Annotated in this window: 45 protein-coding genes (2 of these 45 only partly in view); 19 read left to right on the forward strand and 26 right to left on the reverse strand. The window is 70.5% G+C overall.

What is annotated here, in order from left to right; all coding sequences use genetic code 11:
* Nucleotides 1-1,067: the 3' portion of a Wadjet anti-phage system protein JetD domain-containing protein gene (locus ACMA1D_RS00860; RefSeq protein ID WP_414721871.1), read on the forward strand. Its footprint begins 109 nt before the window's first position; only the last 1,067 of its 1,176 coding nucleotides appear in the window; its start codon lies beyond the left edge, outside the window; it ends in the stop codon at nt 1,065-1,067.
* Between the two features lie 224 nt (nt 1,068-1,291).
* On the opposite strand, the gene ACMA1D_RS00865 is transcribed toward ACMA1D_RS00860, so the two are convergent.
* Complete coding sequence (locus ACMA1D_RS00865; RefSeq protein WP_414721872.1) at nt 1,292-1,846, reverse strand: TetR/AcrR family transcriptional regulator; 555 nt, start codon at nt 1,844-1,846, stop codon at nt 1,292-1,294.
* A 601-nt stretch (nt 1,847-2,447) separates the two neighbouring features.
* Here ACMA1D_RS00865 and ACMA1D_RS00870 point away from each other — a divergent pair.
* The 7 genes from ACMA1D_RS00870 (at nt 2,448) to ACMA1D_RS00900 (ending at nt 8,310) form a co-directional block, all read left to right on the forward strand.
* Entirely contained in the window at nt 2,448-2,906 is a 459-nt protein-coding gene (locus ACMA1D_RS00870; protein ID WP_414721873.1) for a hypothetical protein, read from the forward strand.
* Nucleotides 2,907-3,222: 316 nt separating this feature from the next.
* Nucleotides 3,223-3,927: an adenosylcobinamide amidohydrolase gene (locus ACMA1D_RS00875; RefSeq protein ID WP_414721874.1), complete on the forward strand. Its 705-nt coding sequence runs from the start codon at nt 3,223-3,225 to the stop codon at nt 3,925-3,927.
* A gap of 96 nt (nt 3,928-4,023) precedes the next feature.
* A complete protein-coding gene (locus tag ACMA1D_RS00880; protein WP_414721875.1) occupies nt 4,024-4,383 on the forward strand; it encodes a DUF6204 family protein in 360 nt (119 codons plus the stop codon).
* Nucleotides 4,384-5,482: 1,099 nt separating this feature from the next.
* Nucleotides 5,483-5,770: a hypothetical protein gene (locus ACMA1D_RS00885; RefSeq protein ID WP_414721876.1), complete on the forward strand. Its 288-nt coding sequence runs from the start codon at nt 5,483-5,485 to the stop codon at nt 5,768-5,770.
* Nucleotides 5,771-5,827: 57 nt separating this feature from the next.
* On the forward strand, nt 5,828-6,847 hold the full coding sequence (locus ACMA1D_RS00890) for a hypothetical protein (protein ID WP_414721877.1): 1,020 nt from the start codon (nt 5,828-5,830) through the stop codon (nt 6,845-6,847).
* Entirely contained in the window at nt 6,844-7,284 is a 441-nt protein-coding gene (locus tag ACMA1D_RS00895; RefSeq protein ID WP_414721878.1) for a hypothetical protein, read from the forward strand. The genes ACMA1D_RS00890 and ACMA1D_RS00895 overlap by 4 nt, the downstream gene beginning before the upstream one ends.
* 201 nt (nt 7,285-7,485) lie before the next feature.
* Nucleotides 7,486-8,310, forward strand: a complete 825-nt coding sequence (locus ACMA1D_RS00900) for an SAM-dependent methyltransferase (protein ID WP_414721979.1) — start codon at nt 7,486-7,488, stop codon at nt 8,308-8,310.
* A 47-nt stretch (nt 8,311-8,357) separates the two neighbouring features.
* On the opposite strand, the gene ACMA1D_RS00905 is transcribed toward ACMA1D_RS00900, so the two are convergent.
* Nucleotides 8,358-9,230, reverse strand: coding sequence for a helix-turn-helix domain-containing protein (locus ACMA1D_RS00905; protein WP_414721879.1), 873 nt, complete (start codon nt 9,228-9,230; stop codon nt 8,358-8,360).
* 154 nt (nt 9,231-9,384) lie between these two features.
* Entirely contained in the window at nt 9,385-9,618 is a 234-nt protein-coding gene (locus tag ACMA1D_RS00910; RefSeq protein ID WP_414721880.1) for a DUF397 domain-containing protein, read from the reverse strand.
* A gap of 482 nt (nt 9,619-10,100) precedes the next feature.
* On the opposite strand from ACMA1D_RS00910, the gene ACMA1D_RS00915 reads away from it, so the two are divergent.
* Complete coding sequence (locus tag ACMA1D_RS00915) at nt 10,101-10,562, forward strand: GNAT family N-acetyltransferase (protein WP_414721881.1); 462 nt, start codon at nt 10,101-10,103, stop codon at nt 10,560-10,562.
* Between the two features lie 144 nt (nt 10,563-10,706).
* Nucleotides 10,707-11,972, forward strand: a complete 1,266-nt coding sequence (locus tag ACMA1D_RS00920; protein WP_414721882.1) for an SEFIR domain-containing protein — start codon at nt 10,707-10,709, stop codon at nt 11,970-11,972.
* A gap of 20 nt (nt 11,973-11,992) precedes the next feature.
* Here the strand turns inward: ACMA1D_RS00920 and ACMA1D_RS00925 are convergent, their stop codons facing one another.
* From ACMA1D_RS00925 to ACMA1D_RS00940, 4 genes are read right to left on the reverse strand one after another with little or no spacing between them, the layout of a single operon-like run.
* A complete protein-coding gene (locus tag ACMA1D_RS00925) occupies nt 11,993-14,497 on the reverse strand; it encodes an RNaseH domain-containing protein (protein WP_414721883.1) in 2,505 nt (834 codons plus the stop codon).
* Nucleotides 14,491-17,736 (reverse strand): hypothetical protein, encoded by a 3,246-nt coding sequence (locus ACMA1D_RS00930; RefSeq protein ID WP_414721884.1) that lies wholly within the window; start codon nt 17,734-17,736, stop codon nt 14,491-14,493. Before ACMA1D_RS00930 ends, ACMA1D_RS00925 begins: the two co-directional genes overlap by 7 nt.
* A complete protein-coding gene (locus tag ACMA1D_RS00935; protein ID WP_414721885.1) occupies nt 17,723-18,901 on the reverse strand; it encodes a hypothetical protein in 1,179 nt (392 codons plus the stop codon). The genes ACMA1D_RS00930 and ACMA1D_RS00935 overlap by 14 nt, the downstream gene beginning before the upstream one ends.
* Nucleotides 18,898-20,562, reverse strand: a complete 1,665-nt coding sequence (locus tag ACMA1D_RS00940) for a PD-(D/E)XK nuclease family protein (protein ID WP_414721886.1) — start codon at nt 20,560-20,562, stop codon at nt 18,898-18,900. Before ACMA1D_RS00940 ends, ACMA1D_RS00935 begins: the two co-directional genes overlap by 4 nt.
* Before the next feature lie 140 nt (nt 20,563-20,702).
* Here ACMA1D_RS00940 and ACMA1D_RS00945 point away from each other — a divergent pair, with 140 nt between their 5' ends.
* The gene (locus ACMA1D_RS00945) at nt 20,703-23,813 is read left to right on the forward strand and encodes a DEAD/DEAH box helicase (RefSeq protein ID WP_414721887.1); all 3,111 of its coding nucleotides are present in this window, start codon (nt 20,703-20,705) and stop codon (nt 23,811-23,813) included.
* Here the strand turns inward: ACMA1D_RS00945 and ACMA1D_RS00950 are convergent.
* Both ACMA1D_RS00950 and ACMA1D_RS00955 read right to left on the reverse strand, forming a co-directional pair.
* On the reverse strand, nt 23,785-24,789 hold the full coding sequence (locus ACMA1D_RS00950; protein ID WP_414721888.1) for a hypothetical protein: 1,005 nt from the start codon (nt 24,787-24,789) through the stop codon (nt 23,785-23,787). The genes ACMA1D_RS00945 and ACMA1D_RS00950 overlap by 29 nt on opposite strands.
* Before the next feature lie 50 nt (nt 24,790-24,839).
* Entirely contained in the window at nt 24,840-27,101 is a 2,262-nt protein-coding gene (locus ACMA1D_RS00955; protein WP_414721889.1) for a tetratricopeptide repeat protein, read from the reverse strand.
* 1,577 nt (nt 27,102-28,678) lie between these two features.
* Between ACMA1D_RS00955 and ACMA1D_RS00960 the strand changes: the two genes are divergently transcribed.
* Nucleotides 28,679-29,716: a sporulation protein gene (locus tag ACMA1D_RS00960; protein WP_414721890.1), complete on the forward strand. Its 1,038-nt coding sequence runs from the start codon at nt 28,679-28,681 to the stop codon at nt 29,714-29,716.
* 274 nt (nt 29,717-29,990) lie between these two features.
* Here ACMA1D_RS00960 and ACMA1D_RS00965 read toward each other — a convergent pair whose 3' ends face one another.
* A complete protein-coding gene (locus ACMA1D_RS00965) occupies nt 29,991-31,382 on the reverse strand; it encodes an MFS transporter (protein WP_414721891.1) in 1,392 nt (463 codons plus the stop codon).
* A 961-nt stretch (nt 31,383-32,343) separates the two neighbouring features.
* On the opposite strand from ACMA1D_RS00965, the gene ACMA1D_RS00970 reads away from it, so the two are divergent.
* Together ACMA1D_RS00970 and ACMA1D_RS00975 are read left to right on the forward strand one after the other, a co-directional pair.
* Complete coding sequence (locus ACMA1D_RS00970; protein WP_414721892.1) at nt 32,344-34,773, forward strand: ATP-binding protein; 2,430 nt, start codon at nt 32,344-32,346, stop codon at nt 34,771-34,773.
* A 430-nt stretch (nt 34,774-35,203) separates the two neighbouring features.
* Nucleotides 35,204-35,821: a 3'-5' exonuclease gene (locus ACMA1D_RS00975; RefSeq protein ID WP_414721893.1), complete on the forward strand. Its 618-nt coding sequence runs from the start codon at nt 35,204-35,206 to the stop codon at nt 35,819-35,821.
* A 113-nt stretch (nt 35,822-35,934) separates the two neighbouring features.
* On the opposite strand, the gene ACMA1D_RS00980 is transcribed toward ACMA1D_RS00975, so the two are convergent.
* Nucleotides 35,935-36,438: an Lrp/AsnC family transcriptional regulator gene (locus ACMA1D_RS00980; protein ID WP_414721894.1), complete on the reverse strand. Its 504-nt coding sequence runs from the start codon at nt 36,436-36,438 to the stop codon at nt 35,935-35,937.
* A gap of 144 nt (nt 36,439-36,582) precedes the next feature.
* Here ACMA1D_RS00980 and ACMA1D_RS00985 point away from each other — a divergent pair, with 144 nt between their 5' ends.
* The gene (locus ACMA1D_RS00985) at nt 36,583-37,524 is read left to right on the forward strand and encodes an EamA family transporter (RefSeq protein WP_414721895.1); all 942 of its coding nucleotides are present in this window, start codon (nt 36,583-36,585) and stop codon (nt 37,522-37,524) included.
* On the opposite strand, the gene ACMA1D_RS00990 is transcribed toward ACMA1D_RS00985, so the two are convergent.
* Both ACMA1D_RS00990 and ACMA1D_RS00995 read right to left on the reverse strand, forming a co-directional pair.
* On the reverse strand, nt 37,518-38,084 hold the full coding sequence (locus ACMA1D_RS00990; RefSeq protein ID WP_414721896.1) for a TetR/AcrR family transcriptional regulator: 567 nt from the start codon (nt 38,082-38,084) through the stop codon (nt 37,518-37,520). The two genes, ACMA1D_RS00985 and ACMA1D_RS00990, sit on opposite strands and share 7 nt — an antisense overlap.
* A 397-nt stretch (nt 38,085-38,481) precedes the next feature.
* Nucleotides 38,482-40,050, reverse strand: coding sequence for an alpha/beta fold hydrolase (locus tag ACMA1D_RS00995; protein ID WP_414721897.1), 1,569 nt, complete (start codon nt 40,048-40,050; stop codon nt 38,482-38,484).
* 836 nt (nt 40,051-40,886) lie between these two features.
* On the opposite strand from ACMA1D_RS00995, the gene ACMA1D_RS01000 reads away from it, so the two are divergent.
* Nucleotides 40,887-41,108 carry a hypothetical protein gene (locus ACMA1D_RS01000; protein WP_349997665.1) on the forward strand — a complete coding sequence of 74 codons (222 nt, stop codon included), beginning with the start codon at nt 40,887-40,889 and terminating at the stop codon, nt 41,106-41,108.
* A gap of 108 nt (nt 41,109-41,216) precedes the next feature.
* A complete protein-coding gene (locus tag ACMA1D_RS01005) occupies nt 41,217-42,269 on the forward strand; it encodes a sporulation protein (protein ID WP_414721980.1) in 1,053 nt (350 codons plus the stop codon).
* 164 nt (nt 42,270-42,433) lie between these two features.
* Here the strand turns inward: ACMA1D_RS01005 and ACMA1D_RS01010 are convergent, their stop codons facing one another.
* A complete protein-coding gene (locus ACMA1D_RS01010; RefSeq protein ID WP_414721898.1) occupies nt 42,434-43,009 on the reverse strand; it encodes a TerD family protein in 576 nt (191 codons plus the stop codon).
* A gap of 168 nt (nt 43,010-43,177) precedes the next feature.
* Between ACMA1D_RS01010 and ACMA1D_RS01015 the strand changes: the two genes are divergently transcribed.
* The gene (locus ACMA1D_RS01015; RefSeq protein ID WP_414721899.1) at nt 43,178-43,408 is read left to right on the forward strand and encodes a hypothetical protein; all 231 of its coding nucleotides are present in this window, start codon (nt 43,178-43,180) and stop codon (nt 43,406-43,408) included.
* Nucleotides 43,409-43,514: 106 nt separating this feature from the next.
* Here ACMA1D_RS01015 and tatA read toward each other — a convergent pair whose 3' ends face one another.
* Entirely contained in the window at nt 43,515-43,823 is a 309-nt protein-coding gene (tatA, locus tag ACMA1D_RS01020; protein WP_414721900.1) for a Sec-independent protein translocase subunit TatA, read from the reverse strand.
* A gap of 361 nt (nt 43,824-44,184) precedes the next feature.
* Between tatA and ACMA1D_RS01025 the strand changes: the two genes are divergently transcribed.
* The gene (locus tag ACMA1D_RS01025; protein ID WP_414721901.1) at nt 44,185-45,372 is read left to right on the forward strand and encodes an LCP family protein; all 1,188 of its coding nucleotides are present in this window, start codon (nt 44,185-44,187) and stop codon (nt 45,370-45,372) included.
* Nucleotides 45,373-45,511: 139 nt separating this feature from the next.
* On the opposite strand, the gene ACMA1D_RS01030 is transcribed toward ACMA1D_RS01025, so the two are convergent.
* The 11 genes from ACMA1D_RS01030 to ACMA1D_RS01080 all read right to left on the reverse strand — a co-directional run.
* Nucleotides 45,512-48,367 carry an HAD-IC family P-type ATPase gene (locus ACMA1D_RS01030; RefSeq protein WP_414721902.1) on the reverse strand — a complete coding sequence of 952 codons (2,856 nt, stop codon included), beginning with the start codon at nt 48,365-48,367 and terminating at the stop codon, nt 45,512-45,514.
* Nucleotides 48,324-48,686: an ArsR/SmtB family transcription factor gene (locus tag ACMA1D_RS01035; RefSeq protein ID WP_414721903.1), complete on the reverse strand. Its 363-nt coding sequence runs from the start codon at nt 48,684-48,686 to the stop codon at nt 48,324-48,326. The genes ACMA1D_RS01030 and ACMA1D_RS01035 overlap by 44 nt, the downstream gene beginning before the upstream one ends.
* 501 nt (nt 48,687-49,187) lie before the next feature.
* A complete protein-coding gene (locus tag ACMA1D_RS01040; RefSeq protein ID WP_414721904.1) occupies nt 49,188-49,766 on the reverse strand; it encodes a TerD family protein in 579 nt (192 codons plus the stop codon).
* A gap of 622 nt (nt 49,767-50,388) precedes the next feature.
* Nucleotides 50,389-51,711 (reverse strand): LLM class flavin-dependent oxidoreductase, encoded by a 1,323-nt coding sequence (locus ACMA1D_RS01045; protein WP_414721905.1) that lies wholly within the window; start codon nt 51,709-51,711, stop codon nt 50,389-50,391.
* Nucleotides 51,712-51,892: 181 nt separating this feature from the next.
* Nucleotides 51,893-52,450 carry an NADPH-dependent FMN reductase gene (gene ssuE / locus ACMA1D_RS01050; protein ID WP_414721906.1) on the reverse strand — a complete coding sequence of 186 codons (558 nt, stop codon included), beginning with the start codon at nt 52,448-52,450 and terminating at the stop codon, nt 51,893-51,895.
* A 299-nt stretch (nt 52,451-52,749) separates the two neighbouring features.
* Nucleotides 52,750-53,865: an LLM class flavin-dependent oxidoreductase gene (locus tag ACMA1D_RS01055; protein ID WP_414721907.1), complete on the reverse strand. Its 1,116-nt coding sequence runs from the start codon at nt 53,863-53,865 to the stop codon at nt 52,750-52,752.
* A 157-nt stretch (nt 53,866-54,022) separates the two neighbouring features.
* On the reverse strand, nt 54,023-55,009 hold the full coding sequence (locus tag ACMA1D_RS01060; RefSeq protein WP_414721908.1) for an ABC transporter substrate-binding protein: 987 nt from the start codon (nt 55,007-55,009) through the stop codon (nt 54,023-54,025).
* 189 nt (nt 55,010-55,198) lie between these two features.
* On the reverse strand, nt 55,199-55,963 hold the full coding sequence (locus tag ACMA1D_RS01065) for an amino acid ABC transporter ATP-binding protein (protein WP_414721909.1): 765 nt from the start codon (nt 55,961-55,963) through the stop codon (nt 55,199-55,201).
* The gene (locus tag ACMA1D_RS01070) at nt 55,960-57,009 is read right to left on the reverse strand and encodes an amino acid ABC transporter permease (RefSeq protein WP_414721910.1); all 1,050 of its coding nucleotides are present in this window, start codon (nt 57,007-57,009) and stop codon (nt 55,960-55,962) included. The genes ACMA1D_RS01065 and ACMA1D_RS01070 overlap by 4 nt, the downstream gene beginning before the upstream one ends.
* A complete protein-coding gene (locus ACMA1D_RS01075) occupies nt 57,006-57,560 on the reverse strand; it encodes a GNAT family N-acetyltransferase (protein ID WP_414721911.1) in 555 nt (184 codons plus the stop codon). The genes ACMA1D_RS01070 and ACMA1D_RS01075 overlap by 4 nt, the downstream gene beginning before the upstream one ends.
* On the reverse strand, nt 57,557-57,671 hold the 3' end of the coding sequence (locus ACMA1D_RS01080) for an LLM class flavin-dependent oxidoreductase (RefSeq protein WP_414721912.1). 1,013 nt of this gene lie beyond the right edge of the window; the window shows 115 of its 1,128 coding nt (coding positions 1,014-1,128); its start codon lies off the right edge, out of view; it ends in the stop codon at nt 57,557-57,559. The genes ACMA1D_RS01075 and ACMA1D_RS01080 overlap by 4 nt, the downstream gene beginning before the upstream one ends.

Raw genomic sequence — 57,671 nt, forward strand, 5'->3', positions numbered from 1 at the left:
AGCTCTTCGAGGAACTCCACAAGGTGCGGATTCCGTCACCGGAAAGCGAACTGGACGAGGTCGTACTCACCCGTTGTCTGGACGCCCTCGCCGCAGAGGGCCGCCTCGCGCTCATCTGGGCCCGCTCGCCGCGCAAGGACCGTGTCCCCAGCGGTATTTACCTGCCCGCCTCGGCAGCTCCCACCCCCTCTGAAGTGCACGACATCGGCATCGTCCACCACGACCTTTTCCGCCTACTCGAAGGGCAGCTTCGGGTGACGGAACAGCAACGGATGGCATACCGGGCCATCAGCGACTGGCTGCACACGGTGCGGGAAGTGCAGCGGGACGTGATGGACGTGCCGCGGCGGGAAAGGTCCTTGCAGATCTTCGGCAAGCGTGAGTACGGGAACTACTTCCCGGAAGCGGAGAAGGCGCTCGACGGCAAGAGCTTCGGCGGCCCGCTTCTCCAGCGACCGGAAGAATTCAACCGGCTCATCCGCGCGTTCCCGACCGACCCTCCCGGCATGAACGCGCATTTCTCGGACCTCCACCTTGAGGAGCGCTCCACTTCCTGGCAGGAAGGTGACGTGCTGCTGGTCGTCGAGAACTCCGCCACATACTGGTCACTGGTGGAGCAGTTGCGCACGATGGAACACCGCATCGGCTGTGTCGCCTGGGGAGTCGGGGCGGCCTTCTCGGCCGCGGTGCGCACCCTGGTGCACGCGCACGTCAACACCGGGCACGAACGGCGCCGCGACATTCGAGAAGTGCGCTATTTCGGCGACCTCGACAAGAGCGGCCTCACCATTCCCACCCTCGCGGCCGAGCGAGTGGCCGACCACAAGCTCACGGTGCGCCCGACGGTCGAGCTCTACAAGGCATTGCTACGGCTGGGCACGCCCATGCCGGCCAAGAAGAGCGAACGAGCCGGCAAGGTCAGCGCCGCCGCCCTGGTCGACTGGCTCGCCGACCCATACTTCGCGGAAGTGACCGACCTACTGGACCGCGGCGAACGCCTGGCCCAGGAATGGGTCGGCCGGCAATACCTGGCCCGCAATACGGAATGGCAGAAGGATGTGCAGTGACGCGACGCGTGGGCTGGGGGCCGAGCGTGCAAGAAACGAGTGACGCACGCATCGGCGACGCTCAGCCGCCCTGGAATCCTTCTTTTCAGGAGCGGCTGACCGGGTCGCCCTGACCCCAACAACGCCGAAGCCCACCACCCGATCACCGCCACACCCGCCACCCCGCCCCACCGCGCGGCACCTCAACCGCGCCAACCCACCCCCGCCACCACACCCCCCACCTCTCAGCCACCCCCACCCCCCACCGCACCACACACCCCGCACGCCACCTCCGCCAACTTCTCCGCCAGGCCCCGTGGGTCGCGGCGGAGGAGGAAGAGCCAGGACATGACCGTGCCGCCCATTACGGCGTGCACCAGGTCGACGTCCGGGAGGGCGGTCAACTCGCCGCGGACCAGGGCGCGTTCGAGTAGTTCGGTGATGACCGCTCGCTGGGAGTCGATGAAGGCCGGGGTGAACCGGTCGACGAGGGTTGGGTCGTTGGCCGTCTCGGCCAGCAGGTTGAGGACCACGCCAGATCCCGCCGGGTTCGCCAACTGGCCGATGATGACCTCCGCCAGTGCGGTCAGGTCGCCGCGGAGCGAGCCGGTGTCGGGCGGGGCCTGGATGGACGCGTCGTGGACGAGCGCCGCGAACAGCATCTCCTGCTTCGAGGCGTGCCGTCGGTAGATCGCGGCCTTTCCGACGCCCGCGCGGGTGGCCACCGCGTCCACCGTGACGCGTGCGTAACCCACTTCCCCCAGGAGTTCGCGTGCGGCTGCCGCGATGGCCAGATCCACGCGGTTCTCACGGGGGCGGCCGGTTGGTTGCGCTGCTCTCTCCACTGTGCCAGCATACGACACCACGAGTTCCGAAACTCACCGTTCCGTAACTCGTTCGCCCTGGTGAACGTCGTACGAGGAGCGTCATGCACCGTCTGAAAAGGGGCTGTTGCCGTGCCAGGCACGGCGGGGCCCCGCGTCTTCCCGGTCGCCTCCCCCGCGTCGGCGGGACGCAACGGTGTGTGGCTGAATGTGCAACTCACCTGTACCCCCGGTTACGGGTGGGTCGTCCTCGCGTCGTTCGCCGACTGCCGCCCCGCCTCCTGCCTGGTGCGGGACGGGGCGGCAGCGGGCGGTGGCTGCACGCGGCACGGCGAGGTATCGCCCGTCGCGTGCAGTAGGTCGGGGCCGGTCGGCGAAGGCGTCATCGCCAGGGGCGCCGTTCGCCGGCCGGCACCAACAGGGGACCGTCGCAGCCTGTGCGGTGCCACGGACTCTCCTGATGAGTGGTGGGCGTCGATTTCACGGTTCCAGGACCGGATACCGACCCCCATTCGTACGTCCTCAAGCGCCACTCCGGCGCTTGCTATTCGAATTCCTCGTTAGGGAGAACTTCGTCATGGGACGATTCACCAAGGCCCTCGCCGTGCTCGGCGCGGCCTCCGCGGCCTTCATCAGCTTCGGATCCGCACCCGCCTCCGCGGCGGCCAAGGACGGCGCCTGGATGGACGTGCGGCCCGAATTCACCAAGAACTGCGGCCACACCACGGCCATTCTGTACGCGAACTTCTGGGGGCAGTCCTGCATCGTGGACAACGGGAAGGGATACGCCCAGGCCGTACTCATCCTGTCCAACCAGACCGATACCGCAGTGACGTCCGACAACTACGCGTGGTCCGACGCGATTTACGGCTCGTACTCGGCCTGCCCCACCAGAACCATAACGGCCGGCAAGCAGATCGCCTGTGTGAGCCCGACGGAATTCGTGGGTCGCGGCCGGGCGCTCAAGCTGTACCACGCCACCTATGCGGGTGCTCGCGTCGACTACACCTCCGACTACTACTACGCCATGAAGTAATCGACCGAGATGCCCGGGTGAAACAGCCGACGGGGTTGCGTGCGCGGCGGTTCGCCCTCGCGTACGTCAGCGTCCCGGCGTGATCGGCCCGCCGGCCGGAATCCACCTACCCGGCCGGCGGGGCGATAGCCCCTGACCAGCGCGGGGCGCCCCACAGTGACGTGGGCCCCCGTGCCTGGCCGGTTACAGACCGTGCGCCCCGCAGCCGATCGCTCGAAGGCGCGCCCCGATCCGGCGCCCGGCACGACGCCGGAACGCCGAACGTGCCGGGCGACGTACCATCAGCGGGCCCCCACCCGTGAGGAGTCCCCGCAAGGTGACCGCCGTCCTTCCATCGCCCCGCCCGACCGCCGGGTTGTTGCCGGTGCAGCGACTCACCCGAGTCGAAGACGGTGAACGACTCGACAGCCTGCTGTGGCGGGCGGGCGCGGGATGGCGGATGATCAGCAGCTCCGTCCTCGGTGGCGGCATCGGGGAACGCTCCTGGGTCCTCAACGCCCAGGTCTCCCACGGCTACCGCCGCACCGACCCGGATCGGCACCTCGGCGAGCTGGCCCGGGCCGCCGGAGCCGAGGGGGCCGGGGTCGGGTTGATGACGGCGGCCGACGTCGGGGCGTACGGGCACGCGCGGGACGGAGGGGTCGAAGCGGTCGCGACCGCGGGGCTCGGCGTGCGCGGCTGGGCCGCCTCGCCCATCGAGGGCGGCAGCACGCCGGCCCGGCCCGGCACGATCAACATCGTGGTGGCGCTGCCGGTGGCACTCACTGACGCGGCGCTGGTCAACGCGGTGTCGACCGCCACCGAAGCCAAGGTGCAGGCGTTGCTCGACGTCGGCCACGACTGCTCGGGCACGCCGACCGATGCGGTGTGCGTGGCAGCCAGGTCGGTCCCGCTCCCGGGCGAGGAAGTGCACGCCTTCGCCGGCCCGCGCTCCCGATGGGGTGCCCGGCTGGCGCGCGCCGTCCACCGCGCCGTCGCCGCCGCGGCTGGCCACGAACGCGTCCCCGCAGCGGGCCGCTGACCTCGACGGGAGACCGTCGCGACGCTCCCGCCAGCCGTTCCGCACGCAGCCGGAAACGCGGTGGAGCCGCTGTGGTCCGCTGGCTACTGTCGCAGGATGAGTACGCGTACTTTCCGGATCATGGTCCGCGGTGTCTTCCACGAACTCAGCGCCGAGCAGCGCGCCGAACTCCTCGCACACGCAGCAGAACACGACGTCCTGCGCGCGGCCTTCACGCCCGAGGGGCACCTCAGTTACGACCTGGCAGCGCGGTCCGCCTTCACCTTCCGGTTCCTGGACTCCGGGGAGGAGGAAGAGGACATCCTGCTCGCCACCGAACGCGCCGAAGAGGCCGCCAGGGCATGGCTGACCGAGCGCGGCTACGGCTACAAGAACCTCAGGTCCCAGGCCGAGGACCGGTCCCAGGCCCCACTCGGCAAGCGGCAGCGCCGGGCCGCGGCCCAGCACCAGCGCTGACCCCACTACCCACCGCCACAACAGCTTCCGCGACCCACACCCACCCCCACGCCAACATTCGTAACCCACCCCCAAACCGCCACCAGCTTCCGCAACCCACACCCAAACCCACCCCCCACGCACTGGCTTCCGCAACCCACGCCAGAAGCACACCCACAAGCACACCCACCACCCACACCAGCAACCCACACCCACTCGACCAGAGCCACCCATCGCGTCAGGGTGACGGTGCGCCGGCTGACCCACCCGGTTCGTCGGCGTACGGCCACCCCACGTCCCGCCCACCCCTCCCGTACCCCGCCCGCCCCCGCATCCCCGCTCGCAGCTCTCTCGGCCTTGCGAACACCTCGCGCCGTACGGGGATGAGAAGGGCAAACCCCAGCAAAGGCGTTAGTCGTTCAAGCAGACGAATTGAGCGTCGCGTCACGTCCGGGGCCGGAGTGTTCCCCGGTCCACTGCGCGGCCTGGATATTTGCCGAGTGAAGGTATTTCGTGCCTGCTGTGCGCAGGCGGTGCCCGCTCTCAAGCGGTACCCCGGCCTCTTCCGTCGATGAGCTGTTTGCTCTCGCGCTTTGCGATTTTCCCATCTGCACGCGCATCAGGGGGTGCATGTGATGGTCGCGCCTAGATGCTTTCTTCGTCAACTTCCCGGATTGCCCAACACCCGTCTTCACCTGGTGCTTTATCGAAATCGCTCAAGAAGTGAACACAATGCGGCGATCAACTTCGATCGTACGTCTACGCAAAACGAAACCAAGCGATTGTCAATGCGCGTCATCCGCTTGAAATGCGTCAGCCATCTTCCACCTTGCAGGGTGGAGTCGCTTGCATGGCGGGAAGCCCCTGATCGCAGAGGAATAGCGATGAGGGGCAATGTGGTGGAATGGCAGCGCGCAGCCGGCTGATCGCGGGCTGAGATGGCAGTGGCCCCGGGCTGCATCCCGAGGCCACCGCAGGTCATCGACAATCGAAGAAAGGACTGAGCGTGACCCATAGAGAAAGCCGGGAGCAGGCATGTGCTTCCCGAGCAGTTCCCCTCGGGATTATCCCTGCCGAAAAGGCCGGCGAAACGCACGCCACCGCCCACGATGCGCCGTGGATGGAGGCGAGCCTGCTGATCGCCCTCGGCGTACTGCTGGCCGCCGCCGTCCTGCTGCCCGGCACCCGCCCGGCCGGGTACGAGATCTCGGGGTTGGCGCTGCTCGTACTCCTCGCCCTGACGAGCCTGGCCGACCTGGCGCCGCGCGGCCAAGGCGCTGCCGTGCGCGGCTCCGGGACCACGGCCCGCCGGGCGGTGCGGCCCTTCGCAGCCGGGCCCGCGAAGTCCCAGGGCGAGCCCCGGCCGACCCCGCGGCCCGTCCACCGCTTGGAGAACACCCGGCGGTGACCGCTGGTGCCCACCACGCGATGGGCGACCACACCGGGCCGGCGAAGGGAAGCCCCCATGGCAACGCCATCGGCAGAAGCGCGGTGTGCCTTCTGCGGAGACAACATTCAGCCGACGAAGAAGGGCGGCGGACGCCCCAAGGACTACTGCGGACCGAAATGCCGCTCGCGGGCGCATCAACAGCGGGAGCGCGAACCGGAGACGGCCAGGCCGCCGCGCGACTCCTGGCAGGTGATCGTCAACGATCTGACGACCCGTGCACGACGACTCGACCTGGTGGGCAGCGGCCGGCTCGCGGTCGTTGCGGAACTGACCGAGGCGATGCGCTACGACGTGGCCTGTCTGACGGCAGTCGCGGTCGACGAGGCTCGACACGAGGGTTGGACCTGGGCACAGATCGCCACCCAGGTCGGTGTGCCCGAAGCGTCGGCCCGAGCGCACTGGGGCGGAAGCCGCGTAGCGGCCCGGGTCGCCGGACGCGTCCCCGCGCAGGCGCCGCCACCCGACGCGCTCCACGACCCACCGCCGATCGGCCGTGGAGCGGGGCACCACCCACTGGCGTTGCCCCGGGCGTCGGGCGACGTGCGGGCGCTGGGTTGTGCCCTGTACACGCTCCACCAACGGAGCGGCACCAGTCTCGACCGCATCGCGGCCGTCACCGACCTCCCACCGACCGCACTGTCCCGCCTGCTGGACGGCACGCTCGTCCTGTCGTGGTCGGAGGTCTACATGGTCGCGCACGCTCTGGGCGGCGAACCCGCCGACGTGCGCCTGCTGTGGGAGTGCGCGTGGGGCCAGCCGTCGGTGGCCGACCCGCGGGACGGTACGGGCCGGTTGGCCGCGGCGCTGCGCGGTGCCCGGTTGGCCGCCGGTTCGCCCGGGGTCGCCGCCAGTTGCCCACCCGGCGTCGACCCGGCCGATCTGCGCATGGCCCTCCAGGGCCGGATCACGCTGGACTGGCCCGTACTGCGCGACGTCGTCGTGGGGTGGGGAGCGGACCCACGACGGTTCAAGCCGCTGTGGAAGGCCGCCCGCGTCGAGCGGCACACCCTCAGGGAAGGGGTGCGCAGGCCGTGACCGGAAGCGAGCGTGAGCCGGCTGCGCCGCCCGCGTTCTGCCTGGAGTTCCTGGCCTTCTGCGACACCCACCGGGCCGGGTACCTGCGCTACGCGCAAGCCAGGATCGAGGACCGGCACGCCGCCCGGGACTGTGTCGATGCCGTTCTCGACGGGGCGGGCGCGTGCTGGCCCGCGCTCCTCGGCAGTGCGCGCCCGGCCGCCAGGGTGTGGGCCGACCTGCGCCACGCGACGGACCACCGTACGGCTGCCGCACACGCCGCCTCGGGCCGGTTCCACGCGGTCTTACGGAGCGACCAGGCCGACATGATGGTCCTGCACCACGGGCTCGCCATGCCCGTCGGCCAGGCCGCCGGGCTGATGGGGCTACCTGACCACGAGGCCCGTGCCCTGCTCCGCGGCGCGGAGCGGGAGCTGAAGCGACTGCCCGACCACTGAGCCGATCCGACCCGGTGCGGCACACCCTCCGGACGGGTGTGCCGCACCGGACCCGGCCACCACGGCCCACTGCCACGTATCGGATAACTCCCCGCCCCAGTGGCCCCTTTGGGTGACTAGCCGGCCGCTTCGCAGACTCTTAAAATGGCCCCCTGCATCATCCAGAACATCCTGGTGATACCGGTGCTCACAGGAGTGTGCATGGCCTACGGGGAGAATCCCGAAACTCGCTTCATCGACACCAGCAAGGCCAGTGCCGCGCGCATGTACGACTGGCTCTTGGGTGGGACGGAGAACTACGAAGTCGATCGCGAGGCCTGTGACGTACTGCTGCGCATCGCGCCCAGCAGCCAACAACTCGCCCGAACCAACCGGGACTTCCTCCGCCGCGTGGTGCGCATCCTGGCCACCGAGAAGAACATCACCCAGTTCCTCGACCACGGTTCCGGCCTGCCCACCCAGGACAACGTCCACGAGGTCGCCCAGCGCGCCCGGCCGGGCGCCAAGGTCGTCTACGTGGACAACGACCCCATGGTCCTCGCCCACGGCCGCACGTCCCTGGACGACAACGAGGACACCATGGTCCTCGACTACGACATGCGGCGCACCCGCGACATCAGGCAGGCCACCGAGGGGTTCCTCGACTGGAAGAAGCCGATGGCCGTGCTCTTCGTCTCGGTGCTGCACTGTCTGCCCGACACCGACGACGAACGCGACCCCGCCGCGCTGATCAAGACCGTCGCCGAGCAGTTGGCGCCGGGCAGTTACATGGTCGTCTGCCAACTCGTCAGCGACGACCCCGTCGTGCGGCAGGACGTCACCAACCTGATGGCGGAGGCCACCAACCACAACTGGGGCCGGGTCCGCGAAACGCACGAGGTGCGGAGGTACTTCGAACCGCTGGAGATCCTGTCACCGGGGTTGGTCGACGTCATCGACTGGCGCCCCGACGCCCCGCCGCCCCCCGCCCATCTGCGGCCCACGGACTGGGTCGAGTGGGGCGGCGTCGGGCGCGTCCCGGGGTGATGCGCTAACCGGTGGGTGACACGGAGCAGTCGGGTGAGCGGAACGGCTCAGCCCGACTGCTTTTCTATGGTCTTGTGCTCCCAGTGGTCGAGCGCCCGCATCAGCGCGAACGTGCTGTCCTTGCGGTCGTACGCGTTCGCCCGCACATTCAGCAACAGGCGCCGGTACTTGTCGAGTTGCCGCTTCTGGGTGACGTAGTTGGCCCCGTCGAGGTGCTCCACGTACGCCAACTCCTGACACTCCCCATCGGCGAACGACAGGTGGAAGATCGGGTAGGGCGGGGTCATGGCACCCTCGCGCACGATGCGTACGTTGAAGCGGTTGGTCTTGGTGATCTTCAACAGCATCTGGATCTGCTCGAACATCGAGTTGGCCGAACCGTAGCCGCGGAACAGGACCTCCTCGCCGATCAGCGCATCCAGGGCGCGACCACTCTTGTCGATCGCGACCTGCCGCTGCATGCGGAGCGCGACGACCCGCTCGATGTCGGCGTCCGGCATGCCGACCTCCATCATCCGTACGATTGCCCGCGCGTACGACTCGGTCTGCAACAGGCCCGGCACCACATGGGGGTCGAAGACGGAGATCTTGGTGGCCGCCGCCTCCAAGCGGATGAGGCGCTTGAGGAAGTGGGGCGTGACGTCGGCGAACCTGGCGTACAGGTCGGCATTGCCGGCCTGGGTGAGGAGTTGGTCGATCTGGCTGCGCTGCTCGCGCGAGAGGCCGTAGAAGACCGCGAGGTCGTGCACGTCGCGCGGCTTGGCCGGGCTCTCGCCCCGCTCCAGCCGGCTCACCTTGGAGGTGGAGGCCCGGATCGCGCGGGCGGCGTCGGCGAGGGTGTATCCGAGGCGCTCTCGGTGGTGGCGCAACTCGTCGCCCAATAACCTTCCGGCAGGGCGTTGTTCCTCCGAGGTCTGCATGCGGAGGACGGGTGCGTCAGAACCACGCTGGGCCTTGCGGGCGGCGGACATACCGACTCCGAGGTTTCGGGAGAGCAACCAAATTGACCCCAGAGTGCCGGGTGTACGCCCGCCGCCGCAAATCATGGCCAGAGTGTGACTCTGCGTTTTGGTGCTAGGCGGTGAGGTGGTCGAACTCCGCTTCCCGTGCGCCCGCGAGGAATGCCCGCAGCTCCGCCTTGGTGAAGACGAGGGCCGGGCCTTCGGGATGACGCGAGTTCCGCACGGCGACCTCCCCGCTCGGCAGCCCGGCCACCTCGACGCACTCGCCGGCGCCGACGCTCGCCCGGGCCTTCAGCCAGGTGACACCCGTGATCTCGGTCGCCGGGGCGCCGTTCTTGATCGTCATAGCTCCCTCGCTCATCTCTGATCTCGCTCGCCGTTCTCGCTTGCCGAAATCGATGTACGCGATTCCCGTATGGGAATCCGCTGCATCGCCCATGCAAGGATAGGTGGCGAAGCCGGCGCGAACATGCCCCGAAAGAGTGCGTTTCCCGAGGTCGATGGGCGGTATTGCCTGAATGCCCGCCGGTATTCAGGCTCATGGGAGACGTGCACGCCACAGATGAGTACGAGGCGGGGCGGGGTTCACTTCCCCGTTTCCCGTCCGACCGCGTGACGTCGTGCAACTCCGAGGCAGAACCCTAGTGTTGGGCATCCGACGCCCGGCCGCCGGCCCCTGCGCGGCGGCCCGGGACGGTCGTGCAAGCGGAGGCCAGTGCACCAGGCGCGCGACCCGCAGGCGGCGAACTGCCCCGGTGCTCCGTATGGGGCTGCTGCGTTGGTGCTCCATCGCGGGGCCTCGCTGGGCCGCTCTGTCAAGCTGTGCGCGTGATCATCAGACTCGGGTGCGAAGCGGACCTTCCGGCATTCCTCGGCCTCGCGGGGCAGGTTGAGCAGTGGTTCGGGCCGATGGTCGGCGATGCGGGATTCCACGCGGCGGTGGCGGAGCACATAGGGGAGGCCAAGGCGCTCGTCGCCGAGGCGAACAAGACCGTGCTCGGCGCCTTGCTGTTCGGTGGCGAGCCGCCCACGTACCACCTGCACTGGATGGTCGTCTCGGCGCGCTCGCGCGGGACGGGAGTGGGCCGTGCCCTGGTCGCGGAGGCCATCCACCGCTACGTCCGGCCCCCCGCCACGCTGGAGGTCATCACGTTCGGCCCCGACCACCCCGGCGCCATCACCAGCGGCGCCCGCGCCTTCTACGAACACCTCGGCTTCACTCCGGGCGAGGCGACCGAACCGGGGCCGGAGGGCGGGTCGCGGCAGGTGTATCGGTTGGAGGTGGGATGAGGGGGCGGTGAGGTGGTAGCTGAGTTGGCGTGGCACGCCGACAGAAAAGGTGTCACTTCCCTGACGAATGAGTCCAGCAGGCACGGCCTGTGAGCTTTGCTCCTAACGTGGCGTATCTGTTCCAGAACGTCGAAGGGTAGCTGGGTGGAACTGCGTAATGTGGTCAGCGTCGAACTGACGCTGACAGGGTCGGGTGGCAAGGACATCGAAACGGCACCGCGCGGGGTGCGGGTGGGGTCAGTGCAACTGCACGACTGGCAAGTCGATCCGGTCGGCTTGGCACAACCCGTCGATGAACGGGTGGATTGCTATCTTGTCAAGGTTAACTTCGATCTGGATCTCGCTCAGCGCATGCTTCCCATGAACTGGTTCGAGATCGGACTCGCCTTCCCCAGTCAAGACGGCGAGGCAGCGAACGGCCAGGTGACGGTCGTCGATGCCCTTCCGCATTCGGAGCGTGGGCCCCGTGGTGCTGCCTCCTACCTGCTCACTCCGAACCTCCAGTTCATGGCTTCCCCCGCGAGCCCCGCCTCCCAGGCGTACGTGTCTGCCTCGAACGATGGCGTCGATACCTACGGCGTCGGCAGTGACCATGTGCGTTGGCGTCATGTGGCGCCTTGCGGCGCACGGGGTGTGCGCTCGGGGTCGTACGCGGCGTGGATAGCACTGGCGGTTCCCAAGGGGCGCGCGGCCCAGGACGTAGTGGTGTCCGTTCGCTTCGACCTGGAGCCCGACACCGTGCTGGACTATGAACTCGGCAGCACGGTCGCCACGTTCACCCTGCCGCTTCCGCCCATGAAGGGTTCTCGAACACTTACCGTGCCCGTGCCGCCACTGTCCGAGGGTCCGGCCAAGGTAAATGACTCCACTGCGCACGTCCCTGGGCCCGTAGTCTTCGTCTCGTACGCGCATGACAACCTTGGGCACAAGGATTTGGTGCGGCGCTTCGCCACCGTCCTCATGGGCTGCGGCGTCGAGGTCATCCTTGACCAGTGGGTACCCGGCAATCGCCAGGACTGGCATCATTGGGCCCTGAAGAAGATCCCGAACGTGGACTTTGTGATCGTGATCGCTTCGGCCATGTGCAAGGCCGTCGGGAACGGAACGATGGAGCCCGGCAGGCACCGAGGGATGCGGAGCGAAACCGCCATCATCCGGGAGCTGCTGGTGAAGGACCCGGACACGTGGCTGCGCAAAGTGCTTCCCGTCGTGCTCCCGGGGGAGACGGTGGAGAACTTGCCGATGTATCTCCAGCCCTGCAACGCGGACCGCTATGTCGTCAAGGAGCTGTCCGAGATCGGTATCGACGACCTGCTTCGGGCGATGGCTGACGTCCCTCAGCACGAGATGCCGCCCCTGGGACCGCTCGCGACGCGATTGGCCCAGGGGCGGAGGCCCGACGAGAGTTGACCGCGTGGCCGACGGACGACCTAGTCGTGGTCTCCGTCGGCCGCACCCGACACTCGGTAGTCAGGGTGGTCCCGGTCCGCGGCCATCGCGAGGTGGAGGGGGACCGGGACGGTGGTCCGGCCGTCCCACGAGACGGCTTGCTCACACAGCCGGGCGGTGAGTGCGGCGAGCTGTGCCGATGGCCAAGAACCCGTCCGGACGATGAGGATCTCCTTACCGGTGTACGCGTGCCAGGGAACCGTCAGCTCCGAGCCGAGGTCGGCCGGGAGCGTCCACCGGGTGTACCGGGCACCGCGGTCGCCCCGCTTTGCCTTGAGGGAAACGGACCGGCCGGGAAGGTACCAGGAGTCCAGACTGCTCTCCACGAGTCGGTAGATCTTGCGCTCCGGCGCCGCAGGTTGGAGCGGGTCGGCGGGCTTGTTGGCCTTCTCCACCCGAGTGACCGGCCGACCGATCTCAGGGGGCTTCGTGTTGAGCCGTACGACCGCCACGTCGGCCCCGGCACGATGTAAAGCGTCCCCGGGAACCGGTCCCGCGCCGAAGGAGTTGTCCGCGAGACCTGACCAGATGCTTCGAGTCGCCCCGGACTCGACGAAGATCACCAGCGGTACGTCGCTGGCGACCGACGCGGCGAGTGCTTGGAGCCGCTGTTCGACCTCCGCGCGCGTGACCTCGGCCTTGGAGCCCGAGCGACCGAATCGATGCGTACCGATGGGGCCCGCGTGGAAGTCGGTCAGAGCGTCGGCGGCACGGAGCCAGGCCCCTTCCCGGTCGCTGTACATCAGGGCCCGCCACAGCCCCAGGTCCGTGGGGTGGGTATGCAGCGCGTACATGGTCACGGTCATCAGGAGGCCGTCACCGGACTTCTGCTGGCGCCGCATGTGGATGCCGACGAGTAGCGCTGGACGGTCGAGCCGGTGGAGCATGCCGTCCTGCCCCAGCGCGTTGGGGAGGCGATCATCGAGGACTCCGGCCGCCCGGAAGAGATCGCGCAGGGCAGCGCGCCCGGCATGCTCCTGCTCGTTTGCGCTCCGCGGCTCCGCGTCAGGTGGCAGGTCCACCGGGTCGGTGGCGAGGAACTGGCTGGGGATGCGCAGGTGTCCCAGCAGCCGCCGGACATGGGGCTTGGCATCGAACTCTGGCCGGTCGACTGCGGGATGGTGCTCCGTCTCCAGCCATGCGGCCACGAGCCGATCCTCATCGGGAGGCAGGTCCAGGACGGCGCCGAGGACTCCGGCACGGTTGACGGTGGTGTGGGTGAGCAGATCGGGGCAGTGCCGAGTGACCACCTCAAGTCGGTCATTGACGGGCACGGCGGCCCCACCCGGTGCAGGGCGGATCGGGCGACCGGTCAGGGCCGCCAACTGCCCGAGCATCCGGTCACGGGCCTGCGCGGTGGAGTACAGGCAGGCAAGCGTCATCCGTCGGTAGCCCGTCGGGCCGACGCCGGCGGCCGGTACTCCGCCGTCCTGGTACTTCGTCACCCGTTGCGGCAGCCGGATGGCCTTGTCGACGTGATACGTCAAGGGGACGAGGGCGGGGAACGTACGGCAGATGTGCTCGTGCAGACGTAGCATAAACCGCGGGCCGAGACCGCTACCGAGGCTTGTGAACCTGTTCCGGGAGAGCTGAGGCCTGATCTGCCCCGGCACGCTCGGCAGGTCGGCAGGGATGTGGAGGGGCTCAAGCTGGCAGGCCCCGAGGATCTGTGCGATCGCCGGGTCAATTTGTGTGTACCACTCCTCCGCTTTCGGGTCCCATGTGCGGTACGTCCGGAGGCGTAGGATCGGCGCCTGCGGATCGCCGCGTTCTACCCATGCATGCTTTGCATGGTGACCCTGCGGAGAGATTCGGGACAGATGGGCGTCGAAGCTCAGTACCGGATCGTCCACTCCGGCGCGGGTGATCAACCGCGCTGTGACTCTCGCCATGCTGAAGGCCTTGCCCGTCCGGTTGACGATGAGGTCGTCGGTGTTCCAAGCGAGGAGCGATCCATCCGTGTCCATCCGCAACGCGAGGGGAGGTCGGTCGTCCACCGGCATCGGATGACCAGCGAGTTCCCGCATGAACTGCCAGGCGGCGGTGCGAAATACCCAATTGGGCATGACGGGTACCTGCCCGTCACGGAAGTGGAAGTAGTCAGCGAACGAGCGGGGTAGGCCGGGGGGAGGGAACAACTCGGCGAGCGTCGAGGGAGCGCCATCCGTGATGTGTCGTTCCCAGGCGCGTACCGCCACGCGAAGGCGGTAGTCGAGTGCGGCATCAGTGGTGAGCAGCAACATACGGGTTCCGCCGGCGCGTTCGACCTCGGCAAGGTGTCTATCGGCGAAGAGCCGGACCGGGCGCCCGGTGGCTGCCGTGAGCCCCATGGCCAGTGCCTTGTAGTGATGTCTCCAGGGCCCGGATCGGGCCGGCAGTGCGTTCCACGCATCGTGGAAGTCCCCGGTCAGCGGGTAGGCGACAACGGAGCCGAGCAAGTCGTCCAGGCGGTCGCGGGGCACCCGGTAGCCGAGCGTGATCAGCATGGTGAGCCTCCGGTGGCGTGTCGGTCGGCGTAGTCGAAGAACGCTTCGAGCGTGGTTCCGTAGTAGGCGAGCAGATCGCCCAGAACGCCGGTGCGTCGCCACTGCTCTCGCAGCTTGACGATGAGCGTGGCGATGTCACTGCCACCGGACGCGTCGAGCATGGCGCCGTCCACCAGGTGCAGCACGGCTGAGGTTCCGCCCCGTCGTGCTCGGCCGATGAGCTGCACGGCACCATTGATGATCTCGGCTACGACCCCGAGCTTGACCTCGTCAGGCTGCGCCTGGAAGTAGGGAGGCCGGCGGATGATGTCTTCCAGGTACCGGCCGGCGCTGCTCCTGCGAGACTCCAGTAGCTGCAACGGATCGCTGGACGGGCCCGGGTGGTCGGTGAGGGCCTTGGCCTGAATGTGGGCGACGAGCTCAGCGGGTTCGTCGATTAACGGAATGGGCCGGACGACCAGCCATACCGAGCCCAAGGCCGACTTGTCTTCGGCTCCGATGATGTTCACACCGCGCTGCACCCGAGCCAACGGTGCAATCAGGATGTCGGCGCCGGCTAGTGCGGGAAACTCTTCCAAGCGGTCGGCGGGGAGCTCGTACCACGAGCCGTTGGCGACGACGTCGCCCCGCCTCCCGATGCCGGGACGTACCGCCAGACAGATCCGTGACGACGACACGCCGGCGGAGAGCAGACCCTCTGCGACGAGACGCGCCGCCTGGTAGGAGGTGGTGGCCAGCAAGACCCGGGCTCGGTCCTTGCAGTCACGGTGAAGTCTCTCCAGTTCGGTGCACAAGCGCTGTCGCCACAGTCCCTCTGCCAGCCGCTGGGTGGCCGAGGCGCGGTTGTGCCCGTCGAGACCCGAAATCCGGATGGCATTGTCGGCGCCGTCCAGGACGGGAGCGGACTCCACCCGGACCCGGCTCGGGGTGTTGTCGGCTACCCACCACCGTGGCTTGATGTGGACGTGATGGTGCGGGGCGCCGGGAAAGTACGAGGTGGCCGATAGCCCGAGCACGATCCGTCTCGTGCCCGCCAATGCCAGCGCGGTGGTGTCGCCGAGCCCGACGGTGTAGGTGTGTGGGTCGCCACCGAAAGCGGCTGTCGAGAGCCGCGCCGGGGCCGTGCCGGTGTCGTCGTGGTACTCGGTGAAGGCGAAGACGAGTCGGTCGAGCGGGCCGGTCGGAGTGAGTTGCCAGCGGCCGTAGGTGCCGAGTGCATCAGCGATCTCGTGGGCCGATTCGACGCCGACGTCCATGAGTTGTGCATTGCTCGCCATGAGTACGTGGAGGTACCTGCGGATGCGTTCCAACATGACGCGACGCAGCATGCGGCTGATGAAGCGGCCACGGTCGCGTTCGTTGAGGGACGGGACAAGTCGGGTGAGTGCCGCGTGGGCCGCGTCTATCGCCTGGCCACCCGATCCGACCGTGACCACCTGGGCCAAGTGGTGCCGGATCTCGGAGAACTCCACCGGTTCGGCGGCCTGCGGGCGGACTTCGTCGGGAAACAACGACCGGAATTTCAGCACGTCTTCACGCGTCACCTCATGACGCTCTTTGTCGAAGAGTTTGCTGGCGAGCCAACCGTCCCAGCGACGGGGCACGATCCAGATCCGACGTGGCCCTCGTGCACGGTTGCCACGAGAGGGGGCCGCTGCCCCTAGGCGTTCGTACTTCAGGTGGCTGACGTAATTCTCCGACAGATAGCGGAGGCCGAAGTAGGCGTCGCGAACGCTGGCGTCGACTTCGCCGTGGAGGCGTCCGAAGGCGGCTCCGAAATCCTGGTCGAACTGGCGCAGCGGGGTGTTGGTGTGGCCACCCTGGTCGAGCATCAATCCGCGCCCCGCTCGTTCGATGACCGAGCGTTGGAAGGTGTCCACCTCGTCGATGACCACTAGCTGACAACGTCGCAGTACCAGCTCCTCCACGCTGAGCCGGTCGTTCTCGCCGAACCCGTCATCGACCGGGGTTTGCAGGACACCGACCAGGAAGTTGACATGGGAGGTGACGATGATGTCTGCGGTGCAAGCCAACCTGGCTGGCTGGTACCGTCCGCATGAGGTCCGCCATGGACAGGAGACCGTACGGTCCCGGCCCCTGGCGTTGGAGCGACGCAGCTTGCCGCACGGCTCCCGGCCAGGTTGCCAGCCATCGATGCCGCTCTCGGACACTGCTACGGCGGACAGAGCGCAGCCGTAGCCGAACCGGCCCCAGATCCAGTCGGCATCGGGTCCGGGGGCCGAGGCCCGGTCCGCTGCGGTCTCGGCCACCTTGATGAGCGACCGTGGGGATACGAGCGGGGCGACCCGTGCGGAGTGGTCGAACAGCAGGAGGGCACGCTCGATCTGGTGGGCGGCTCGGACGACGTTTGCATTGGTAGGCAACACGAACGCGGTGGTGATGCCCTGCTCGGCCATCCAGCAGGCGAGAGTTTCGACGAGCACCACTGACTTGCCGAATCCGGTATAGGCGAGCAACTGGTTGAGGGTGCCGGCCGTTAGCCACATCTTCTCGACCTGTTCGCCCGCCTCGGTGCGGACCTCCGCCATGAAGCGGTGCACGGCCTTGAGCCGGTACACGCTTTCGCCGCGCCGCTCGGCCTCCCTGTCGATGCGGTCGGCGATCCGGCAGAGCTCTGTCAGCGGAATCGGCTGCTCAAGCAGGGCAGGCCTGTCCTGAAGCGCGGTTCGTGGCTGCTGAGGAGGGCGGTGGTGGGGCTGGATGTCATAGCGGTAGTCGACGTAGGTCTGGCTGGCGCCGCCGGCGCTGGGTACGCGCAGTGTCGTGGTGTGGGGGCCTGGCCTGGCGATCGGCAAGGACCGACTCGCTCGGCTGTGCAACGTATCCAATTCGCTGAGTGCACGGTCGATGAAGTCGGAGAGCGGCATGCCCGGGTCGACGTCAATCGTGTCGTGCATGTCGCCTTGATAGCCGTCGCCTGAGGTGCAGCCGTGCTGGGCCAACTCGCCGAGCAACCGGTCCAGGGTTCTGCCGGCCGCCTCTGAGTTGGCCATGATGTTGGGACGTCGACGCAGCAGGCGGGCGATCTGGCGGGCCTCTTCGAGGGGGAGCCGGGACCATTCCGACCATCCGGTCACATGCCCGTCCAGGACGAACAGGACGCTTCCGCGCGTCACGGTGCGACGGCCACCCTCATAGATGCCGACGGGGAAGTGCTGGGCGGCGAGACCGATGGCGGCGCGCAACACCCTGGGCAGCGTTCGGTTAGCTTGCTGCACGATCTCTCCGCTTCAAGTCGGTGAGTGCCTTGCGGACCGAGGCCTTCAGCTGGGTCTCGGTCGTGATGGGTAACTGGGGCAAGGCGGATCTGACCACTGGCAGATGGTGTTCATGCGTCCGTGGTAGCAGGACGCGGGCCCGCGGTGTCGCATTGCGTAGATCGGCGCAGAGCCGGTATGCCGACCGGTACTCCTTGAGGTCGAGACGGAGTTCGGTGGTGCCTAGGTGCACCTTGAGGTCGTAGCTGTCGCCGTCGGGCCAGAGAGCGACCTGGGCGCCCAGCTTCTCCAACTCTTGAGCAACCCTTAGTTCATTGGCCCCCGGCACCACGACGAACCGCCACACCCCGGGGTCCAGGCACACGGAACCCTGCGCTGGCCGGGCCTTGGGCCTGCGCACGCGAGGTCCCTCATCGATCCGCGTGAGCACCGGGCGGGAATCCGCCTTCTTCGTGGTGGTGATCCGATAGATGGCCGCATGTGGTCGATAGCGACAGCGGACGCGCCCATGCGACACGGCCATGGGCCAGCGACATTCGGGACAGGGCCACCACCACCCCGTCCCGTCGCGCGCATGGTGGACCTGGCTGCTGCCCAGCTCTTGGTACCCACGCCAGGGCAGGACAGCGCCGAGCTTGCTGCTGAGCTCGCTCAACTCATCGCGGCGGCCCGCAGGATGCTCGATCAAGAATCTGCGTGAGGTGACGTAGTCGTCCTGGTTCTTTGAACTTGTGAGGACGGCGAAGGTCTCGCGCCGTATGCGGGTGGCACCCATCCGTGTCCACGAGGGCAGCCAGTCGGAGGTTCCTACCCCGGTCTGAAGCCCAACGGCGTACTCGCTGGCCAGATCGATGGCGTCGGAGGTGAGCTGGTCGTTCTCGGTGAGGAGCACCACGGGGGCGATGACCTCGTCCACCTCGTCGGCGAAGGCCAGGAGCTCGCCGAGGGGAGCATGGAGCTGAGCAACTAGCTGGTGGGGGGTGACGGGGCCATGGCCGGGCCCGTGTACCTCCATGACGACCCCGGTCATGCTTGCTAATTCACGATAGGCGGCCTGGTGTTGATGCCTGGCCGACCAGGCGTAGGCGGCTCGTAGCGCGGCCGTGATGGCGCGCTGTGTTCGCGCGGTCTGGCTGGCTGGTGGAGGTGCGATCCATTCCGTCATGCGCGCGCCTGCGAGAGTGCGGAAGGGCACCAGGAGGCGAACGAACAACTGCGGCAGTGCTTCCCCGGGCGAGCCTTGAACTCCTGGTCCGTGCGCCAGTCGGCAACGTACTCAGTGACCACACTCCGTGCGTGTGCCACCAGCTCGGAGTCGCGTGGGTCGAAGGTCATGAGCACCGGACCGGTGCGGGAGAGGAGTTCCAACTCCACCCGGCAGTCCTGAGGGCTACCGGGGACCGCCCCTTCCGCGGCGAGCACCAGGGCCAGGGCGAGTTGTGGATAGCGGGTGAGGGGATCGCCCGCGCCCACGGCGTGGGAGGTCTTGGTCTCCCGTACGACCCAGCCGGACGGCGACCGATAGACCAAGTCAGCTTTGGCGATCACCACGGCCGCCGCCTCTGGGTCGTACACGACGAGATAATGCTCGGGAAGTACCGCGCCCCCTTCGGGGAGGTCAGCGAGTTTTCGCAGGGGACAGACCAGTGAGTGGTCCCCGACCATCTGAACCCCGAGGCGGGTCTCGACAGCAGAATCCCTGCCCGTGCCGGACCACCACGTGTCCGTTGTCGGCACGTCGGTGGCGTGGCATGCGACCGAGGGCGAGCGTCGGTGCCGTTCCTCGATCCAGTCGTGTACGGCTCTGCCACGGCGGACCGAGTCGGTGTCCTCGATCGTACGGTCGCGGGGCAGCCAGAGATCTTGGAGATGGGCCTGGGCCGGGCACTGTCCATAGGCACGTGCCAAGCTGAGAGACCAAGCGCGGCGCGGTGCGTCGGGGGCGGCGCTGACGCCGAGCAGCCCCGGGCGGACCGGGACGGCCGGGCAGCCGGCCACGAGCGGGCAGTCGGCGCAGTCCGGGCCCGGGCGGTGGGTGTAAGACGTGAATCGTGTCGGCGTCTGCTCACCGAGGTGCTGTTGATACTGATGGTGAGCGGCCTCGGCGGTGTCGTCGAACAGTACGTTGACCGAACCGTCCGTGCATCCGATTTCCACGACCCGTACGCGTGCGGGCGGCTCGTACGAGCCGATGACGAGCTTCCGTCCAGACCAGGGAGAGCTCAGCACTGGACATCCCCCAGCCGTTACTGCGGCGGTGAAGGCGCGCTCCGCCACGTCCAACGGACGCTTCTCGACGGAGCCGATGCGCAGTAGAAGGAGTTCGCGGACGCCTCCACTCTCGTAGCGGCGCCCCTGGACGATCTCCTCGTACATCGTGGCCCCGTCGCTGCCAAGGATGGGCCGTTGCCGTGCCCACGACCGGGCTACGGGCGTGAGGGGGAAGGGCCGACGGTCGCCCCGCGCGGTGTCGTGGTCGAGTCGGTGCTTGGCTTGCTCGACGTGCGTGGCAGCCTGTGTCACCCAGGTGACCAAGGCGGGATGGCAGGGCTTTCTCGGCTTGGCACGCCACTTGGCAATCGCCTCGTCCAAGGGCTTCTGGTGGAACTCGACCAGATCGAGCACGGCGTTGACCGGACTCAGGGCACTGTCTTCGAGGGGGTCCCTGCGAGGCCTTCTAGCCTTTGCCGTGCCGTACGTCGATGGACGTACCTTCATGGCCAGGCGTTGCGGGCAACCGTGCCTGAGCGTCCGCACGTTCGCGGGCTGAATGCGTATCAGCCGCATTTCATCGGTGCTGCTTTGTGAGTTTCGTTCGTTCTGCATGAAAGTACTCTTCCTTGACGCGCGGGGCCGCGTAGTGTGTTTCGGCCGCAGGGAGTTGACTGCGCTGGTTGAATCGTTGATCCGAGTTCGCACATGCGTGCGACCTTCGAACGGGGGATGTGCTCTTGAGGGACGAGCGGATGCTGCGCGGACTCTTCATTGGTGTCGACAACTATGAATCGCCGAGTTTTCGACAGCTCAACTACGCCAAACAAGACGCCCGAGTTCTGCGCGCCCTCTTCCTCGACAACTTCGACGGAAATGCGAGCCTAGTCCTTGACGATGCCGCCACCAAGGACAGATTGTTGACAGAACTGGGGCAGCTGGCGGTGGAGAGCACGAGTGACGACGTCGTCGTCATCTCCTTCTCGGGGCACGGAACCCGAACCCACGAACTCGCCACATGGGATGCCCACCCGGACGATCTCGCTACGACGGCACTGGGGCTGGAAGACCTCGTCGACCGAATCGGCGTGATTCGCGCATCTGTACTGTTGGTGGTGCTTGACTGCTGCTTCGCCGGAGCCGCCTTCACTAAGGTGCTCCGGCAGCCTGAGGGCGCGGCGAGTCGCGGTCCTGGGCATGCGGCAGCACATGTACTGAACCGGGTGTCAGGCAAGGGGAGGGTGATTCTTGCGGCATCAGCCGCTGACCAACAGGCGTACGAACGACCTGAACTACGCCATGGAGTGCTGACGTACTACCTGATCCAGGCGCTGCTGGGGCACCGCGACGTCGTGGTCGACGACGGTCGCATTCCGCTGCTGCGGCTCGCAGACTACGTGTCCCGAAAGACGGGTGGACACGACCTGCGGCCCTGGGAGGTGCCCCAGAACCCTTCGATGGGTGGGTATATCGACAATGCCATGTTCTCCACTTTCCGCCGGGGTGAGAACCTTGCCGCTGTAGGCGGCCATCCCGAACCCCTGCGGGCCACACACGCCTTCGGTAGCCTCTTGGAACTCGGAATTCCGGCAGCCGCCATCCGCTTGTGGAACCAAGAGTTCGACGGCCTGAACGGTCTTCAAGTGGAAGCAGTCAACGAAGGGGGGCTGTTCGCTGGTAGCAACGTCGTCGTGAGCGCGCCCACCGCGTCCGGGAAAACGCTGATCGGAGAGTTGGCTGCACTCCACGCCTTCGCCCGTAACGTACGGACCGTCTTTCTCCTTCCCACCAGGGCCCTGGTGAACGAGCAGTTCGAACGATTCACCGCACGCTATGGACCGGGCGGAGTAGTCACGATTCGGGTCACCAGTGACCTCCGTGATCATATGTCCGACCTCCTCGTGGGAAAATTTGATCTTGCGCTGCTGACATACGAGAAGTTCATCGGGCTCCTCTTCACGAGCCCAGGACTTCTGGAGCGCATCGGGGTGCTGGTAGTAGACGAAATCCAGGCGTTGCTGACCCCTGACCGTGGCCCTCTGCTGGAGATGCTCTTCACCTGGCTCAAGATGCGGCGAGGGCACTCCGCCGTGCCGCAGGTGATCGGACTGTCGGCCGTACTGAAGGACGCGGAGGAGGTTGCGCTGTGGTTGGGCGCCCAGTTGGTCAGCTCCGTGGACCGGGCCGTCCCGCTCCACGAAGGTGTCGTCGACCTGAAGGGTACGTACCGCTATTGCGACCAGAAGGGTGCGGAGGCCGAGGAGCAACTCGTGCAGCCAATGGTCGATGTCTTTCCCGACGAAGACGGGCAGGAGGCGTTGGCCCTCCACGTTGTCCAGGGACTGGTTTCGATGGGGCACCAGGTCCTGGTCTTTCGCAATACCCGTCAACGTGCGCTTGACCTTGCCCGTAATCTGACACACCTGCTTGGCCTGCCAGCCGCCAGCGCCGCGCAGGAACTCGTCTCGCAGGGTGAGGGAGGCCGGGCAGCCGACGGACTCTACTGCTGCCTCTCCGGTGGCGTCGCCTTCCACACCTCGGACCTGAGCGATGCACAACGGCGCACGGTGGAAGAATCCTTCCGCTCCACCGACCGTGACATCCGTGTCGTGGTGGCCACGACGACCCTGGCTCAGGGAGTGAACCTCCCTGCCGACTCCGTCGTCATCGGCGAGTTGCTGCACCCAGACGAAGAGGGCCGGAAGTACCTCGTCTCCGAGTACAAGAACATGGCGGGACGTGCGGGCCGCGCCGGCGCGGCCCGTCCGGGCCGGGCAGTGATTCTCACCCGGGGGGAATTGGACGGCGAGCGATTGTGGGGCACGTATGTGAAGGGGGCCCCGGAGGGGCAACCTGCGGCACTGCTGACGCCTTCGGTCGACCTTCGTTCCGTCGTCCTCGCGGCGCTCGCTGGGCCCACGGATGACATGGGACGGCCGACGGAGGTGGACGTCGAGAAGTTCCTGGCGTGGACGTTCGCCTCCCACCAGTGCCGGGTCAGCGGCCAGCCGGCCCCGTTCCCCCCGAATCTCGTACGACGGGCCACAGGCGACCTCATCGGTGCTGGTCTGCTGCGCGGGACCGATGCGTCGTACGTGGTGACGGAACTTGGCGAGATCGCGGTTCGCACGCGCCTCGGTGTGGACTCCGTTATTGAACTCGCCGAGGTGATGCGGACCGTGCCCGCGGACTCGATCAACCGGATGACGTTGATCTGCGCCGCGCAGCTCGTCCGAGAGCTGGACGACAAGAGGTTCGTGCGCTTCCACCAGCAAATGCGCCGCGAACACCACGCGTTGCTCGCTGAGCTCACGGGGCAGAAGGTCGCCGAACCGGTGCTGAACCGGTTGATGGGGGCAGGGGACAAGAAGGGCATAGGAGTGGCAGGCGCCCGCCGGGCGATCGCCTGTCTTCTGTGGGCACAAGGCGTGCCGATGGCCCAGATCGAGCGACGCCTTACGCGCTACCTCCGGAACCCAAGCCCGATGCCGGTCGAACCGCTCGCCCAGCTCACGGCCGATGTCATGGGGGCGGTGATCGACATCGTGCACTCCGTGCACCCGCGCGCTGACCTGGGCTCCCTCGCAGAATCACTGGCTGCCGAACTTGAGTGGGGCGTTGGTGCCGGGCTCACACCCGTCGCCCAGCACATGGAGGTGCGCCTCGGCCGTGAGGTGTACCGCAGGCTTGCCGGACAGGGGCTCGACACAGCGGAGGCGATCGCGCGCGCCGACGACGACAGGCTCTTCGGATGTGTGGGAGGGGCGACAGAGCTCGCGCTTGCGCTGCGGGCGGCAGCGACTGCGGTACAGGAGGAGGCCCAGCGCATCGATGACGTCAACCCGCTGCTACCGCCCGTCGACTGATCGCCCACGTCTTCGACCCGCCGGCGCGGCCGGGCCCTTCGGCCCAACTCAGCCCGTAAGAACGGTTCGGCCGCAGACCGGTGAAGCTCGCTTGTACGGCACCAGAGGCGTTGCGTTTGAGGCGGATTCGTCCCACGTTCGGGTCCCCCGCCTCCAACGGCAACTCGTCGTCCACCACCCGAAGCTGCGCCGGCGCGGTCCCGAACCAGACGGTCAGCGCGAAGTGCTGGCAGGGGTAGAGAGGGGTGCAGACGTAGAACGGTGCCAGTGGGCCGGCGACGCGGATCGTCAGCCGATGGCGCTCGCCCCGGCGCAGCGGCCGGGGCAGCCGCACCAAGGAGCCCACCCGGGTGCGGGACTGTGGCTCCATTGAGTGCTGCGGAGTACCACCGTGGACGACGGAGAAGGACAAGCCCGACCCGTCCCGCACTGGGGTGCTCACGTCGGCCGTGGGGAACGAGTGGGACAGGGCGATGTGCGTCAGCCCGTCATGGCCACTGACCACCTGGCGCTCTTCGACAACCTGTGGCATGGACCGGTCCAACAGAAGCAGGACGTGCAGTGACTCGGTGTACCAGGGAGGGTCGGCAGCCGACGGCCTCCCCGCGACGGCCGCCAGCGCCTCCTCGGCCAGTCGGGCCAACGCAGCGTCGACATGACGGCGGGCCGTGCGCTCGTCTCGATCGAGCTCGGCCGCGGCCCGCGCCAGGCGTCTCCCGAAGCGCTCGGTGGGTGCGTCGTCCAGGGCGAGCGCGAGCCGGGCGAGCCGCGACAGGCCCTGCGGCATGGTCACGGTCACGTCGAGCAGGTGCCGACGGAGCGCGCTACGTTGCACAGCGGGTTCCGCATCGGTGGGCACGCCGGCGACGTATCGGAGCGCTTCGCCGATCCGAGTCGGGGCCCCGGGGTCGTCCATGCCGAATCCCTTGCGGAGGATCTTGAGCTCTGCGAGCACGTCGGCTGAGCTGATGGTCATCTTTCGTTTCTTCTGCTTTCTTCCATGCGGTGCGTGGCAGGGGCCGTGACTCAGCACAGGGTCCAGCGGGCGCGCGCCTCACCGACCATCCCAGGTGCGAAGTCTCCGTAGAGTTCGTCGGCGTGCGCCCAGTGCTCGGCGGCCTCTATGTCGCGTCCGAGCGCGGCCTCCACGTTGCCCAGGCCGGTGATTGCTCGCGCCGTCTCGTACGAGCTGCCGCACTGCTCGCCCAGGAGAACGGCCTGCTCGTAGTGGTCACGAGCGGTGAGGTGGTTGCCGGCCTTGAAGTGTGCCCAGGCAATGCAGTTCATGGCCATGGCGAGATCGACCGGGAGATTCAGCCTGGTGAAGTCCTGGTAGGCCTGGGTCGCGTGGTGGACCGCTTCGTCATGCTGATCGAGCTCGGCTTCGGCCAACGCGATGCCGCGTAGCGTGATGGCCGCATTGCGCTCGTTCCCCTGCCGGTGGTAGGCGCGCAGGACGACTCGCAGATCGCGCAGGGCCTGGGCGTGGTCTCCCAGATACAGCTCCGCCCAGGCCAGGTTCGACGTGGCGTTGGTGATGCCGTGCTCGTCGTGGAGCTCGTCGAAGAGGGCCAGGGCATCTCGACAGTAGCGTACCGCGGTGTGTAGGTCTCCCCGATCTACGTGCGCGATGCCCAGGTTGTTCAGTGTCATGGCCAGACCCTTCTTGTTCCCCGTCATCTCGGCTGAAGCAGCGGCCCGGAGGTGTGTGTCGATCCATGGGTCCCAAAGTTTGGAGAGGAAGAAGAACTCCCTCAATAAGAACGCGAGTTGCCAGCATTGGCGGTGTAGTCCGCGGTCGGCGGCGAGGTGGCAGAGGCGTACGAGGTTGGGCCACTGGGCGTCAATCCAATTCAGCGCCGAAGCGCGGTCCACGAATTTTTGCGATGCTTCGGGAAGGTTGCCGAGCGCGAGGGGCATGCGGTATCGGTGCGGAGCGAGGAACTCGTCGCTGGACTCCGTAAGGAGAAGGCTGTGGTCGAGAAGGCGCCGCACGGCCGCGTCCTGTTCGACGGCGGCCACATTGGCGAGTACGTGCTCCCGTGCGAACTCCCGCAGCAGGTCGTGCACCCTGATGTGACCAGCGGCCTCGGTGGAGATCAGATGGGCGTCCCCGAGCCGGTCGATGACGCTGGTGGTCCGCGCCAGGCTGAGGCCGGTGAGGGCTGCAATGCTCTGGAGCTCGACATCACGTCCTGGGTGCAGCGCAAGCAGCCCAAACACCCTCAGCTGGGCGGGCGTCAGGGCCCGGCACGACAGGCTGAACGCCGCGGCCACGCTGCGCTCGCCGTCGTCCAGGACGGCGAGCCGGGAGGACTCGTCTGCCAGGCGTGCCTCGAAGTCAGCCAGGGACCACGTGCCCGTGCTGCGGAAGCGTGCGGCGGCGATGCGGATGGCCAGTGGCAAGAGGTCGCATCGGGTCACGACACGGCGCACCACCTCGTCCTTCGCGGTGTCGGCCGGAGCGCCCGCCACGGAGCGAAAGAGATCGACTGCGTCATTTGCTGACAGTTCACGGACGGGCAGATGTACCGCATCGTCCATGGCATTGAGTCGATGACGACTGGTGATAATCACTCTGCACCTCGGTTCGGGTGGGAGCAGCGGTGCGACCTGCGCAGCGCTGCCTGCGTTGTCGAGAACAAGGAGGAGTCGTTTGCCGCGCAAGCGACTGCGATAGAGGTTGATCCGGGCATCCAAGGCGGCAGGGATCTGTTCCATCGGCACGTGCAGCAACCGGAGTAGGGGGTCGAGTACGTCATGGGCCGAGGTGCCGTTCCAGATACCTTGATCGGCGGGCGCACCGCCGTCCGCGGGCCGCCCCAGATCGAGGAAGAGACAGCCGTCCGGGAAGGCGCTCACCGTCTCTCGTGCTGCGCGCACCGCCAAGGCCGTCTTGCCTGCGCCGGCGAGCCCGCTGAGGACGCAAACATTGCGAGATCCGCTGCCCGTTATGAAGGTGGTGAGGCGATCAATCTCGACGGCGCGCCCGGTGAACAACGGAGTCGACACCGGCAGCCCGATCACCGGGCCGTACGTCGCGCGAATGCTCCTCCTGCCTGTTCCCTCAGGGCGAGCCCGGACGAGGGCGGCAAGGACGCCGCCCGTCGCCAACTCGTCGTCACACGCCAGGGCGAGCGGGAGGTTGCCGGGCGCCTTACCCGTCTCCACCTTGCTGAGGTACCCCTTGCTGTAGTGGATACGGCCGGAGAGCGCCGTGATGCTCAGCCCCGCGGCCGAGCGCAGTCGGCGGAGTTCGGTGCCGAAGTCCAGTGGGCCTTGATCCATGCAGGCATGGTGCCCGCCGCTCCGGGGCCATGCGTCTCGAATAAGGCGCGATCACCGTTCGGTGCCGGATTGTGCGAGCGGCCGGGTGGGCTGACGGGCAATTTGCCTGAGAGGCTGATCAGTTGCTGTGCGTGTGCATGGTGCTTCGCCTCCCTTCTCACTGATGCGAATGGCCAGAGCGGGCTGTGCGCCGGTTGGCATCGGCGGGGCATTCGCAGAGCGCCGGGCCGGCTGGCCGCGCTGCCTTGAACAGCCTTGCGTTGGCCGACAGCTGAAGGAAGGGGCCTGCTGTTTCCAGGCTGATAGGAAACAGGAAACGCTCTTCCTGCTGGGCGACGGATGGCGCGCATGGCCGCAGGTCACTGGAGGGCGGGCCGGTACGGCCGCGGGCGGGGGGCCTTTGGCCGGGAGTGCACGGCGATCTGCCCGTGGAGCCGCGGTTGCCGGTGGCCCATTCTCGGAGCGCCCGCATGGGCGCAGAGCATCGAGAGTGGAGAGCCCTTCCTCGTGCGCTAATACCCTTGACGTTTAGCGAATGTGAGGAAACCTCACGTCTTCCACGGGCCTGCTATTCGCGTGACACCAGCACCTCCTACGACCTCGACCCCCAGTGCTCCCCGAGACCGCGGGCGCATTGGTGATCGGGGTCGTGTCGTGTTGCTGGGGCAAGGGGGCGGAGGCAGGGACGGGTGCGGGTGTGCGTTGTGGGATGCTCCCCGCCGCGGTGGGGAGCGCCTGTTGGGCGGGGCCGCGCGGCGCGGTGGGTTGTTTGGGTGTGCGCGTGGGGGCGCTCGGGGGTGAGGGGTGACTGTCGCGCGGCGCCGGTTTTCGGTCGCCCTGGGGCGTGGAGTGGCGGTGCTTCGCGGGGCGGAGGCGGCCCTAGACTTCTACAGTCGTGTAGAAGTAAGGGGGTTCGAGTGGGGCGGCGGGGGTGTGGTGTGCACACGGTAGCCGGGAGGGGCGCGGGACCTTGACCGTGTCCAACGGGTGGGCGTCGACCGAGGGTAACCCGACGGGTGAAGCGCCTGGTTGGGGGCCGCGTGGGGGGCGCCGCCGGGTGGTACGGGGCGGCTCGTGCAGGCGCTGGGGGACTGGCCCGGACCGGGCCGTCGGTCCTGTCGGGGCGAGGTCGGCCGTGGACAATGGCTGTCGGGATGCCGGGGGGCGATGCCCGGTCGTGCCCGGGAGCGGGAGCCGGGTCATGTTCGGGTCTGGCGGCTTCGGGTCTGGCGGCGGAACGCGCCCGGCGCTGGGGCACGCGGTCGGCCATGGGGCGTGCGCGGTCGGTCGGGGTGTGCGTCCAAGGTCGCGGGCCGACCGGGCGGGCAGGTCCCGGCTGAGTGGGCACGGCGCCGTCCCGTTCTCGGGAGTGTCCGCCGCCTGCCCGTGGCTGCCCGGTGTGCCGGCAACGATCCGTCGCGTACCTGCGTCCGTACCCGTAGCGCACCCGTACCCGCAGTCGACCGCGTCCCCATGGCCGTACCCCTTTCGGAGCGGCCGTGGCGACGCGCGCCGCACCGATGATCACCTCGCTCAGCCCCCAAGTGCTAGTCACCCAAGTGAAGGAGAACGCCGGCATGGTGTTCACGCCCGTGCTCAGCCCCCTCGGCGAGGGTGGACCCCGGTTGGAGACGGTTCTGGCGCCCGGTGCCGCGCTGCCCGGTGGGCGGTTGGCCGGGCAGGTTCGGCTGCGTGGTGGTCATGCCGACTGCGACATCGACCGCATCACCGTGGAGGTGGTGGCCAGGCTGGGTACCGCTGCCGAGGCGCGGCGGCTCGAACGCGAGGTCGTCTGCGCCCGGTTCACGCTGCCGGGCAGTTTCCGACTGGGGCGCGGTGAGGAGCGCAGCCTGCTCTTCGACGTACGGCTGCCGTGGGAGACGCCCGTCACCGAGCGGGCGGGGCAGCCGCTCGGCGTCGTCCTCGGTGCGCGTACCGAACTCGCGGTGGCCGCGACCAAGGGGCGGGGCGGCCTGGTGCCGCTCGCGGTCGCCCCGTTGCCCGTGCACGAGGCGCTGCTCGCGGCCCTGGACCGGCTCGGCTTCCGCTGCACGGCCGCCACCTTGGAGTACGGGTTGGTCCCCGACACCAGCCAACGCCTCCCGCTGTACCAGGTCTTCACCCTCCTGCCGGCGCCCGCGTACGCCGGGGTGCTCCGCGAACTTTCCGTGACCTTCCTGACCAACCCGGGCGGTGCGGACGTCATCGTGGAGGCGGATCGCCCCGGCGGTCTGTTCTCCTCCGGTCACGGGCAGCTCAACCGGCACATCGTCAGCCACGGCGACGCCGCGCAGCGGGACTGGGGTGCCACGGCCGGGGTGTGGGTGCGGGAGGTGCTGGCCCGGCTCGGGCACCGCAGCCTGCCTGGCCCCGCGGGCCACGGCGGGGACCGTTCGACGGCCGGTGCGGGGGCGCGGCGCGCGCGGCGTACCGTACGCGCCGAATCGCAGGAAGCGTCCGGGACTTCGGGCGCGGCGCGGCTCCCGGAACCGGCGGTTGATGCGGCGGCGGCGGGCGGTGGGGCCGTCGTCGTCCCCGCCCCGCCGGCCGTGCGGGTGTCTCCGACGGACCGGCCGTCGGTGGCCGCGCCGCGCGAGGGCGCGCCGCAGGTGTGACGTGGCGTCGGGTGCGGGATGCGGTCCGCCGGCCGGGGCGGGCCGGGGGCCGATTCCGGGTGTGGCGGGTGGTCGCCGGGTGTGCTGACGCCCGCCCGCCGCACCCTGCCGCTCCCGCCCGCTGCACCCACCGCGCCCCGACGCTCCCTCACCGTCCTCCCCGCCGTTACCGTTCACCCGTTTCGTCCTCGCGCCCCGACGTCCCCCGCCGCTCCAACTCTCGCGCCCGCTGCCCCGGCCTCGCGCCTCGCGCGGGCCGGGTGTCGAGGCTTGGTCAGCTTCGGCGGGGGTGGAGCGGCCAGCGGTCGTGCAGGTCGTCGATCACGAAGTCGTGGCTGTGGCGCCAGCCGGTGCCCACGTGTTCGGCGTCGGTCAGGTGGGGGTGGTTACGCGTCAACGTGGTGTGAACGTAGGGGAGTTGGGCCGGATCGGGGGCCGGCCACAGGCGCTTGGCGGCCAGCGCGGCGCCGAGGGCCACTGCGCCGAGCACCCAGGCCGCGGCGGCCAGCCCGGCCGCCGTACCCAACCAGCCGGCCAGCGGGTACGTCAGCAGCCAGCAGCCGTGGGCCAGTGAGAACTGGGCGGCGAAGGCCGCGTTCAGGTCGGCCGGTGACGCGGAGCGGCGGACCAGCCGGCCGGTGGGCGTCATGATGACCGACTCGGCGGCTCCCAGCGCCCACCACAGGGTCAGCAGCGCGGGCCAGGCCCAACCGCCGCGCGGCCCGGCCGAGGCCAGCGCGGCGAGGGCGAGCAGGAGCCCGGCCGAGGCGAACGCGGCGGGCAGCATCACCGATTGTTCGCCCGTACGTCGCAGCAGTCGGGGGATGAGCAGTGCGGCGAGGATCGAGCCGGCTCCGTAGGCACCGAGCGCCACCGGCACGTCGGAGCTCGCTCGCCCGAGGTGGTCGCGTACGTAGACGATGGTGTGCACCATGACCACGGCGCCGCCGGCGGCGATGGACAGGGTGAGGGCGAGCAGGGCCCGCAGCCGCGGGGTGGCCAGGAAGATGCGGGTGCCGCGGGTGGCCCGGGCCAGCAGGTCCGGCGGGTCGGCGGCCGACGCGGCGCCCGGCGCCGGTGCCGATGTCGGCGCCGGGACGCGGGGGAGCGCCGTGGTCAGGACGAGCCAGGCCGAGCCGAGGAAGCCCGCAACGGTGCCGAGGAAGAGCCAGTCGTAGCGGAAGTGGGTGAGCAGGGCGGCGGCCAGCACCGGGCTGACGATCACCTCCAGGTCGTACGCGAGGCGGGACAGCGAGAGGGCACGGGTGTACGCGTCCTCGGTGGGCAGCAGGTGCGGGATGAGCGACTGGAATGCGGGGGTGAAGGTGGCCGACGCCGCCTGGAGCACCAGGATCAGCACGTAGACCTGCCAGACCGCGGTGACGAACGGCAGGGCGAGGGCGGCCAGCGCGCGCACCAGGTCGGTGCCGACCAACAGCGGGCGGGGCGGCAGCCGGTGAGCCAGGGCGCTGATGAGCGGGGCGAGCGCCACGTACGCCACCATCTTGATCGTCAGCGCGGTGCCGAGGACCGATCCGGCGTCGGCGCCCGCGATGTCGTAGGCCAGCAGGCTCAGCGCCACGGTCGCCAGCCCCGTGCCGACGAGCGCGATCACCTGCGCGGTGAACAGGCGCCGGTAGCCGGGGTGGTGCAGCACGGACGACATGCCCACTCTCCCTCCCGGGCACCGGCGGCGTACGGTGCCGACACTCAGTCATTATGTGCGCACTGGCGCACATAATGGGAGGGTGCGGGGTGGTGCGGGTGCGCGTCCCGGCCGGCCGGGTGCGCCGACGGGGCGTCATGTGCTGTGTGGGGCCGTGTGACGGGACGCATGGCCGAGCTTGGTGGGGAGCCCGGTGACCGAGTGGCGATCGTGACGGTGCGCGGCGCGGCAGCGCAGACGCGGTTCGGCAGGCACCGGAGCAAGGGTGATGCGGTGTGCAGGGCGAGACGGTGGGGTGCGCGGTCGGCTGGGCGCTCACACCGCCCGGTCGTACGGGGCGCCCCCACCGAGGCCGCACCCACCGCGGCGCCCCGGGGTACGCGGTGACACACACGGGTCAGGTCGTCGCCTCGCGCTGCCCCCTCGCCCAGCACGAGCCCTGCCCGCCCCATCACCGCCTACCCCGGCACGCACCCACCGCTTCCCACTGCCGCCGGCCGGCACCTGGCCCACCGGCGACCGCTCGCCCTGCACCGTACGGACACACCCCTGGTCCGTACGCACCGCTGTGCTCCCGGCACCGTCGGGGCGTGCCCGTGTCGCCGTGCGCCACTGCTGCCGGGTGGCCTGGCCGCCATCCGGTGTCGTGCCTCCGACGCTGGTCAGGTCGTCGGCCGGGAGCGATCCCGGTAGGGCACGGCAGTGGGGCGCCGGTGTGGTTCAGGCACCGGTGCCGGGAGCTGGGGCGGTCGGTACGGCGCAGCAGGAGAGCCGCCAGCCGCGTGCTGGTGGACCCTCATCGGAGCAATCCGCCCGGAGGGGGCCGCGTACCGGCACCGCCACCAGTAGTCGACCACGGCGCGTACCTGCTGCCCAGGCGGTTCTACCGGCAGAAGTAATGTCCGTCATACTTCTGCCGGGGCCCAGACCGTGCGGGCCCACCGACCGGGGACCGCAAACCATGGCCACTGACCCTCCCGCCGGGGACTTCGGGCAGCACCTGCTCGCACTGCGCAGCCGCGCCGGGCTCAGCCAGGAGGCGCTGTCCCAGGCCGCCGGGGTGAGCGTGCGGGCCCTCGCCGACCTGGAGCGGGGGCGTACCCGCGGCCCGCAGCGGCGCACCGTGCAGGCCCTGGCGCAGGCGCTCGGCCTGGACGCCGCCGAGGCCGCACGGCTGGAGCGGGCAGCCGAGCGCGGCCGGCCCCGCCCGCGCGCCACGGCTCGCGCCGCGAGGGCAGCCACCACAGCAGGCCAGCCCACCGCCGGCGGCGGCCCGGACGGCGGCGGCGCCAGCGGTGGCTCCGGCGGCGCGCAGGCCGCGGACGGTCCCGCGGTCGGCGGGCCCGCGGTCGCCGTGGCCGGCGCGCTGCCGCTGCCGCGGGACATCCGGGACTTCACCGCGCGCGGCCCCGCCCTGGCCCGGGTGCTCGACCTGGCGGAAGAGGAGGACCCCGAACACCCCACCGTCGTCGTGGTCGCCGGGCAGCCCGGGCTCGGCAAGACAGCCTTCGCCGTCCACGCGGCGCACCGGCTCGCTTCCCGCTACCCGGACGGGCAGTTCGCGCTTGACCTGTGCGGCATGGACCCCGAGCCGACGACGCCGCGGGACGCGCTCGCCCGGCTGTTGCGGGCGGTGGGGGTGGCCGAGGGCGCGATACCGGCTGCGACCGAGGAGCGGGCCGGCCTGTGGCGCGCCGTGCTCGGGGACCGCCGCGCGCTGCTGCTGCTCGACAACGCCGTCGACGAAGCCCAGGTCAGGCCGCTGCTGCCGAGCGTCGGCCGCAGTCTGACGCTGATCACGAGCCGGCAGGCGCTGGCCGGCCTCGAAGCCGTGCACCGCATGGACCTGGCGCTGCTGCGGCGCGAGGAGTCGATCGCCCTGCTGACCCGCATCATCGGACCCGAGCGGGTGGACCTTGAGGCGCAGTCCGCCCGCGACCTCGCCGACCTCTGCGGCCATCTGCCGCTTGCGGTCCGCATCGCCGGGCAGCGGCTGCTCAGCCGCCCGCACGAGCGCATCGGCAAGCTCGTGCGCCAACTTGCCGACGAGGAAGGAAGGTTGGACGGCCTACGGGCCGGCGGCCTCCAGGTGCGGGCCGCCTTCGAGCTCTCCTACCGGCAGTTGTCCCCCGAGGCGCAGGTGCTGTTGCGCCGCGCCGCGCTCGCCGCGGGCCCCGACTTCAGCCCCGAGGTCGCCGCCCTGCTGGCCGATCTGCCGGTGGCCAAGGCGTTGCGGTACGCGGACGAGTTGACCGACGCCGGCCTGTTGCAGTCCGACGCGGTCGCCGAGCGCTACCGCTTCCACGACCTGCTGAAGCTGTTCGCGGCCGAGCAGGTGGCCGTGGTGGACGGCCCCGAGGTGCGGGAGGCGGCCGAGGAGCGGGCCGGTGACTGGATGCTGCGCCGGGCCACCGCCGCGGCCCTGCGCTTCGACGTCGACCACTACCAGGACGCGCCGCACGGCGACCCCGACCCGCCCCGCGCCCCGGCCGACCGGGAAGCCGCCCGCGGCTGGCTTGAGGCCGAGCGCGCCCAGTGGTTGGCGGCGCTGCGCAGGGCCCATGCGGCCGGGCGGTACCAGCAGGTCGTCGACGCCGCCGAGGCCATGCACTGGTTCTCGGACCTGAACCAGCACTGGGAGCTGTGGGCCGAGGTCTTCCGCCGCTCCGTGGAGGCGGCCCGCGCGCTGGGCAGCCGCCGTGAGGAGGCCGTCCACCTCAACTACCTGGCCTGGGCCTACAACCTGTGCCTGTACGACCACCGGGCCGCCCTGGAGTCCGCGGACGCGGCCCTGGCCGTGGCCCGCGAGGTGGGGGACGAGGTCCAGGTGGGGTGGGCGCTGGGGTACGGAGCGGGGGCGCTGCACCGGCTCGGCCAGGTCGAGGAGGCCATCGACCGGCTGCGGCAGGCCGCCCGCTGTCTGGGCGGCCAGGACTCCGCCCAGGCCAGACTCGGCGAGCTCACGGTGCTCAACACGCTGGGGAACAACCTCCGCACGGCCGGCCGGGCCGCCGAGGCCCTTCAGGTGCACCGCCGGATCGACCGGGTGTGCCGGGCCGGCATCCCGGGCCAGGCGGCCGAGGTGATCGACCTCTACCGCGCCTTCGCCCAGCAGCAGATCGGCAACGACCTCGCGGCGCTGGGGCGTCTGGACGAGGCGGAAGAGGCGCTGCGGCAGGGCTTGACGAGCTTCGAGGCCGCACAGATGCCGTCCTGGAGCGAGTCGGCCCGGCTCGACCTCGGCCTGGTGCTGCGTCAGTTGGGCCGTTACGCGGAGGCCAGGGCGGCCTTGAGCCGGGCCAGGGACGAGCTCGGCGAGGTGAACAGCCCGCGCCGGGAGGAGGCGGTCCGCGCGCTGCGCGAGCTCGACCACCTCGCCGCGGGGAGCTGACGACCGCGCCGGCCCGGGGCCGCAGCCGCCGGGGCCGCGGCCGACGGGCGGGCCCGCAGCGCCGCCGTGGCCGGTCCGGAACCCCCTCCCCACGGAGCGGAGAACATCGCACGGCCAGCGGACGGCGACCCGCTAGGACGAGGTGAACGGGCGCCGGCCCTCTGTCCTCCGCTGCGCGGCGGGGATCATCAGGCGGCGCGCCGCCCGGGGCGTCTGCCGAGGTCGGAGGGGGCGCGCCCACCGGCGGCGCACGGTCTGCGGCGGCACCCGTCGCATCAGGCCACCGTGGAAGGCGCCAGTAGACTTCGGCGCGATGCCTCGTACGGTTGACCCGTACGGATTCCGGGCGCGACCGGCCCGCGGAGAGTCGTCCGGGCGCCCGCTCGGACAGCCGGAACGCGCAGCGCCCACACCCTCGGGAGGAACGGCTTTGTCGACGTTCGTCGTCTTCGATCTCGAATTCACGTCCTGGCCCGACGCGTTGGCGCAGGACTGGTCGGCGCCCGGTCAACTCCGGGAGATCGTGCAGATCGGCGCCCTGCGCGTACGAGATGACCACACGATCGTGGAGGAGTACGAGACGCTGGTGCGGCCGACGGTCAATCCCGAACTCTCCCCTTACTTCACCGAATTGACCGGCATCAGCCAGGAACAGGTGGACCGCGGCGGGCTCGCGCCGGCCGCCGCGCTCGGTGAATTCCTGGCCTTCTGCCGCGGGCACGGCGTCCTCTCGTACGGAAACGACATGGTCGTCCTCGGTGAGAACGTGGGATGGGCCAGGGCCCGGGGTGAGGAAGTGAAGAACGGATTTCTCGACGCCAGCTTCTTCAATGTGCGGCCCTGGGTGAACTCTCTCGCTCCACAGACCTCTTCGGCGAACGTGGGACGGTTGTGGAAGGTGCTCGGACTGCCGAAGCCCTTTACCGGCGAGGAGCATTCGGCGCTCTTCGACTGCTATTCCTTCGCCGCCGCCATCAAGCACCTGTGCGCCGCCGGCGCGACCCTTCCCGAAGGTTGCCTGCGCGGCCAAGAGCCGCCGCGGCACTGAGGATTCACGCCCGCCGTCCGGGAGCCGCCCCGCCCCTCGGTTCCCGAGCCCGCGTGCTCTTCGCGCGCGCGTCACGCGCGTAGTCGCCTGCCCCGGCGGCCCCGCGGCGGAGGTCAGTCGGCGGGCGGGGCGGCCGGCGCGTCCGCCGCCGGGAGTGCGGTGTCGGGCCCCAGGGGCCGCTCGAAGACGGTGCGCAGCACGATGGTCGTACTGGTGCCGTGCACCGACGGGATGGCCCGGATGCGGTCGAGCGCGTCGGCCAGTGCGGTGGTGCCCGAGACCCGCACCTTCAGCCAGTAGCAGTCCTCGCCCGCGACCTCGTGCACCTCAAGGACGCAGGGCTCCGCGGCTAGGCCCGCGTTGACCTCGGCCTTCGCGCGCTCGCCCGGCGCGAAGCGGAGCGCGATGAACGCCGCGGTCGACGCGTCCACGCTCGCCGGGTCGAGGTCGGCGCGGTAGCCGGCGATCACGCCGTCCCGCTCAAGGCGCTGGAGGCGTTCGCGGACCGACGGCTCGGACAGCCCGACGGCCCGCGCCAGCGCCCGGACGGTCTGTCGACCGTCCGCGGTCATCATCCGCAGGATCGTGCGGTCGGTTTCGTCGAGCTGTCGCTTCATGGTGAGAACTTGCCCTTCTTGGCACATCAACTTACGCTCACATAGCCATGCTACACGGAATGCCTTACTAAAAGAGGCTAGATGTCTACTGAGCCTAAGTTAGGGAATATTGGATCGGAGGGGGGAACGGGGGCTGGGCCGGGGGTGGATTCCGGTGTCCGGCCGCTGCTTCCCTGGTTGGCGCTGGTCACGGTGTGGCTGCTGTGGGGGTCCACCTACCTCGGCATCCAACTGGCCGTCGACACCATTCCGCCGCTGCTGATGGCGGGGTTCAGGTTCCTCATCGCGGGCGCGGTGCTCTTTGCGTTCGTCGGGCCGCGCCACGCGCGCGGCGCCGAGCGGCCCACCGCACCGCAACTGCGCTCCGCCCTGATCGTCGCCGCGCTGCTGCTGGTCGGCGGCAACGGGCTGCTCAGCATCGGCGAGACCGAGGTGGACTCCGGGCTCGCCGCGCTGATCGTGGCCACCGTCCCGGTGTGGATGGTGGTCATCCACGCCGCGGTGACCAGGACACGGGTCACGCTGGCGATGGGGCTCGGGCTGCTGCTCGGCACGGTCGGGGTCGGGCTGCTCGTGGGTGGGCCCGGCGCGCAGGTCGACGCCGGCGGCGCGGTGCTCGTCCTCATCGGCTCGCTGAGCTGGGCCACCGGCTCCGTCTACGCGCGCACCGCGCCGCTGCCGAAGCACCCGCTGGTGGTGGCCGCCCTCCAGATGCTCATCGGCGGGCTGCTGCTGATCGCCATCGGCGCGGTGGCCGGCGAGTTCGGGCGCCTGGACCCCGGTGCGATCTCGGCCGCTTCGATCGGCGGCTTCCTCTGGCTCGTGGTGGCCGGCTCGATGGTCGCCTTCACCGCGTACGGGTACGCCAACGCCCATCTGCCCAACGACACGATGGCCACCTACGCGTATGTGAACCCGGTGGTCGCGGTCGCCCTCGGCGCCCTGCTCGGCGATGAGCGGCTGAGTCCGAACCTGCTGCTGGGCGGCGCCGTGATCGTCAGTGCGGTGGTCCTCATCGTCGGCGGCAAGGCCATCGCCCGCCGCCTCGCTGGGCCGGCCGCCGTGCCCGCCCCGCGCCGTCAGTAGTGCCGGATGCCCTTCAGCAGGGTGCGCGCCCACGGCGCGTCGACCTCGTCGGCGCCCATGGCGATCATCGCGTTGCACAGGAAGCCGCGGGCGAAGAATTCCTGTACGTCGTCCTCGCTGGCGCCGGAGACGGCCCGTACGTACTCCACCTCGCGCGCGTAGGCGGAGCGGATCGCGTCCCGGATGGCCGGTTCGCTCGCCGCGCAGGTGGCCTGGATCAACACCAGCAACAGGTTCTTGTCGACGACCAGTCGTGCGTACGCCTCTCCCAAGGCGTGCAGCACCCTGGTGGGTTCGCAGCTCGTCGCCCGGGCTGCGGCGTCCGCGAATGCCTCCCGCATCTGTCGCGAACAGTGCTCGATGACGGCCACGAACAAGGTTTCCTTGTCCGGGAACAACCGGTAGATGTACGCCTGCGAAATGCCGGCGGCCTTGGCCACCTCCGCCGTCGTCGTGCCGTAGTAACCCCGGGCGGCGAACGTCCCGATGGCTGTTCTGAGCACGGTTTCGCGCCGCTCATCCGCCGTGGACAACTGGCGACCGGTCGACGATCTTGTCATGTGACTACTTAACCATTAACCCGCGGGAGTGCCAAGGAGTATGGGGTGACTATGGCGAGTTGGTGCACCTTGTGATCGTCAAGGAAATGTCAGGTATCGGATGCCCGTTTTCCTGTGTTACCCCGTGATGCGGGCACGGAGTCTGACGATTTTGCCGCCCAAAATTACAATTCTTCTTCGAAGTTCACCCGGCATGACCGCGGATGTCCGGATAGGGGAAGGCAGTTCAGGGGGAGATTAAGCAATTACTCATTGGTGCGCTTTGCGCGCGGGTCGGGCAGAGATCTGGAGAACTCGGGCCGCCGGGTGGCGCGGGCGGGCGCCGTCGGGGCGGGCTCCCGGTGGGTGGCCCGCGCCGACGGCCGGCCCGGGCCACCCGGAGCCGCCCCCCAGCGGATCAGTCCTGCGGGACGGGTGCGCAACTGCTCCCGGGAGCTGGCGTCCTGCCGTGGATGAGGTAGCCGTCCACGGCGCCGCGGGTGCAGGAGCTGCGCCCGTAGACGCTGTGCCCGGCGCCCTCGTACGGCAGCAGGACGGTCGTGCCGCGCGTCTGCCGGTGCACCCGGGCGGCCCAGGCGTAGTGGTTCGCCGGGTCGTGTCGCGAGTGCAGCATGAGGATCTTGGGGGCGCGGGTGATGCGCAGCCGGTGCTGCGGGTTGTTCACCTCGTCGGGCCAGCCGACGCATCCGGCCACCGCCGCGTGTACGCGCGGTGAACCGCGCAGGTGGGGTGCGGCCCGCAGCTCGGCTGCGGTCAGGTCCGCGTACTCGCGGAAGTCCTTCGGACGGAACCGCCAGTCCTGGCAGAACACCGCCGAGAACGGGGCCGCCCGCGTCTGCTCCGCCGCGCCCCGCGGGGCCGGACCAACGGATGGCCGTGCGTGCTGGCGCTCCTGCGACTGCTGCCCCGGCAACTGCCGGCGCTCCCTCGACTGGCCCACCCGCGGCTGTCGTTGCTGCGCTTCGAGCCCGGCCAGATAGCGGGCCAGGTCGCCCCAGTCCGGGCCGTACAAGTACTGCTTGAAGGTGGTGAGCGTGATCGCCCGGGCGGTGAGGGGCCGCTCCGGGTGGTCGGGGTCGGACAACTCGCCCCGGTCGGCCCTGGCGAGCAGCTCGTCCCACACGGCGGTGGCGTCCCTGCCGTACAGGGCGCACGAACGGCTGGTCTTGCACCACCGGGCGAACTGCTGGAACGAGTCCTCCGCCGTGACCGCCGACGAGACGAGGAACGCGCGCAGGCCCAGGCTGTGGTCCATGTTGGCGGTGAGGGCCATGGTGCGCAGCCGCTCGCCGTACTGCTCCGCGTACTGTTCGCCGATCAGCGTGCCGTAGGAGTGGCCGAAGTAGTTGATCCGTTCCTCGCCGAGCGCCGCGCGGAGCGCGTCCATGTCCCGGACGACGCTCAGGGTGTCGGCGTGGTCGAAGACGGGCCCGCTGTGCCGTCGGCAGTCCTGCCGCAGGGCCCTGTTGTACGCCGCGAGTTGGGCGAACTCCGCCTGGTCCGCCGGGTAGCCCGACGGGGCCTGGTCGAGCAACGCGGCTGAGCACCTGATCGGCTGGCTGGCGCCGACGCCCCGCGGGTCGAACCCGACGATGTCGAACCGTGCCCGGACGTCCGCGCTGAAGTGGCCCGGCGCGCGGCGTACGGCGAAGTCCACCCCCGAGTCGCCGGGCCCGCCCGGGTTGACGAACAGCATGCCGATCCGGCGGGCCGGGTCGGTCGCCGTACGGCGGGCCACGGCCAGGTCGAAGGTGCCGGCCGTCGGGCGTGCCCAGTCCACGGGCAGCCGCAGGGTCCCGCACTCCGCCGTGGCGTCCTGCGGGCACGGGCGCCAGGTGACGGCCCGTTGCGCGCGGTCGTCGCCGCCGGGGGGCCCGGTCGCGTCCACCGCCGCGCTCGGGGTCGCCGTCCCGGCGAGCGCTCCGGCGACGAGCACTCCGGTGAGTGCCTTGAAGAGCGATTGCATGAAGTCCTTTCCCTGCTGATGCACACGGGCGGTCGGGGCGCTGCCCCGCGGCCCGACCATGGCAGGGCGTTGACCAGGGCGCCATCGCCCGCGACGGGAATCAGGGAGGACGTCGGGACGCGGTCGGGGTTCGGCTCGGGGAGACACCCCGAGGCCGGGCCGCCGGATTCCGGGGCTGGCCCGTAGGTGGCGGGTGGGCGCGGGCCGTGACGGGCACTCAACTCCGGGCGGACGCGCTTCGTCTCCGGACGGACGCGCTTCGCCGCTGGACACAGCGGCTCCCCAACTCCGGACGTACCGGCTGTTCGGCGCCAGATGCACCCGCCGCTCAACTCCGGACGTAGCGCCCCCGACTGGCCGATTCACCTCCCTTACGTTCTACAGTGCTGTAGATTTCGGGCCGTCGACGAGGGCAGCCGAACCGGAGGATGGTCGTGGCAGTCGTGCTGGAACAGGACGGCGACGCGTGCACCCGGTCGCCGGCGCCGGGCGTGCCGATGCAGGTGTCGGGCCGTGACCGGTAGCAGTCGCCGGCCCGCTGCCGTACTGCGCTCGCGCCGGCCGCAGCGCGGGGACCGGGCGCCGCGCGACACTCCAGGGCGGTAGCCCGCGCGCGGCGCCGCATGATCGCCGCGCAGACCGCCCCGCCCGCCCCCCGTATCCCACCGGCCGCACCGGTGCGCAACCCCCGTACGCCGGTGCGGCCATGGGCCGGGAGAGGGCGGGAGACACACAGACGACCCGTGCCGGTGCCGAACGTCGCGGCACGGGGCGGTTCCGGACGGCCGGGTGACGGCCCTCCGGCAGATGACGGACACCACACCAAGGAGACAGCGATGGCCGCGATAGATCTGGACAAGGTGCTCGACAAGGCATGGGCGGACAAGGACCTCCCGGAGATCCTCGCCGCGCCGGTCGCGGCCCTGAAGGGCGTGTCGGACCGGGACGGGGAACTCCTCCAGGAGGCGTTCGGCGTCAAGACGGTGGCTGATCTGGCCAACCTCAAGTACTTCCGGTGGGCCGCGGCGCTCGCCGCGCTCGACACCTCGGCGAAGTAGCGCCGGGACGGTGGCTCCCGCCCGGTGCGGGAGCCACCGGCAGCTCGCCGCCCGCGCGGCGGGCGCACACACCACGACGTGAGAGTGACTGAAGGAGAGAGCGCCGCCATGGTGTTCAAACGACTGCTGGGAGCCATCGGGGTGGGCGGCCCGTCGGTGGATACGGTCCTGGACGAGGGCCCGGTACTACCAGGCGCGGCCCTCACGGGTCGGGTGCGCATGGTCGGTGGCACCGCCAGCGTGGAGATCGAGCACGTCACGCTGGAACTGGTCGCCCACGTCGAGGCCGAGGGCGGCGACGAGGAGCGGGAGGGGCTGGTCGCCTTCCACCGGGCCACCGTCGACGGCGGCTTCCGGCTGGCCGACGGCGAGGAGCGGGAGGTGCCGTTCACGCTGCCGCTGCCCTGGGAGCTGCCGGTGACCGAACTGCACGGGCAGGGGCTCGGCGTCGTCCTCGGGCTGCGCACCGAACTCGCCGTCGCGGGCGCCAAGGACAAGGGGGACCTCGATCCGCTGCGGGTGCGCCCGCTGCCGGTCCAGGAGGCGGTCCTCGAAGCGTTCGGGCAGCTCGGGTACGGGTTCGTCTCGGCCGACCTGGAGCTCGGGCACATCCACGGCACCAGCCAGAGCCTGCCCTTCTACCAGGAGATCGAGCTGAGTCCGCCGCCGCAGCACGCCCATGCGCTCCAGGAGGTCGAAGTGACCTTCCTGGCCACGCCGGTGGGCATGGAGGTGGTCCTTGAGGCCGACCGGCGCGGCGGTCCCTTCACCGCCGGCGGCGACGCCGTCAGCCGCTTCACCGTCGCCCACCACGACGTCGAGCGCCTGGACTGGACGGCCGCGGTCGACTCCTGGCTGCGCGGGCTGATCGAGCGGCAGGGCGGGTACGCCGAACACGCAGGGCACGCGGGACACGCCGAGCACGGTGCGCACGGCTCGTACGGTGGCGAGTTCGGGCCCGGGGCGGCGGCCGACCACTCCGGGGCCGGGCACGGCGCGTCCGAGCACGGGCGCCGGTCGGGGCCGAGCACCGGGGCCGTGGTGGCCGGGGTCGCGGCGGGGGTGGCCGTGGGCGTGGTGGGCGGCATCGTCGCGGCCGAGGTCGTCGACGAGATCGGCGATGCCTTCGAGGGCGATGACGCGGAGGACGGCGACGACTGACGGGGCGCCGTCGCCCGGCGGCGGTGACCTGGCCGGGCCTGCCCCGCCCGTGACGAAGACCCCCACCACGCCGGTGGGGGTCTTCGTCCGTTCGGGCACCGGTCCTCGCGGTGCTTCGCGCACCTGCTCGTACGGCCCGTGGCGGGTCGGTCGGACGTGGCCGGTCAGACGTTGACGCCGAAGTCGGAGGCGATGCCGGCGAGACCGGACGCGTAACCCTGGCCGACCGCGCGGAACTTCCACTCGGCGCCGTGCCGGTAGAGCTCGCCGAAGACCATGGCGGTCTCGGTCGAGGCGTCCTCGGACAGGTCGTAGCGGGCTATCTCGGTGCCGCCGGCCTGGTTGACCACGCGGATGAAGGCGTTGCGGACCTGGCCGAAGCTCTGGCCGCGGGCGTGCGCGTCGTGGATGGAGACCGGGAAGACGATGCGGGTCACGTTCGGCGGCACCGCCGCGAGGTTCACCTTGACCGACTCGTCGTCACCGTCACCCTCGCCGGTGAGGTTGTCGCCGGTGTGCTCGACCGAACCGTCCGGGCTGGTCAGGTTGTTGTAGAAGACGAAGTGCTGGTCCGAGACGACCTTGCCGGACTCGTCGCAGAGCAGCGCGGACGCGTCGAGGTCGTAGTCGGCCCCGGTGGTCGTGCGGACGTCCCAACCCAGGCCGATCAGCACGGCCGTGAGGCCCGGTGCCTCCTTGCTCAGCGAAACGTTGCCACCCTTGGACAGGGAAACACCCATCGTTCCTCCTCCATCATGCGTTCTGTCGCGTTTGTCCCTCGCCGGTCCCAACGTGGTGGGGGCCGGCGAAGTTCCTTCGGTTGCGCAACTTTGGAATCCGGAGGGTGCGATCTGGGTCACGCGCCTCGCATGATGCTTTCCTGATTGCGCAAACTTTAAAGTGTCTTCATGGATGCTGACACGGTAACGGCCCCCGAGCTCGCCCGGCTCGACGGCGGCCCCGCGGACGGGACCCGGGTGTGGGTGGTGGGGCGCGCCCCGGTGCTCCAACTCTCCTCCCCCTGCGAACTGGCGGACGGCCCGGGTGCGGTGCGCGTCGACACGCTGTACATCTACCGGCTCGACGGGATGGCTGGCGACGGTCTGCTCCGGTACGGCTATGACGGGGCCAGCCCCTGATCGGGTGGGGGGTTTCGAGGCGCGGTGTCACGGGGCGTGGTGTCACGGGGCCTGGCGGCGCTTGGGGGTTGGCGCTTGCGGTTGCGGCGCCTTGGGGTGTGGTGCTTCAGGGTGTGGCACTTGGGGTCGCGGTGGTGCCCGTGCTGCCCGTGCTGCCCGTGCTGCCCGTGGGGTGGGTGGGCCGTTCCGGTGCGCTCGGAATGGTGCGCGGTGTGGGTGTGGCGGCGGGTTGGGTGGGCTCGGTGGGGGAGTGGGCGGCGTCTTCCTCGCGCATGGCGCGGGCCTCGCTCTTCAGGATGCGGAGCGACTTGCCCAGCGCGCGGGCGGTGTCCGGCAGCTTCTTCGAGCCGAAGACCAGGGCGACCACGACCCCCACCATCAGTAGGTGCCAGGGCTGTAGGGCGTTGCGGAACACCTCTTCACCTCTCTCGTCTCTTCGTGTCGCTTGCTTCGCCGCGCCGCTCCCGCGGGGCGGTCCGGTGGCGGTCGGCCGCTCGAACTTTATTGCTATATTGCGCAACTATGCAACTAAGGTCGGTGGGGGGAGCCGCACCGGTGGGGATGGGGGCGCAACCATGGCAGGCAGCCGTCGGCGTTCGGCCGGTCCACGGCACGGGGCGGGGCGTGATCCACGGCGGAGTGCCGGGCGTGGGGCGGGGCTTGATCCGCAGCGCGGGGCGGGGCGCGGCCCACGGCGTGGTGCGGGGCGTGATCCACGGCCCGGGGCCGGGCGCGGTGCGGGCCGGGTTGGCGGGCGGGGGCACGGCCGCGGCCGGGTGGTGCTGCTGGTCCTGCTCTCGTTCGTCCTGCTCGTCGCCGCCGGCGCGGGTTGGCTCTACCTGCGGCTGAACGCCAACATCGACACCTTCGACGCGGACGGCATCGCCGCCGACCGGCCGCGGGCGGGCGCGTCCCGGGGACAGAACGTGCTGGTCATCGGCTCGGACGCACGGACGGACGGCAACAGCGCACTCGGCGGCGGCGACAGCGAGGACGTCGGCCGCTCCGACACCGCCTTCCTGCTGCACGTGTACGGCGACCGCAAGCACGCCGTCGCCGTCTCCATCCCGCGCGACACGCTCGTCGACATCCCACCGTGCCGGCTGCCCGACGGCACCTGGACGCAGACCCAGCGGCGCACCATGTTCAACGCGGCGTACTCGGTCGGTCAGACCGCCAAGGGCAACCCGGCCTGCACCCAGAACACCGTGGAGAAGCTGACCGGGCTGCGCGTCGACCACACCGTCGTCGTCGACTTCAAGGGCTTCGCCGCGCTGACCGACGTGGTCGGCGGCGTTGACGTGTGCCTCCCGCAGGACGTGTACGAGCAGGACCTCAACCCGCACCGCACCACCCGGGGCAAGCGGCTCTTCACCCGGGGCGAGCAGCGCGTCGCCGGGCACCGCGCGCTGGACTACGTACGGCTGCGGCACGGCGTCGGCGACGGCTCCGACATCGGCCGCATCAAGCGCCAACAGGCATTCGTCGGCAGCCTGTTCAAGAAGGTCAAGAGCGACGGGCTGACGCCGACCAAGGTGCTGCCGCTGGCGGACGCGGCCACCCGCTCGCTGACCGTCGATCCCGGGCTCGGTTCGGTCGACAAGCTGGCCACCTTCGCCCTGTCGCTCAAGGACGTCGACCTGCACCACACCACGTTCGTCACCGTTCCCTGGCGGTACGAGGGCGCCCGCGTCGCCGTCGTGGAGCCGGACGCCACCCGGCTGTGGGAACTCCTGCGCGCCGACCGGCCCGTCGACGGCGCGGACCTGCGGCAGGCCGGCACCGGCGAGGGACCGAGCGGCCGGCCCGCCACCAGCCCCACGCCACCGGGCACCGTTCCCCCTTCCGGCGCGCCCCGTGCCGGCGCGGGCACCCCGGCATCGCCGTCCACCGCCCCGGACCGGCCGATGCCCGACGCCCGCCGCGCCGACGACCGGTTGTGCGCGGACCTGTCCTACGGCTGAACCCACCGGCTCGTACGTCGAACACGCAACCGCCAGGCCCAACCGCCAGGCCCACCGGCTCTGAGCCCATCGGCGGGGGCCGCCGCGCCGCTGGCCGTGCCGGTGGTGCGCACCGACGTCGGCGATGCCGCGTACGTCCTCAACCGGTCTGCTGCTCCGTGGCCCGCTGGTGGCGCGCGTACCGGTTGCGGACGGCGACCAGCGCCAGCGCGTACAGCGCGAGGACGGCGGCGAGCAGCGGGTAGTACGCGGGCGGCGGGGCCGACATGCCGCACCACGGGCCGACGGGGGTGAGCGGTATCAGCACGCCGAGCACGGCCAGTGCGGTCGCCGCCCAGCGGACCGGGCTGGGCGTGCGCCCCTCGGCCGCCCGGCGACCGGTGCGCAGCAGCACCATCACCAGGGCCTGGGTCAGCAGGTTCTCGGTGAACCAGCCCGCGTGGAAGGACTCCTGCCCCGCCCCGCCCAGCGAACCGTGCACCGACCAGGCCAGCACCGCGAAGGTGGCGAGGTCGGCGGCGGCCCCGAGCAGGCCGAAGCCGGTGATGAAGCGCAGGAAGTCGTGCGGGCGCAGTGCGGCCGGGCGGCGCAGCAGGTGCCCGGCCGGCCGGTCGTACGCGAAGGCGAGCTGCGCCGCGTCGAAGCACAGGTTCTGCACCAGCACCTGGGTCGGCAGCATCGGCAGGAACGGCAGGATCAGACCGGCGGCCAGCATCGCGATGACGTTGCCGAGGTTGGAGGAGAGCGTGATGCGCAGATAGCTGGAGATGTTGCCGCTGCTGTGCCGGCCGGCCAGTACGGCGTGGTCGACGGCGGTCAGGTCCTTGGTGGTCAGGACCGCGTCGGCGCTCTCCCGGGCGAAGTCGGCGGCGCCGCACGGCGCGATGCCCACATCGGCCGACCGCAGGGCGGCGAGGTCGTTGACCCCGTCGCCCAGGAAGCCGGTGGTGTGCCCTGCGGCGCGCAGCGCGGCGATGATCCTGGCCTTGTGCGCGGGGGTGCAGCGGGCGAAGACGGTGGTGCGCCGGGCGAGGTCGGCGAGGTCCGCATCGCTGAGACCGTCGATCACCTCGGCGCGCCGCACCTGGTCCGGGTCGAGCTCAAGGCCCAACTCCTGACAGGTGCGGGCCGCGGTGCCCGGGTGGTCGCCGGTGAGGACCTTGACGGTCACGCCGTGCTCGGCGAGCCCGCGCAGCGCCTCGTCCGCGGTGGGGGCGAGCGCGTCGCGGAAGGTGAGGAAGCCGCGGAAGGTCAGCCCGCGTTCGTCGGCGGTCGTGTAGCCGCGCGGCCGGCTGCGCCGCTCGGCGGTCGCGACCGCGAGGACGCGCAGGCCCTGGTCCGCGTGGTCGGCCGCGGTCGCGAGCAGCCGCAGCCGCTCCGCGTCCGTGAGCGCGCACCGCTCCACCACCGACTCCACGGCGCCCTTCACCACCAGCGTGTCGCTGCCCAGCACGCCGGGCGTGCGCACCACTGCCGTGGACAGCCGCCGCAACGGGTCGAAGGGCAGCGCCGACACGGCCTCGTAGGCGTCGTACGGCTCGTGGGCCTGGTACGCCGCATCCGGCTCGTACGGCGTGTGCGCGGCGGGCCCGGCGAGAGCAGGAGACCCGGCGCCGAGGGACGCGGCATCGGGGGCCGCCGTGCCAAGAGACGCCGGACCAAGAGACGCAGCACCAAGGAACGCAGCGTCAGGCGCCGCGGCGGCCGTGAGGATCGCCTCGTCCAGGGCGTCGGGGCTCGGCAGGTCGGCCAGGTTCAGGGTCCACCAGGCGTTGACCGCGGCCCAGTGCGCCACGCCCGGGTCCGGCCGGCCTTCGGCGTCGAAGGCGCCGTCGACGACCGGGCGGTCCTGGGTCAGCGTGCCGGTCTTGTCCAGGCACAGCACGTCCATCGCACCGAGGTCGTGCAGGGCGGGCAGGCGCCGCACGATCACGTCGTGGGCCCGCGCCAGCCGGGCCGCGCCGCGGGCCAGGCAGGTGGTGACGATGACCGGCAGCATCTCCGGGGTGAGCCCGACTGCAACCGCCACCGCGAACGGCAGCGTTTCGAGCCCGCGCCCGCGCAGCGCCGCGCCCGCCATCAGTACCAGCGGCGGGGTGAGCAGCATGAAGCGGACCAGCGTCCAGGAGATGCCGTGCACGGAGCGGTCGAAGGCGCTGGCCCGCTGTGGCCCGGGCGGGGTGTGCGCCCGGGCGAACTGGGTGGCCTGCCCCGTCGCCAGGACCACGGCGGTGCCGGTGCCGCTGGCCACGCTGCTGCCCTGGAAGCAGAGTTCGGGTCGGGTCAGGAGGCCGTCCGGGGCGGGGCCTGGCGTGTCCACGGGCTCCTTGACCACCGGCACGGACTCGCCGGTCAGCGCGGACTGCTGCACGGTGAGCCCGGCGGCCCTGAGGAGTCGTACGTCGGCGGGCACCAGGTCGCCGGGGCCGATCCTGATCACGTCGCCCGGCACCAGTTCGTCCACGGGCAGTTCGCGGGCGCGCGGTGGCGCCTGCCCCGTGTCGCGCCGCAGCACGGTCACGGTGGTGGCGACCAGTCCGCGCAGCGCGGCCATGGACCGGGCAGCGCGGTGCTCGCCGAAGGTCCGCAGGACGCAACTGACCAGCACCAGGGCGAGGATCACACAGGCGGTGCCCCAGGACGCCACCAGCGACGAGACCACGCCGAGCAGCAGCAGTACCGCCGTGAACGGGTCACGCGTGCTGCGGAGGAACCGGCGCGGCCAGGGCACCGCGCGCCACGCGGGCAGGGTGTTCCCACCGGCACGGTCCAGCCGCGCGGCGGCCTCGCCGTCGGTCAGCCCGCGCGGCGAACTGCCGAGCGTGCGCAACACCTGGAGCGCGGTCAGCCCGGCCAGCGCGTCCGCCGCGGCGCCGATGGTCGGCGGGGCGGCGGAGTCGGCTGGCGCGGTCGGGTCGGGAGGAGGGTTCGATACCGGCGCCGCAGCGGCCTCAGGCACCGGTCCTGCGGAGTCTGCGGGGCGCCGCGGAGTCATCGGCGGCGCGGGCGGCAAGCTGTCCGACCATCAGCCGGACCACGGTCACGACGTCGGGATCGGCGACGTAGTACACCTGGCGGCGGCCCTCGCGGCGGGAGGAGACCAGGCCGGCGAGCTTGAGCTTGGACAGGTGCTGGCTCACTGCGGGCAGCGCACCGCCGACCCGCTCGGCAAGACCCGTCACGTCGCTCTCGCCCTGCGCCAGCGCCCAGACGATGTGCAGTCGCGCCGCAGCGGCCAGCAGGCCGAACGCGGCAGCCGCCTCGTTGAGCACCTCGGCCGGCGGGTCGTCGAAGTCACCGACAGGTCCGGACACGCTAGCTCTCCCCTCGGGGGCACCCCGCGGCCCCAGGCGCCCAGTGTAGGTGCCGGCAGTGACACCGGGCCGGCGGGCAGCCCGCGCCCCACCCGCCGCACGCGCACCGGTCCCACCGGCCTGGCCTGGGCCTTCGGCCCGTTCGCGAGTCGTGGTCGTGGTCGTGGGGCGGGGTGGGCGTTGGAGTTGGCCGCCCGGGTGGCGGGGGACCGGGCGGGGCTGGCCGCCCGGGGCACCGGGGTGCCGGGCGGGTGCGCCCCTGATGGCGCGCCGCCGTAGCGGGGCGCACCCGCGTCGGCAGCCACGCCCGGCTCCCGCGTCCGGGGCTGGGCCCGGGTCCGGGCCGGGGCGACGCTCGGCCTTCGCGTACGCGCGCCCGCGTCCGGGACGGTGCTCAACCCCCGGGTACGCGCGCGCCCGCGTCCGGTCCGGAACGGTGCTCCGCCCCGCGTACGCGCCCGCGCCAGGCCAGGGCTCAGCCCCGCGCCCGCGTCCGGCCCCTCAACCCACCGCCACGCCGTAGTCCTTGGCGATGCCGGCCAGCCCCGACGCGTACCCCTGGCCGATGGCGCGGAACTTCCAGTCGCCGGCCCTGCGGTAGAGCGCGCCGAAGACCATCGCGGTCTCCTCGGCGGCGTCGTAGGACAGCTCGTAGCGGCACATCTCGCGGCCGGTGAGGTTGTCGACGACCCGGATGTACGCGTCGCTGACCTGGCCGAAGTTCTGGCCGCGGGCCTCCGCGTCGTGAATGGAGACGGTGAAGACGACCTGTTCCACGCCCTCGCCGAGGCCGTCGAGGTCGACCATGAGCTGCTCGTCGTCCCCGTCGCCCTCGCCGGTCGTGTTGTCGCCGGTGTGCCGCACCGCGCCGTCCGGGCTGCTGAGGTTGTTGTAGAAGACGAAGTGGTCGTCGGAAATGACCTTGCGGTCCGCGCCGCAAATCACGGCGGACGCGTCCAGGTCGATGGCCGCGCCGCCGGCCGGCTGGGCGTCCCAGCCGAGACCGACCGTGACGTCCGCGAGCGGCGTGCCGTCCTGGTTGAGGACGACGTTCTGACCCTTGGCGAGGCTCACGCCCATCGGTGGTGCTCTCCTTCGTCTGCGCTGTCCGCTGCTCTGTCCGCGCGGCACGGGCGCCCGACCGGCCCCCGGACCGGCGCCCCTCACCCGGACCCAACGGGGCGCACCACACCATAGTTCCCGGCTTGCGCAACTGAAGAATGAACGGGCGGTGATGGGCGGCGCTGCCGGGCGCGGAGAAGTCGGAAATGCAGGCGTCTGTAAGGGTACGCGGTGGATCGCGGCCGGTCCGCGGTGGGACGTCGGCACCTGGCGGTTGGGCGAGCGATCGGCATCCGCGGGGATGGGTGACGGCACCCGCGCGTAGCGGGAGGGACGGCGCGACCGGGACGGTCGGTATCCGTGCGTACGGGGAGGGGACCGGCAGGCGCACCCGGGGCGGGCGCTCGACACCCGCGTGCACAAGGCACCCGCACCCGCAGGGCGGCCGGTCAGCGCCCGTGCCGTACGGGGGCGCGCCGCAGCACTTGCCCGTACGGCACGGGGCCGCGCCGGACGCTGCACGAAGCGGCAGTTCGGGGCCGGTGTCGGGCCTGGCGGGCGGCCCGTTGCCGAACTGCCGCCGGGCCCGACACCCCCGGGCCCGCCTACCGCGGTGCTCGAATCCGCGGGGGCGTCGCGCTCATCGGGCGTCCGATGCCGAGCTCGGTGCGGGTGCCGCTGCCGGCACCGATGCTGGTACGAGCGCGGGCGCGGGTGTTGGTACGGGCGCAGGCTCGGGTGCCGGTGCTGACGCCGGTGCCGCGTCCCCGGCCCCACCCCGGGCGTCGCCGGCGGCCGGGCCCCGGGCACGGTCGGCCTCGACCCGTGCCGCGGGCCGTGCGGCCGGGCCCGCGACCGGCCCCGCGGCCGGGTGGGACCACAGCCCCCGCGCGGCCAGCAGCGGCAGCACGCCCTCGCCGAACCAGTACGCCTCCTCCAGGTGCGGGTAGCCGGAGAGCACGAACTCGTCGATGCCCAGCCGGTGGTACTCGATGATGCGGTCGGCGACCTCTGCGTGGCTGCCGACCAGCGCGGTTCCCGCGCCGCCGCGTACCAGGCCGATGCCGGCCCACAGGTTCGGGTGGATCTCCAGCCCTGTGGGGTCGCCGCCGTGCAGCGCCAGCATCCGTCGCTGGCCCTCGGACTCGCTGCGGGCCAACCCGCGCTGCACGGCCCGTACGGTCTCCGCGTCGAAGCCGTCCAGCAGGCGCCGCGCCTCGGCCCACGCCTGCTCGGAGCGCTCCCGCGTGATCACGTGCAGCCGGATGCCGAACCGCAGGTCGCGGCTCTCGCGCGCGGCGAGCGCCCGTACCCAGGCGATCTTCTCGGCGACCTGGGCCGGCGGCTCGCCCCAAGTCAGATAGGTCTGCACATGGCGGGCCGCGACCTGACCGGCGGCCGGTGACGAGCCGCCGAAGTAGATCTCCGGCACCGGGTCGGGCACCTGCGTCAACCTGGCCTGCTCAACCCGCAGGTGCTCGCCGGTGAAGTCCACCTCGGCGCCGCGCCACAGTGCCCGGACGACGTGCAGGAACTCATCGGTACGGGCGTAGCGGGCGTCTTTGTCCAGGAAGTCGCCGTACGCGCGTTGCTCCCGGCTCTCGCCGCCGGTGACGACGTTGAGCAGCAGCCGGCCGCCGGTCTGCCGCTGGTAGCTGGCGGCCATCTGGGCCGCCAGCGTCGGCGACAGGAAACCGGGCCGGAAGGCGACCAGGAACTTCAGCCGCTCGGTGTGCTGGCTGATCATCGCGGTGGTCAGCCAGGCGTCCTCGCACCAGGCACCGGTCGGTGTCAACGCGCCGAGGAAGCCCAGGTCTTCGGCGGCGCGGGCGATCTGGGTGAGGTAGCGGACGGTCGGTGGCCGGTCGCCGCCGGCCGCGCCGACCGGGGTGCCGTGACCGCCGCCGACGACATGGCGGCTGTCCCCGTTGGTGGGCAGGAACCAGTGGAAGGTGAGGCCCATCGAAGGCTCCTTTCGTGGCGCGGGTTGCCGGGCGCGGGGTCGCATCGGCGTCGGACGCGGGCGGCCGGCGAAGTGCCTGGGCCGGATCGGATCGGGCTGGGCCGGATCGGGTTCGGTCGGGCCGTGTCGGATCGGGCTGGGTTGGATCGGGTGGGTGTGCGCGGCGTCGGGTGGGCCGGTGTCACCCGGTGGCGGCCAGGACCGTGGTGCGCCCGCCGAGCGCGGCCGAGAACTGGTCCACCACCTGCTCCAGGGCCCGCGCGGAACCGGGTGCGATGGTGAGCGCGCCGTCGTCGCCGACCGTGAGGTCCGAGTCGAGCGTGAACCAACCCGGCACGATGTGGGTGGCGCCCATCGAGCTGAGCACCGGGCGCAGCGCGTAGTCGATGGCCAGCACGTGGGCCGTGGTGCCGCCGGTGGCGAGTGGCAGCACGGTCTTGCCGGCCAGTGCGTACTGCGGCAACAGGTCGAGCAGCGACTTCAGCAGCCCGGAGTAGGCGGCCTTGTAGATCGGGGTGCCGATCACCACGCCGTCCGCCTGCGCGAACTGGGCGGTGGCCGCGGCGATCGCCGGGTGCCCGAAGTCGGCCCCGAGCAGCGCGTCGGCCGGCAGGGTGCGCACGTCGAGGGCGGAGACCTGGTGCCCGTGGCTGGTGAGTCGGGCGTCGAAGTGCCGGAGCAGCCGTGCGGTGCGGGAGGTTGCGGACGGGCTTCCGGAGACGGACAGGACGGTGGCCATGGGAAGGACCTTTCGGACTGCTGGTGGAGTGCACGGGGGCGGGGCCGGGCGCGGCGCGCGTCCGGCCTGGTGGTGCGGGTGGCGCGGCGCGCATCGGAGTGGGAGAGGGAAGCGGTGGGGCCGGTGGGATGGTGCCTGTGTGGGTGGGGGCTGGGTTCGGGCCGTGTCCGGGTGGCTGCGGTGGGTGGTTCGCGTTCGCTGTGTTCCGCGTCCGCTGTGGTCCGCGTGCGGTGTGGTGTGCGTACGGTGTGGTGTGCGTACGACCTGTTGTGCGTAGGGCGTGTGACGCGTACGTCGCCCTACGCGGGGAGTTCGGACCGCTCCTCCGCTGTGGACCGTTCCTCGGCGGCCGGGCGCTGCCACAGCGTGGTGGGTGCGGCCCGCCGTACCGCGGGGGCGACCTCTTCGGCGAAGCGTTGGAGCTGCTCGATCTGCGCGGGCAGGCCGAGCCCCGAGCCGTCGACGGTGATGGACTGGAGGTCGTGCCGGTACGCCTGGTGGAAGTCGAGGATCTTGTCGATGATCTGCTGCGGGCTGCCGATGAGGTGCGGGCCGTCGGCGATGGCGTCCTCGATGGTGCGGAAGGGCGTGTTGTAGCCGGGCTTGCCCGCCAGGTGCGGCTTGTAGCTCTGCCGCACCCTGGCCTCGTAGAACTCCTTGAACTGGACGATCGCCTGCTGCGTGGTGTCCGCGATGAACAGGCCGCCCGAGCCTGCGCCCACGTACGCGGTGGCCGGGTCGTGGCCGTGCGCCGCGAACTGCTCGCGGTAGTGGTCGATGAGCCGGGTGTACGCCGGCCGCGGCTGGATGGCGTTGGCGCTGAAGAGCGGGTCGCCGTGTTTGGCGGCGAGTTCGGGGGAGTTCAGGCTGGTGGCCGAGCCGTGCCAGATGCGCGGCGGGCGTCGGCCGTACGGGCGGGGGATCGTGGTGACCCCGGTGAGGGGCGGGCGGAACTCGCCCTGCCAGCTCACCTCCTCCTCCCGCCACAGCCTGCGCAGCAGTTCGTACTTCTCGGCCTGGTACTCCCACTGGTGTTCCTCCTGGAGGCCGAAGAGGTCGAAGTGCCCCATCTCGGCGCCCTTGCCCACCACCAACTCGACGCGACCACCTGAGAGTTGGTCCAAGGTCGCGTAGTCCTCGGCCACCCGTACCGGGTCCAGGATGGCGACCACGGTGACGCCGGTGAGCAGCCTGATCCGGGTCGTACGGGCCGCCAGCGCGCCCAGCAGGACGGTGGGGCTCGACGACAGGAACGCCCCGGCGTGCCGCTCGCCGACCGCATAGGCGTCGAAGCCCCACTCCTCGGCGGCGACGCCGGTCTCCACCACCTCGGCCAACCGGTCGGCGGCCGGGCTCAGTTCGCCGGTCAGGGGGTGCGGAGCGTGCTGCACGATGGTCAGGACTTGGAATCTCACGAGGGGGCCTCCGGAGCGTGGGCCGGGCGGGGGTTGTGGGTGGGAGGAGCACAGGGGGGGAGCGGGTGGGAGAAACACAGGGTGGGTGTGGGTGGGAGGAGCACAGGGGGGCCCCGGCGCCTGGGTGGGAAGTGGGCGCCGGGGCGTGCGGCGCGGGTTACTTGTTGGTCCTCGGCAGCCCCGGCGGGTTGATCTCCGAGCGGGAGACGGCCTCGTTGGCCAGGCCCCAGCGGTCCAGGACCTTGGCGTAGGTGCCGTTCTCGATGACCACGTTGAGTGCTTCGGCCACCGGCTGGATCAGGCCGTTGCCCTTCTTGGTGGTCGCGGCGATCAGGCCCTGGATGGTCTTGCCGCCGCCCGAGTAGGTGCCGACGACCTCGGTCTTGCCGGTGGCGGCGGCCCGGTAGGCGGCGCTCGGGTTGGGGCCGAGGTAGAGGTCGATGCGGCCGGAGGCGAGCGCCAGGTTGGTGTCGGTCTGGCTCTGGTAGTACTTGATGTTCACCGGTTTGCGGCCGGCCTGCTCGTTCTCCTTGCTCCACTCCACCAGCAGCTTCTCCTGGTTGGTGCCCGAGCCCACCGCGACCGTCTTGCCCGCCACGTCGCTGGGGCCGTTGACCTTGAAACCGCTGCCCTTCTTGGCTTCGAAGGCGAGGTCGTCCTTGCGGTAGGTGGCGAAGTCGTAGATGTCCTTGCGCTCTTCGGTGACGGTGATGTTGTTGAGGCCGATGTCGAACTTTCCGCTGGACAGGCCGACGAAGATGTTCTCCCAGGAGGCCGGGGCGGGCTGGAGCTTGAGCCCGAGGACGTTGGCCACCAGGTGCGCGATGTCGGTCTCGACGCCGATGACGGTCTTGTTGTCGTTGGCGTAGAAGTTGAGTGGTGCGGAGGAGTCGGACGAGGTGACCAGTTTCAGGGTGCCCCGGTCGCGGATCTCCGCGGGCACCTTGGCGGCGATGGCGTCGACCTTGGGCGTCGTGACGCGTCTCTGGTCCGGACTGATATTGATCTTGGTGCGGGTACCCGAGGTGGCGGCGACCTCGGTGGAACCGCCCTCGGATGGGTTGCCGCACGCGGCGAGCGCGAGGGAGCCGGCGAGGGTGAGCGTCGCCGCTGCGGTACGGGTCCAGAGGGTGGTGGTGCGCATGGGTGTCTCCTTGCCTACGGGCGAGGCGTGGCGGTGGTGGGTGGCCGGTGGGTTGCCACGGCCGTTGCCGGGGTGGCTGGGGTTGCTGGGTTGCATGGCCCGGCCGGGGTCGTGGCTTGCCGGGGGTGCTGGGGTGCGTCGTGGGCCGGTGGCGGCGACGGGTTCGCTGAGCCTGCGAGCGGCGACCTGTCAGAGCACCTTGGACAGGAAGGCGCGGGTGCGTTCGTGGCGTGGGCTGTCCAGGACGGCGGCGGGCGGGCCCTGTTCTACGATGACGCCGCCGTCGATGAAGACCACGGTGTCGGCGACCTCGCGGGCGAAGCCGATCTCGTGGGTGACCACCACCATCGTGGTGCCGCTCCGCGCCAGCCCCTTGATCACTTCGAGCACCTCGCCGACCAGCTCCGGGTCGAGCGCCGAGGTCGGCTCGTCGAACAGCAGCACCTTCGGCTCCAGGGCCAGCGCCCGGGCGATCGCCACCCGCTGTTGCTGCCCGCCCGAGAGCTGGCGCGGATAGCTGCCCGCCTTGTCGGCGAGGCCGACCCGCTCCAGCAGCCGTTCGGCCCGCGCGACCGCTTCCTTGCGGGGCAGCCGCAGCGCCGACAGCGGCGCCTCGATGATGTTGTCGAGCGCGGTCAGGTGCGGGAAGAGGTGGAAGTTCTGGAAGACGAACCCGATGTGGGTGCGCTGCCGCAGGACGTCCCTCTCGCGCAGCTCGTACAGCTTGTCGCCGGAGCGTCGGTAGCCGATCAGCTCGCCGTCGATGCTGATCGAACCCCGGTTGACCTTCTCCAGGTGGTTGATGGCCCGCAGCAGGGTGGACTTGCCCGACCCGGAGGGGCCGAGGACCACGGTGACCTCACCCGCCCGCACCTGGAGGTCGACGCCGCGCAGCACCTTCTGCGGCCCGAAGCTCTTGTGGACGCCGCGGACGTCCACCATCACCGCGCTCATGCGGCACCTCCCGCAGGGTTGGTCGGTCGTTCCTGTGCCGCGGCCCGCAGTTGGGTGACGAAGCGGCGGGCGCGCTGGAGCGGGGTCGGCGGTGGGGTGCGGTTGGTGCCCCGCGCGAAGCGCCGCTCGACGTAGTACTGGGCGACCGAGAGCACCGACGTCAGGAAGACGTACCAGGCGGTGGCGACCATCAGTAGCGGAATCACGTGCCCGTTGCGCCCGTAGATCACCTGTGCCTGGTAGAAGAGCTCGCCGATCGCCATCACGTACACCACCGACGTGCCCTTGAGCAGGCTGATGATCTCGTTGCCTGCGGTGGGCAGGATCGCCCGCATGGCCTGCGGCAGGATGATGCGCCGGATCTGCCGAAGGCGCGGGATGCCGAGCGCAGCCGCCGCCTCCAACTGACCCTGGTCGACGGAGATCACGCCGCCGCGGACGATCTCGGCGGAGTACGCGGCCTGGTGCAGCGAAAGACCGATGAGCGCGGCGCCGATGGTGCCGATCAGGTCGTTGCTGTTGACCGACCAGAACACCGGCCCGAACGGGATGCCGAGCCCGAGCCGCTCGTACAGGGCGCTCAGATTGAACCAGAACACCAACTGCACGATCATCGGAATGGACCGGAAGATCCAGATGTAGCCCCATGCGACGGTCCGCAGTACCGGGTTCTGCGAGAGCCGCATGAACGCCAGCACGGTGCCCAGAAGGAAGCCCAACCCCGTGGCGTACGCGGTGAGTTGGAGGGTCATCCCGACCGCCTGCACGATCGAGTCGGAGAGTACGTAGGCGCGGAAGACGTCCCACTCCCAGACCGGGTTGGTCGCAAGCCCGTACCCGAACTGCACCAGGACCACCAGCACCGCCACGGCCGCGGCCCACCGCCCGTAGTGCCGGGTCGGGACCACCTTGAGCGCGGTCGGGTCGCCGGCGGACTCCTTGTGCGGCCCGCTCGCGCCGGGGGCGTCCGCTGCCTCGGTGTCCGTCCCGGTGCTCGCCCCGGTGTTCGTCCCTGCGGTGGGGCCCACCGCAGTCTGCCGGCTCATGACGGCTCGGGGTGGAGCTGGTCGGGGGAGCCGGCCTGCCCGCCGTGCTGCGCCGCGGTGGGCAGGAACTTCTCGAACGGCAGCGGGCCGATGGTCTCCGGGTCGGCCTCGGTGTCGAACAGCGGCGTGTATCCCGTGGCCAGGTACAGGCCGCGGGCCTCCGGCTGGCGCGGCCCGGTGGTCAGGTAGATCCGCCGGTAGCCGCGCTCGGCCGCCACCCGCTCAAGCTCGTCGACGACCCGTCGGGCGAGCCCGCGGCGCCGGTGCGCCGAATGCGTCCAGATCCGCTTGAGCTCGGCCGATGCGGCGTCGTAGCGGCGGAAGGCGCCGCCGGCCACCGGTTCGCCGCGCTCCAGGAGGAGGAGCAGCACGCCGCCGTGCTCGGGGGTGAACTCGGTGTCGGGGTAGCGGGTCAACTCGGTGTCCGCGTCGCTGCCGTAGCGCGCGCTGTACTCCTCGCCCAACTCCTGGAGCAGCGGTCTGACCAGCGGGTGCGAGACCGGGACGGTGATGACCGTCAGATCGGTTGGGTGCTGCGCCACGGACGTCATGCGCCCACCGCCGCAAGGTTCTGCGGGCCGCGCGGCGCGCCGGCGGCATCCCGCTTGGCGACCTCTTCGCGCACGATCGGGATGACGTAGCGACCGAAGTCGATGGCGTCG

Source organism: Streptomyces sp. 796.1, assembly GCF_047525675.1.
Taxonomy (GTDB): Bacteria; Actinomycetota; Actinomycetes; order Streptomycetales; family Streptomycetaceae; genus Streptomyces.

Excerpts from the sequence above, each read along its gene's own strand:
- ACMA1D_RS00925 (WP_414721883.1), bottom strand. The coding sequence starts at position 14,497 with ATGCTGATCACGCTCGGCTACCGGGTGCCCCGCGACCGCCTGGACGAC.
- ACMA1D_RS00870 (WP_414721873.1), top strand. The coding sequence starts at position 2,448 with ATGGGACGATTCACCAAGGCCCTCGCCGTGCTCGGCGCGGCCTCCGCG.
- ACMA1D_RS00980 (WP_414721894.1), bottom strand. The coding sequence starts at position 36,438 with ATGAAGCGACAGCTCGACGAAACCGACCGCACGATCCTGCGGATGATG.
- ACMA1D_RS01045 (WP_414721905.1), bottom strand. The coding sequence starts at position 51,711 with ATGGGCCTCACCTTCCACTGGTTCCTGCCCACCAACGGGGACAGCCGC.
- ACMA1D_RS00965 (WP_414721891.1), bottom strand. The coding sequence starts at position 31,382 with ATGTCGTCCGTGCTGCACCACCCCGGCTACCGGCGCCTGTTCACCGCG.
- ACMA1D_RS00940 (WP_414721886.1), bottom strand. The coding sequence starts at position 20,562 with ATGCAGAACGAACGAAACTCACAAAGCAGCACCGATGAAATGCGGCTG.
- ACMA1D_RS01070 (WP_414721910.1), bottom strand. The coding sequence starts at position 57,009 with ATGAGCCGGCAGACTGCGGTGGGCCCCACCGCAGGGACGAACACCGGG.
- ACMA1D_RS00880 (WP_414721875.1), top strand. The coding sequence starts at position 4,024 with ATGAGTACGCGTACTTTCCGGATCATGGTCCGCGGTGTCTTCCACGAA.
- ACMA1D_RS00945 (WP_414721887.1), top strand. The coding sequence starts at position 20,703 with ATGCTGCGCGGACTCTTCATTGGTGTCGACAACTATGAATCGCCGAGT.
- ACMA1D_RS00900 (WP_414721979.1), top strand. The coding sequence starts at position 7,486 with ATGGCCTACGGGGAGAATCCCGAAACTCGCTTCATCGACACCAGCAAG.
- ACMA1D_RS00885 (WP_414721876.1), top strand. The coding sequence starts at position 5,483 with ATGGAGGCGAGCCTGCTGATCGCCCTCGGCGTACTGCTGGCCGCCGCC.
- ACMA1D_RS00990 (WP_414721896.1), bottom strand. The coding sequence starts at position 38,084 with ATGACAAGATCGTCGACCGGTCGCCAGTTGTCCACGGCGGATGAGCGG.
- ACMA1D_RS01060 (WP_414721908.1), bottom strand. The coding sequence starts at position 55,009 with ATGCGCACCACCACCCTCTGGACCCGTACCGCAGCGGCGACGCTCACC.
- ssuE (WP_414721906.1), bottom strand. The coding sequence starts at position 52,450 with ATGGCCACCGTCCTGTCCGTCTCCGGAAGCCCGTCCGCAACCTCCCGC.
- ACMA1D_RS01030 (WP_414721902.1), bottom strand. The coding sequence starts at position 48,367 with ATGACTCCGCGGCGCCCCGCAGACTCCGCAGGACCGGTGCCTGAGGCC.
- ACMA1D_RS00995 (WP_414721897.1), bottom strand. The coding sequence starts at position 40,050 with ATGCAATCGCTCTTCAAGGCACTCACCGGAGTGCTCGTCGCCGGAGCG.
- ACMA1D_RS01075 (WP_414721911.1), bottom strand. The coding sequence starts at position 57,560 with ATGACGTCCGTGGCGCAGCACCCAACCGATCTGACGGTCATCACCGTC.
- ACMA1D_RS01065 (WP_414721909.1), bottom strand. The coding sequence starts at position 55,963 with ATGAGCGCGGTGATGGTGGACGTCCGCGGCGTCCACAAGAGCTTCGGG.
- ACMA1D_RS00905 (WP_414721879.1), bottom strand. The coding sequence starts at position 9,230 with ATGCAGACCTCGGAGGAACAACGCCCTGCCGGAAGGTTATTGGGCGAC.
- ACMA1D_RS00970 (WP_414721892.1), top strand. The coding sequence starts at position 32,344 with ATGGCCACTGACCCTCCCGCCGGGGACTTCGGGCAGCACCTGCTCGCA.
- ACMA1D_RS01005 (WP_414721980.1), top strand. The coding sequence starts at position 41,217 with ATGGTGTTCAAACGACTGCTGGGAGCCATCGGGGTGGGCGGCCCGTCG.
- ACMA1D_RS01015 (WP_414721899.1), top strand. The coding sequence starts at position 43,178 with ATGGATGCTGACACGGTAACGGCCCCCGAGCTCGCCCGGCTCGACGGC.
- ACMA1D_RS01040 (WP_414721904.1), bottom strand. The coding sequence starts at position 49,766 with ATGGGCGTGAGCCTCGCCAAGGGTCAGAACGTCGTCCTCAACCAGGAC.
- ACMA1D_RS00960 (WP_414721890.1), top strand. The coding sequence starts at position 28,679 with ATGGTGTTCACGCCCGTGCTCAGCCCCCTCGGCGAGGGTGGACCCCGG.
- ACMA1D_RS00955 (WP_414721889.1), bottom strand. The coding sequence starts at position 27,101 with ATGGATCAAGGCCCACTGGACTTCGGCACCGAACTCCGCCGACTGCGC.
- ACMA1D_RS00935 (WP_414721885.1), bottom strand. The coding sequence starts at position 18,901 with ATGACGGAATGGATCGCACCTCCACCAGCCAGCCAGACCGCGCGAACA.
- ACMA1D_RS00890 (WP_414721877.1), top strand. The coding sequence starts at position 5,828 with ATGGCAACGCCATCGGCAGAAGCGCGGTGTGCCTTCTGCGGAGACAAC.
- ACMA1D_RS01010 (WP_414721898.1), bottom strand. The coding sequence starts at position 43,009 with ATGGGTGTTTCCCTGTCCAAGGGTGGCAACGTTTCGCTGAGCAAGGAG.
- ACMA1D_RS01000 (WP_349997665.1), top strand. The coding sequence starts at position 40,887 with ATGGCCGCGATAGATCTGGACAAGGTGCTCGACAAGGCATGGGCGGAC.
- ACMA1D_RS00910 (WP_414721880.1), bottom strand. The coding sequence starts at position 9,618 with ATGACGATCAAGAACGGCGCCCCGGCGACCGAGATCACGGGTGTCACC.
- ACMA1D_RS00950 (WP_414721888.1), bottom strand. The coding sequence starts at position 24,789 with ATGACCATCAGCTCAGCCGACGTGCTCGCAGAGCTCAAGATCCTCCGC.